At 35.7% G+C, this 45,441-nt stretch carries 41 protein-coding genes, 4 tRNA genes and 1 rRNA gene (1 of these 46 running past the window's edge); 36 read left to right on the top strand and 10 right to left on the bottom strand.

Annotation, left to right across the window (positions count from 1 at the left end; translation table 11 throughout):
- From AC1Q51_RS18115 to dnaA, 7 genes are all read right to left on the bottom strand, one after another.
- Positions 1 to 269: ribosomal RNA gene (locus AC1Q51_RS18115) — 16S ribosomal RNA — on the bottom strand; the annotation flags it as partial.
- Positions 270 to 510: 241 nt separating this feature from the next.
- Entirely contained in the window at positions 511 to 2,985 is a 2,475-nt protein-coding gene (gene gyrA, locus AC1Q51_RS18110) for a DNA gyrase subunit A (protein ID WP_098394651.1), read from the bottom strand.
- 88 nt (positions 2,986 to 3,073) lie between these two features.
- Complete coding sequence (gene gyrB / locus AC1Q51_RS18105; RefSeq protein ID WP_000435980.1) at positions 3,074 to 4,996, bottom strand: DNA topoisomerase (ATP-hydrolyzing) subunit B; 1,923 nt, start codon at positions 4,994 to 4,996, stop codon at positions 3,074 to 3,076.
- Between the two features lie 39 nt (positions 4,997 to 5,035).
- Positions 5,036 to 6,163, bottom strand: coding sequence for a DNA replication/repair protein RecF (gene recF, locus AC1Q51_RS18100; RefSeq protein WP_000470755.1), 1,128 nt, complete (start codon positions 6,161 to 6,163; stop codon positions 5,036 to 5,038).
- A 12-nt stretch (positions 6,164 to 6,175) separates the two neighbouring features.
- Positions 6,176 to 6,388 carry a S4 domain-containing protein YaaA gene (gene yaaA, locus AC1Q51_RS18095; protein ID WP_000680510.1) on the bottom strand — a complete coding sequence of 71 codons (213 nt, stop codon included), beginning with the start codon at positions 6,386 to 6,388 and terminating at the stop codon, positions 6,176 to 6,178.
- A gap of 127 nt (positions 6,389 to 6,515) precedes the next feature.
- Positions 6,516 to 7,661 carry a DNA polymerase III subunit beta gene (gene dnaN, locus AC1Q51_RS18090; protein WP_001212886.1) on the bottom strand — a complete coding sequence of 382 codons (1,146 nt, stop codon included), beginning with the start codon at positions 7,659 to 7,661 and terminating at the stop codon, positions 6,516 to 6,518.
- A 178-nt stretch (positions 7,662 to 7,839) separates the two neighbouring features.
- The gene (dnaA, locus tag AC1Q51_RS18085) at positions 7,840 to 9,180 is read right to left on the bottom strand and encodes a chromosomal replication initiator protein DnaA (protein ID WP_000428028.1); all 1,341 of its coding nucleotides are present in this window, start codon (positions 9,178 to 9,180) and stop codon (positions 7,840 to 7,842) included.
- 564 nt (positions 9,181 to 9,744) lie between these two features.
- Here dnaA and rpmH point away from each other — a divergent pair.
- From rpmH to spo0J, 10 genes are all read left to right on the top strand, one after another.
- Positions 9,745 to 9,879, top strand: a complete 135-nt coding sequence (gene rpmH / locus AC1Q51_RS18080) for a 50S ribosomal protein L34 (RefSeq protein WP_000831901.1) — start codon at positions 9,745 to 9,747, stop codon at positions 9,877 to 9,879.
- 76 nt (positions 9,880 to 9,955) lie between these two features.
- A complete protein-coding gene (gene rnpA, locus AC1Q51_RS18075) occupies positions 9,956 to 10,303 on the top strand; it encodes a ribonuclease P protein component (RefSeq protein ID WP_000726621.1) in 348 nt (115 codons plus the stop codon).
- A gap of 52 nt (positions 10,304 to 10,355) precedes the next feature.
- Entirely contained in the window at positions 10,356 to 11,123 is a 768-nt protein-coding gene (spoIIIJ, locus tag AC1Q51_RS18070) for a YidC family membrane integrase SpoIIIJ (protein ID WP_000727740.1), read from the top strand.
- Positions 11,120 to 11,737 carry an RNA-binding cell elongation regulator Jag/EloR gene (jag, locus tag AC1Q51_RS18065; RefSeq protein ID WP_000022795.1) on the top strand — a complete coding sequence of 206 codons (618 nt, stop codon included), beginning with the start codon at positions 11,120 to 11,122 and terminating at the stop codon, positions 11,735 to 11,737. The genes spoIIIJ and jag overlap by 4 nt, the downstream gene beginning before the upstream one ends.
- 226 nt (positions 11,738 to 11,963) lie before the next feature.
- Positions 11,964 to 13,340, top strand: coding sequence for a tRNA uridine-5-carboxymethylaminomethyl(34) synthesis GTPase MnmE (gene mnmE, locus AC1Q51_RS18060; RefSeq protein ID WP_110497548.1), 1,377 nt, complete (start codon positions 11,964 to 11,966; stop codon positions 13,338 to 13,340).
- Between the two features lie 46 nt (positions 13,341 to 13,386).
- A complete protein-coding gene (gene mnmG, locus AC1Q51_RS18055; RefSeq protein ID WP_000541052.1) occupies positions 13,387 to 15,276 on the top strand; it encodes a tRNA uridine-5-carboxymethylaminomethyl(34) synthesis enzyme MnmG in 1,890 nt (629 codons plus the stop codon).
- Between the two features lie 22 nt (positions 15,277 to 15,298).
- Positions 15,299 to 16,018 (top strand): 16S rRNA (guanine(527)-N(7))-methyltransferase RsmG, encoded by a 720-nt coding sequence (gene rsmG, locus AC1Q51_RS18050; protein WP_001019628.1) that lies wholly within the window; start codon positions 15,299 to 15,301, stop codon positions 16,016 to 16,018.
- Between the two features lie 105 nt (positions 16,019 to 16,123).
- On the top strand, positions 16,124 to 16,996 hold the full coding sequence (noc, locus tag AC1Q51_RS18045) for a nucleoid occlusion protein (RefSeq protein WP_000799016.1): 873 nt from the start codon (positions 16,124 to 16,126) through the stop codon (positions 16,994 to 16,996).
- A 190-nt stretch (positions 16,997 to 17,186) separates the two neighbouring features.
- A complete protein-coding gene (gene soj, locus AC1Q51_RS18040) occupies positions 17,187 to 17,948 on the top strand; it encodes a sporulation initiation inhibitor protein Soj (RefSeq protein ID WP_000516114.1) in 762 nt (253 codons plus the stop codon).
- Positions 17,941 to 18,792, top strand: coding sequence for a stage 0 sporulation protein Spo0J (gene spo0J, locus AC1Q51_RS18035; protein WP_078400658.1), 852 nt, complete (start codon positions 17,941 to 17,943; stop codon positions 18,790 to 18,792). Before soj ends, spo0J begins: the two co-directional genes overlap by 8 nt.
- A 20-nt stretch (positions 18,793 to 18,812) precedes the next feature.
- Here spo0J and yyaC read toward each other — a convergent pair whose 3' ends face one another.
- Positions 18,813 to 19,409 carry a spore protease YyaC gene (gene yyaC / locus AC1Q51_RS18030; RefSeq protein ID WP_492331623.1) on the bottom strand — a complete coding sequence of 199 codons (597 nt, stop codon included), beginning with the start codon at positions 19,407 to 19,409 and terminating at the stop codon, positions 18,813 to 18,815.
- Positions 19,410 to 19,668: 259 nt separating this feature from the next.
- Between yyaC and AC1Q51_RS18025 the strand changes: the two genes are divergently transcribed.
- From AC1Q51_RS18025 to AC1Q51_RS17905, 25 genes are all read left to right on the top strand, one after another.
- Positions 19,669 to 20,550, top strand: a complete 882-nt coding sequence (locus AC1Q51_RS18025) for a mechanosensitive ion channel family protein (protein ID WP_000365115.1) — start codon at positions 19,669 to 19,671, stop codon at positions 20,548 to 20,550.
- Positions 20,551 to 20,570: 20 nt separating this feature from the next.
- The gene (locus tag AC1Q51_RS18020) at positions 20,571 to 20,768 is read left to right on the top strand and encodes a DUF951 domain-containing protein (protein WP_000435486.1); all 198 of its coding nucleotides are present in this window, start codon (positions 20,571 to 20,573) and stop codon (positions 20,766 to 20,768) included.
- Positions 20,769 to 20,883: 115 nt separating this feature from the next.
- On the top strand, positions 20,884 to 21,984 hold the full coding sequence (ychF, locus tag AC1Q51_RS18015; RefSeq protein ID WP_000524670.1) for a redox-regulated ATPase YchF: 1,101 nt from the start codon (positions 20,884 to 20,886) through the stop codon (positions 21,982 to 21,984).
- A 191-nt stretch (positions 21,985 to 22,175) separates the two neighbouring features.
- Positions 22,176 to 22,466: a 30S ribosomal protein S6 gene (gene rpsF, locus AC1Q51_RS18010; RefSeq protein WP_001233781.1), complete on the top strand. Its 291-nt coding sequence runs from the start codon at positions 22,176 to 22,178 to the stop codon at positions 22,464 to 22,466.
- A 26-nt stretch (positions 22,467 to 22,492) separates the two neighbouring features.
- Positions 22,493 to 23,014: a single-stranded DNA-binding protein gene (gene ssb, locus AC1Q51_RS18005; protein WP_002094213.1), complete on the top strand. Its 522-nt coding sequence runs from the start codon at positions 22,493 to 22,495 to the stop codon at positions 23,012 to 23,014.
- A gap of 45 nt (positions 23,015 to 23,059) precedes the next feature.
- A complete protein-coding gene (gene rpsR / locus AC1Q51_RS18000; protein WP_000918873.1) occupies positions 23,060 to 23,293 on the top strand; it encodes a 30S ribosomal protein S18 in 234 nt (77 codons plus the stop codon).
- A gap of 80 nt (positions 23,294 to 23,373) precedes the next feature.
- A complete protein-coding gene (locus tag AC1Q51_RS17995) occupies positions 23,374 to 24,309 on the top strand; it encodes a YybS family protein (protein WP_023523631.1) in 936 nt (311 codons plus the stop codon).
- 78 nt (positions 24,310 to 24,387) lie between these two features.
- Positions 24,388 to 26,361 (top strand): DHH family phosphoesterase, encoded by a 1,974-nt coding sequence (locus tag AC1Q51_RS17990; protein WP_001113779.1) that lies wholly within the window; start codon positions 24,388 to 24,390, stop codon positions 26,359 to 26,361.
- Positions 26,358 to 26,804, top strand: coding sequence for a 50S ribosomal protein L9 (rplI, locus tag AC1Q51_RS17985; protein WP_000864223.1), 447 nt, complete (start codon positions 26,358 to 26,360; stop codon positions 26,802 to 26,804). The genes AC1Q51_RS17990 and rplI overlap by 4 nt, the downstream gene beginning before the upstream one ends.
- Before the next feature lie 27 nt (positions 26,805 to 26,831).
- Entirely contained in the window at positions 26,832 to 28,181 is a 1,350-nt protein-coding gene (gene dnaB / locus AC1Q51_RS17980) for a replicative DNA helicase (RefSeq protein ID WP_001286147.1), read from the top strand.
- 215 nt (positions 28,182 to 28,396) lie between these two features.
- A complete protein-coding gene (locus AC1Q51_RS17975) occupies positions 28,397 to 29,686 on the top strand; it encodes an adenylosuccinate synthase (protein ID WP_000100230.1) in 1,290 nt (429 codons plus the stop codon).
- A 140-nt stretch (positions 29,687 to 29,826) separates the two neighbouring features.
- A tRNA-Lys gene (locus tag AC1Q51_RS17970) sits at positions 29,827 to 29,902 on the top strand.
- Between the two features lie 13 nt (positions 29,903 to 29,915).
- Positions 29,916 to 29,987: transfer RNA gene (locus tag AC1Q51_RS17965), tRNA-Glu, on the top strand.
- A gap of 22 nt (positions 29,988 to 30,009) precedes the next feature.
- Positions 30,010 to 30,085, top strand: a tRNA-Asp gene (locus AC1Q51_RS17960).
- A gap of 41 nt (positions 30,086 to 30,126) precedes the next feature.
- Positions 30,127 to 30,199, top strand: a tRNA-Phe gene (locus tag AC1Q51_RS17955).
- Positions 30,200 to 30,480: 281 nt separating this feature from the next.
- Positions 30,481 to 31,188, top strand: a complete 708-nt coding sequence (walR, locus tag AC1Q51_RS17950; protein ID WP_000971865.1) for a cell wall metabolism DNA-binding response regulator WalR — start codon at positions 30,481 to 30,483, stop codon at positions 31,186 to 31,188.
- A gap of 3 nt (positions 31,189 to 31,191) precedes the next feature.
- Positions 31,192 to 33,033, top strand: a complete 1,842-nt coding sequence (walK, locus tag AC1Q51_RS17945) for a cell wall metabolism sensor histidine kinase WalK (RefSeq protein ID WP_000755367.1) — start codon at positions 31,192 to 31,194, stop codon at positions 33,031 to 33,033.
- A complete protein-coding gene (locus AC1Q51_RS17940) occupies positions 33,030 to 34,346 on the top strand; it encodes a YycH family regulatory protein (protein ID WP_075719576.1) in 1,317 nt (438 codons plus the stop codon). Before walK ends, AC1Q51_RS17940 begins: the two co-directional genes overlap by 4 nt.
- Positions 34,327 to 35,169, top strand: a complete 843-nt coding sequence (locus AC1Q51_RS17935; RefSeq protein WP_000383720.1) for a two-component system regulatory protein YycI — start codon at positions 34,327 to 34,329, stop codon at positions 35,167 to 35,169. The genes AC1Q51_RS17940 and AC1Q51_RS17935 overlap by 20 nt, the downstream gene beginning before the upstream one ends.
- Positions 35,153 to 35,947 (top strand): MBL fold metallo-hydrolase, encoded by a 795-nt coding sequence (locus AC1Q51_RS17930; RefSeq protein WP_000522837.1) that lies wholly within the window; start codon positions 35,153 to 35,155, stop codon positions 35,945 to 35,947. The genes AC1Q51_RS17935 and AC1Q51_RS17930 overlap by 17 nt, the downstream gene beginning before the upstream one ends.
- Positions 35,948 to 36,010: 63 nt before the next feature.
- Positions 36,011 to 37,186 (top strand): S1C family serine protease, encoded by a 1,176-nt coding sequence (locus tag AC1Q51_RS17925; protein WP_000008032.1) that lies wholly within the window; start codon positions 36,011 to 36,013, stop codon positions 37,184 to 37,186.
- A gap of 53 nt (positions 37,187 to 37,239) precedes the next feature.
- A complete protein-coding gene (locus AC1Q51_RS17920; RefSeq protein WP_001052833.1) occupies positions 37,240 to 37,425 on the top strand; it encodes a CxxH/CxxC protein in 186 nt (61 codons plus the stop codon).
- A 59-nt stretch (positions 37,426 to 37,484) separates the two neighbouring features.
- Positions 37,485 to 37,964: a 23S rRNA (pseudouridine(1915)-N(3))-methyltransferase RlmH gene (gene rlmH, locus AC1Q51_RS17915; protein WP_001027003.1), complete on the top strand. Its 480-nt coding sequence runs from the start codon at positions 37,485 to 37,487 to the stop codon at positions 37,962 to 37,964.
- 79 nt (positions 37,965 to 38,043) lie between these two features.
- On the top strand, positions 38,044 to 40,062 hold the full coding sequence (locus AC1Q51_RS17910; protein WP_069356595.1) for a GAF domain-containing sensor histidine kinase: 2,019 nt from the start codon (positions 38,044 to 38,046) through the stop codon (positions 40,060 to 40,062).
- Positions 40,063 to 40,283: 221 nt separating this feature from the next.
- Positions 40,284 to 41,162 (top strand): radical SAM/SPASM domain-containing protein, encoded by an 879-nt coding sequence (locus AC1Q51_RS17905; RefSeq protein WP_000713633.1) that lies wholly within the window; start codon positions 40,284 to 40,286, stop codon positions 41,160 to 41,162.
- 37 nt (positions 41,163 to 41,199) lie between these two features.
- Here the strand turns inward: AC1Q51_RS17905 and pepF are convergent, their stop codons facing one another.
- Both pepF and guaC read right to left on the bottom strand, forming a co-directional pair.
- Positions 41,200 to 43,017 carry an oligoendopeptidase F gene (gene pepF / locus AC1Q51_RS17900; RefSeq protein WP_090978345.1) on the bottom strand — a complete coding sequence of 606 codons (1,818 nt, stop codon included), beginning with the start codon at positions 43,015 to 43,017 and terminating at the stop codon, positions 41,200 to 41,202.
- Positions 43,018 to 43,154: 137 nt separating this feature from the next.
- Positions 43,155 to 44,138, bottom strand: coding sequence for a GMP reductase (gene guaC, locus AC1Q51_RS17895; protein WP_000432447.1), 984 nt, complete (start codon positions 44,136 to 44,138; stop codon positions 43,155 to 43,157).
- A 475-nt stretch (positions 44,139 to 44,613) separates the two neighbouring features.
- Here guaC and dbpA point away from each other — a divergent pair, with 475 nt between their 5' ends.
- A protein-coding gene (gene dbpA, locus AC1Q51_RS17890; RefSeq protein ID WP_492331622.1) for an ATP-dependent RNA helicase DbpA crosses the window boundary here: on the top strand, positions 44,614 to 45,441 show its 5' portion. It continues 618 nt past the right edge of the window; the window shows 828 of its 1,446 coding nt (coding positions 1–828); it begins with the start codon at positions 44,614 to 44,616; its stop codon lies beyond the right edge, outside the window.

Here is a 45,441-nt window from a genome sequence, read left to right as displayed (position 1 = left end):
ACCTCACCAACTAGCTAATGCGACGCGGGTCCATCCATAAGTGACAGCCGAAGCCGCCTTTCAATTTCGAACCATGCAGTTCAAAATGTTATCCGGTATTAGCCCCGGTTTCCCGGAGTTATCCCAGTCTTATGGGCAGGTTACCCACGTGTTACTCACCCGTCCGCCGCTAACTTCTTGAGAGCAAGCTCTCAATCCATTCGCTCGACTTGCATGTATTAGGCACGCCGCCAGCGTTCATCCTGAGCCAGGATCAAACTCTCCAATAAAGTTAGTTTGTCTAGCATCTAAAAATAAAAATTGACGTTTCACGTTGTTTGTTTCGTTCAGTTTTCAAAGTTCAACATCGCGTTTCAGCGACTTTTATAATATATCATAGTATATTATTTTCGTCAACAAGTTTTTCAAGATAATTTGTATCTCTCATTTGCTGACTCTGCCTATTATATAGACTTTTCTATTACTATGCAAGTATTATTATAAAAAAATAAGAGGGGGAAAATCCCCCTCTTATTCTTCAGAAGAAACCTCTTCATTAGATTCTTCTTCTTCTTCATCTTTCTGTGCTTTTGCTACTGTCGCTACCTCTTGCTCATCCTCTAAACGAATTAGACGAACACCTTGTGTATTACGTCCCATTTGAGAGATTTGATCAACTGGCATACGAATAATAACGCCTGCGGCTGTAATTAGCATGATGTCTTCTTCACCTGTTACAGACTTAACCGCTACTAACTTACCGTTTTTATCTGTAATGTTACAAGTCTTAAGACCTTTACCACCACGGCTTTGTAGTCGATACTCTTCAACTGGAGTACGCTTACCATACCCGTTTTTCGTTACAATTAAAACATTCGTATCTTCTTCAACAATTTCCATACCTACTACTTGGTCCTCTTCGCCTAATGTAATAGCTTTTACACCAGCTGCATTACGGCCCATAGAACGTACATCTTGTTCATTGAAGCGAATTAACATACCGTTGCTTGTCCCTACGATAATATCTTTATCGCCAGATGTTAAACGTACAGAAATCACTTCATCTTCTTCACGAAGCGAAATTGCAATTAAACCGTTTGTACGTATATTTGCAAATGATGAAAGTGGCGTTCTCTTAGAAATACCTTGTTTCGTTGTAAAGAATAAGAACTGGTCGTCACCAAATTCACGAATTGGAATAATGGCATTGATCCACTCACCCTTATCTACCCCTAATAGGTTAATAATTGGTAGCCCTTTTGCAGTACGACTATACTCTGGGATTTCATATCCTTTCGTACGGTATACTTTACCCTTGTTTGTAAAGAATAAAATATGATCATGAGTAGACGTTGTTAATAAGTGTTCAACAAAGTCATCATCATTCGTACCCATTCCTTGTACACCACGTCCCCCACGGTTCTGTGTTTTGTACGTAGAAGCTGGTAACCTCTTAATATAACCGTTATGAGTTAACGTAATCGCAATGTTTTGCTCAGGAATTAAATCTTCATCTTCAATAAATTCCATACCGCCAATTGTAATTTCTGTTCGTCTCTTATCATTGAAACGCTCTTTTACTTCTGTTAATTCTTCACGAATAATCTCAAGAACTTTCTCTTCATCTGCTAAAATCGCTTTTAATTCAGCAATTAATTTCATTAAGTCTTGATATTCTTGCTCGATTTTTTCACGTTCTAATCCAGTTAAGCGTTGCAGACGCATATCTAAAATCGCTTGCGCTTGTTTCTCACTTAAACCGAAACGTTCCATTAAGCCTTGCTTTGCAATATCAGCCGTTTTTGAACTGCGAATTAACGTAATAACTTCATCAAGATGATCTAAAGCAATTCGTAATCCTTCTAAAATATGGGCACGTGCCTCTGCTTTTTCTAATTCATAAGCAGTACGTCTACGGATTACTACCTTCTGGTGTTCCAAATAATGATATAAGTTTTGTTTTAAGTTTAGTACTTGAGGCTCTCCATTTACAAGAGACAACATATTAATACCGAAACTTGTTTGAAGTGCTGTATGTTTATATAGATTGTTTAATAGTACGTTTGCATTAGCGTCACGACGTACTTCCATGACAATACGCATACCATTTCGGTCTGATTCATCACGTAAATCTGTAATACCTTCAATTTTCTTATCGCGAACTAATTCTGCGATTTTTTCAATTAATCGTGCCTTATTAACTTGATAAGGTAGTTCCGTTACGATAATAGATTGTTTACCATTTGATTTCTCTTCAATTTCAACTTTGGCACGAAGCATAATAGAACCTCGTCCTGTTTCATAAGCTCTACGGATGCCACTTCGCCCTAAGATTAAACCTGATGTCGGGAAGTCTGGTCCAGGAATATATTCCATTAATTCCGCGATAGTGATATCTGGATTATGGCTTAATGCCAACACACCATCAATTACTTCGCCAAGTTGATGCGGCGGAATATTTGTTGCCATACCAACTGCAATACCTGTCGTACCGTTTACTAATAAATTAGGGAAACGCGCTGGTAATACAATCGGCTCTCTTTCCGAACCATCGTAGTTATCTTGGTAATCAATTGTATTTTTTGAAATATCACGTATTAATTCCATAGAAATCTTAGACATTCTTGCCTCTGTATAACGCATTGCCGCTGCTGAATCTCCATCTACAGAACCGAAGTTACCATGCCCATCTACAAGCATATAACGTTGACTGAAATCTTGCGCCATACGTACCATTGTTTCATAAACGGCTGAATCTCCATGAGGGTGATACTTACCGATTACTTCACCGACAATACGTGCTGATTTCTTATACGCTTTATCAGCTGTAATTCCTAAATCATTCATCGCATATAAAACCCTACGATGCACAGGTTTTAATCCATCACGAACATCTGGTAATGCACGAGATACGATAACACTCATTGCGTAATCTAAAAATGAGGTACGCATTTCATGACTAATATTAATTTCTCGAATTCGTGCTTGTTGTTGATTGTCTGACATCAACGAGCACCTCCTCTTACATTTCCGTTACACATACATTGATTTATATGTAGAAGACAGGAATACTTAGATTCCTGTCATTACTCATTTAAATATCAAGGTTTTTCACGTATTTTGCATTCTCTTGGATAAAGTTACGACGCGGTTCCACTTTATCACCCATTAAAATTTCAAATGTTTCATCTGCTTCTATTGCATCTTGAAGGGAAACTTGAAGTAACGAACGTACTTCTGGATCCATTGTCGTCTCCCATAGCTGAGTTGGATTCATCTCTCCAAGACCTTTATAACGTTGAATTCCTGGTTTCGGCTGGGCTGGTAACTCAGCTAATATTTTTTCAAGTTCTTTATCATTATAAGCATATTGAATTTTTTTACCTTGTTGCACTTTAAACAAAGGTGGCTGTGCGATATATATATATCCACACTCAATTATTTGACGCATATAACGATAGAAGAACGTTAATAATAGGGTACGAATATGCGCACCATCAACATCAGCATCGGTCATAATAATAACTTTGTGATAGCGTGCTTTTTCGATATCGAAGTCCCCACCAATATTTGTACCAATCGCCGTAATAATTGTACGAACTTCATCATTTGATAAAATCTTATCTAAGCGTGCCTTTTCAACATTAATAATTTTACCCTTCAGCGGTAAAATTGCTTGAAAATGACGATCGCGTCCTTGTTTTGCAGATCCACCCGCAGAGTCACCCTCTACGATATAAATTTCACTAATTGCTGGATCTTTAGAAGAACAATCTGCCAATTTCCCTGGTAAACTTGAAACTTCTAAAGCACTCTTTCGGCGAGTTAGCTCACGAGCCTTTTTAGCTGCTACACGCGCACGTGCTGCCATCGTCCCTTTATCTACAACCTTACGTGCAACATTGGGATTTTCCAGTAAGAATTTTTCAAAAGCCTCAGAGAATACTGACTCCGTAATCGTTCTCGCTTCACTATTTCCAAGTTTCGTCTTCGTTTGCCCTTCAAATTGTGGATTTGGATGTTTAATTGACACGATTGCTGTTAAACCTTCACGAACATCTTCACCAGTCAAATTACTATCCGCATCTTTTAAAATGTTATTTTTACGACCATAATCGTTAATCACACGTGTTAAGGCAGTTTTAAATCCTACCTCATGTGTACCACCTTCATACGTATGAATATTATTTGTAAATGAGTAAATATGATTTGTATATCCTTCGTTATATTGAAGCGCAACTTCAACTTGAATACCATCTTTTGAACCTTCTACATATACAGGCTCTTCATGAATTGGTTGTTTTGAACGATTTAAATGTTCAACATATGATTTAATTCCACCTTCATAGTGGAACTCTTTCTTTTGCTTATGTTCACGTTTATCTTCAATTGTTAATTTAATATTACGATTTAAAAACGCCAACTCACGCATACGAGTCGCTAGCGTATCGAATTCATATTCTGTCGTCTCTTTAAAAATTTCTGGATCCGGTTTAAAGCGAGTTATTGTTCCAGTCTTATCTGTATCACCGATGACTTTTAAATCTGCAACCGGAATACCTCTTTCGTATTTTTGGTAATGGATTTTGCCATCACGATGTACAAATACTTCTAATTCTGTTGATAAGGCATTTACAACAGATGCACCAACACCGTGCAAACCACCAGAAACTTTATAACCGCCACCGCCAAATTTACCACCAGCGTGGAGGACAGTCATAATAACCTCTACTGCAGGACGTCCCATTTTTTCTTGTATACCAACTGGAATACCACGTCCATTATCCGTTACAAGAATACTATTATCTTCTTCGATACTAACGTTAATTTCATCGCAATATCCTGCTAACGCTTCATCGATACTATTATCGACAATCTCCCATACAAGGTGGTGAAGTCCCTTCCCACTCGTAGATCCAATATACATACCCGGACGTTTCCGAACTGCCTCTAGTCCTTCAAGTACCTGTATCTGACTTTCATCATATGCATTTTCTTGCATTTGTTTTTGTTCCATTGACACAAAGATCACCTACTTTTCCATTTAAACAGGGGTTTATGCCCTATCTATTTCACAATCTACCGTGCCGTTCGTTACATGAATTGTTTTCGCATCTTTTAATGTTTCGTGTTCAATTCCGTCGACACTCGTCGTTGTAACAAATGTTTGCACCTTTCCTTGAATTGTATTTAACAGATGTGATTGACGATAATCGTCTAATTCTGATAAAACATCATCCAGTAAAAGGATTGGATATTCTTTAACCTCTGAATAAATTAATTCAATTTCAGCTAATTTTAGGGATAGTGCGGTCGTTCGTTGTTGTCCTTGCGAACCAAAGACTTGAACATTTTTACTATTAACGAAGAATTGTAAATCATCACGATGAGGACCAATTAAAGTCGTACCACGGAAAATTTCACGTTGTTTCACAGATTGAAAACTTTCATAGTATACTTCTTTTATTTTCGACAAATCCATTGATTCTGATACATCTACACTTGGTTTATAGACAATTTCTAACTCTTCTAATCCACGGCTTATACCGCGATGAATTGGAGCTGCCCATTCCTGTAGCAAATGCAAAAATTCAAAACGTTTTTGCAGTATTTTTGCACCATGCTCAATTAGTTGAAGGGTAAATACATCCAACATCGTTTCCTCATTCTTACTATTCCCTTGCATTTTTTTCAACAAGTGATTTCGTTGCGTGAGCACCTTTTGATATTGACTTAATTCATACAAATATACAGGAGCTATTTGTCCTAATTCCATATCTAAAAAGCGTCTTCTTACTTGAGGGCTTCCTTTTACAAGATTTAAATCTTCTGGGGCAAACATGACAACGTTCATCACGCCAATATATTGACTTAACTTTTGTTGTTCAAGTTGATTTAATTTTGCCTTTTTACCTTTTTTCGAAATATTTAATTCCAAAGACAAAGAACTGTTTCTTTTTTGTAATTTCCCTTTTATTTGACCAAACTCTTCATCCCAGCGGATAAGTTCGCGATCATTAGAGGTTCTATGAGATTTCGCCATCGCTAAAACATAAATAGCTTCCATCAAGTTTGTTTTCCCTTGTGCATTTTCGCCGATAATTACATTTACCTTATCTTCAAAGGAAAGCTCTAATTTTTCATAATTGCGATAGTTTTTTAATTGTATTTCTGAAATAAACAAAGGGCTCCCCCTTTATGCCTGAACTTGGAAAGTTCCGCTTCCTGGAATTTCAATAACATCATTCGCATATAGTTTGCGACCTCTTCTATTTTCAAGTTCGTTGTTCACGTACACTTCATATTCTTGTAAAAACCATTTTACAGCGCCACCTGTATCAATTACATCAGCTAACTTTAAAAATTGTCCTAGTGTAATATACTCTGTTGAAATTTTAATATGTTTCATAAAATCGCTCACTTTCTGAAAGTGTTCATTCTTTCATTGTACTAAATAAACTAACATTAGGAAAGTAATACCCAAAAATCAAATAAGGGCCACTAGCATCTTTAAACTAGCAACCCTTATTCCTTACCTAGTAAGTACGAACTGGTAAAATTAATTGAATAATTGAATCATCATTTACTGTACGAATTAAGAACGGTCTCATCGCCCCAGTAAAACTAACTTTAATCTCTGTACTATCCAAGGCTTTCAATGCATCCATCATATATTTTGCACTAAAAGATATTTTTAACTCTTCTCCATCCACTTTTTCACATTGTACTTCTTCGACAACTTTTCCGATTTCTGGTGAATTCGAAGAAATCTCTAGCATTTCTTGCTCTAAAGTTGATAATTTGACAACGTTATTGCGGCCATCTCTCGCTAATAGTGAAGCACGATCAATTGCTTGTAGGAATTCTTTTGTATTCACAAAAATATCCGTTTTACTCTCTGCTGGAATTAAACGTGTTGTATCTGGATAATTTCCTTCTAACAATCTTGAGAAGAATAATAAATGTTTTGTACGGAATAATACTTGATACTCCGTAATAACGATATCCACCATTTCTTCAGACTCATCTAGAATCTTACTTAATTCATTTAAGCTCTTACCTGGGATAACAACATTAGCTTGAAATTCATCTGCAATATTATGTCCTTCGATTTTCGCTTTTCGAAGTGCTAGTCTATGACTATCTGTTGCAATACAAGTTAACTCGCTGTTATATACCTTCCAGTTTACACCTGTCAAGATTGGTCTTGTTTCAGAAGTAGAAACTGCAAATACAGTTTGTCTGATCATATGCTTAAGTAAATCTGTTGGTATCTTAAATACATGATGTTCTTCAATCTGTGGTAATAACGGATATTCTGCAGAATCCAAACCATTTAAGTTAAATTCTGATTTTCCAGATTTTATTTTTGTCATAAAATGATTTTCCACAGAAATTTCGACAGTATCTTTAGGTAGTTTTTTTACAATCTCACTAAAATATTTTGCTTGTAAAACAATGCTTCCTGATTGAGCTATTTCTACGATTTCTTTTCCATTTTCTTCGACTGGAATAAACGATTCAATAGAAATATCAGCATCGCTTCCTGTTAATGTAACCCCTTCTTCAGTAGCTACAACTTTAATTCCCGTAAGGATAGGGATTGTTGTACGAGAAGAAACTGCCTTCATTACATCTTGTACACCTCTTACAAGATAGTCTTTTTGTATTGTAAAACGCATAAAGAAAAACCTCCGGTAAGTATAAGATTTTATTTAATTAATAAAGATAAAAAATAGTAGTAATAGTAATAGGGCTTGTGGATATGTGGATAACCCCTTTGAAGGATGTAAAAACAGTCTATCTACATGTGGATAGACTGTGCGTAAAACAAGGTAAGTTATTCACACTATTCAGCTACTACTTTAAAATACCATTAATTTCTTCAACTTGCTTTTGTAATTGCGTATCGGTTTTTAGTAGTTTAGAAATTTTTTCATGGGCATGGATAACTGTTGTATGATCACGTCCACCAAATTCTTCACCTATTTTTGGTAAAGAGGAATCCGTAAGTTCGCGTGATAAATACATTGCAATTTGGCGAGGAAACGCAACTGATTTTGTGCGTTTTTTCGCTTTAAAATCTTCTAATTTTACTTGATAAACGTCTCCGACAGCTTTTTGAATATCATAAATAGAGATAATTTTCGGCTTAGAATTTGGAATAATATCTTTAAGTGCTTCAGCTGCTAAATCAGCATTAATATCTTTATTAATTAAAGATGAATAAGCTACAACTCGGATAAGTGCACCTTCTAATTCACGAATATTTGAATCAATTTGATTTGCGATATAAAGCATAACTTCATTTGGTATATCAAGCCCTTCAGCTTTTGCCTTTTTGCGTAAAATTGCAATTCGTGTCTCTAAATCTGGCGGCGTAATATCTGTAATAAGTCCCCATTCAAAGCGAGAACGAAGACGATCTTCTAAAGTTGGAATTTCTTTTGGTGGTCGATCACTAGAAATTACAATTTGTTTACTTTCTTCGTGTAATGCATTAAATGTATGGAAAAACTCTTCTTGAGTTTGTTCTTTTCCAGCAAGAAATTGAATATCATCTATCAATAAAACATCTACGTTGCGATATTTATTACGAAAATCAACAGCTTTATTATCACGAATAGAGTTAATAAATTCATTCGTGAATTTTTCTGATGATAAATATACAACTTTTGCATTTGGATTATGTTCAATTACATAATGACCAATTGCGTGCATTAAATGCGTCTTTCCAAGCCCAACTCCCCCGTAAATAAAGAGTGGATTATACGCTTTAGCTGGCGCCTCGGCTACAGCTAATGAAGCTGCATGGGCAAAACGGTTACCAGAGCCGATAACAAATGTATCAAATGTATATTTTGGATTTAACATGCTCTGTGGTAAATGAGCTGAATCATCTTGTGCTGGATTCCGCTTAACTGGAGGAAGATCAATGTCCTCTTCCGATTGACTTTGGGGAATAATAAAGCGAATTGCTAATTTTGCCCCTGTTAAATCGTATAGTGTTTCCGAAATTAGTTCTGAGTAATGAGATTCTAGCCAGTCACGAGCAAATTCATTTGGAGCTGTAATCGTTAATACGTCTTTCTTCAAGTTATGAGCCGTTGTTGATTTTAACCATGTTTCATAACTAGGCTTGCTTACCTTTTTTTCTAATTCTTTTAAGGCACTATTCCATAAATCAGAGATATTTTCCAAAGGTGTCCCTCCTTTACTAAGATGGTAAAAGAATAAGGTTGCGCAACAAATGTACAACCTAATAAATATAAAATGTATATTTATACGAAACGTATTTTAAAACCTAAAAACGTCGTTTGTATATGAGATAGGGTTTTCGACAAAAAAAGCAAATGTGGACAACTATTTACCCACATGTGATTAAAACTGTCCACATGTTATACACAAATTGTGGATAAGATAAAGGCGTGGAAAACTTATTCAAAGTGAAAACACAACTATAATATCAAAAAAAAGTGGCTATAGCAATGAATTTAAGAAAGTTATCCACAAAATCAATACCTTGTGGAATAAACTTGTCCACAACACGATATACTGTGTAAAAGTGGGAAAAAAGTTTGTGGATATAAAAAACGTGAAAAAACATTTATCCACAAGGAAATATAGATGCTGTGAAAAAGTATGTGAATAGGTTCAAAATGAATATTTGATGAAAATTTCTAGAACCATTGACATTTTCCTAGTTAATTAACTATAATTTATAGGACTGTCTTTAACAGATATTCCTCAGGGAGGTGTCATATAATGAAAAGAACTTACCAACCAAATAAACGTAAGCGCAGCAAAGTACATGGTTTCCGCAGCCGTATGAGCACAGCGAACGGACGTAAAGTGCTAGCAGCTCGTCGTCGTAAAGGAAGAAAAGTATTATCTGCGTAGACCACTGATCGTTCAGTGGTCTTTTTTTCTAATAATAGTGAATTTCCGCTGATGAAATACAGGAGTGTCAATTGATATGAAGAAAAAACATCGTATAAAGAAGAATGATGAATTCCAGGCGGTTTTTCAAAAAGGAAAATCAAATGCGAATCGTCAGTTTGTTGTATACCAATTAGATAAAGAAGAACAGCCAAACTTTCGCATCGGCCTTTCTGTTAGCAAGAAAATAGGAAATGCAGTAGTTCGTAATCGAATTAAGCGCATGGTCCGTCAGGCTATTACAGAGTTAAAAGATGAGATAGATTCTGGAAAAGATTTTGTTATAATAGCAAGGAAGCCTTGTGCAGAGATGACATATGAAGAAGTAAAGAAAAGCTTAATTCATGTCTTTAAACGCTCTGGTATGAAAAGAATAAAAAAGTAGCGTAAGGAAATGAATTACACTATATACATACCGATACAAGGAGGAGTAGGCTTTGAAAAAGAAATTAGGTTTACTAGCCATGGTCGTTGCATTAATGGCGATTGCCACCGGTTGTAGTGAAACGGGTCAGCCGATTACATCGAAAAGTACTGGGATTTGGAATGAATATTTCGTATATCCACTTTCTCAGTTAATCACGTATTTTGCCGACTTATTTAACAGTAATTACGGTTTAGCAATTGTTATTACAACTCTTATCATTCGTTTTGCATTATTACCATTAATGATTAAACAAACGAAGAGTACAAAGGCAATGCAAGCGTTACAACCAGAAATGGTGAAGTTAAAAGAGAAATATAGTTCTAAAGATCAAGCAACGCAGCAAAAACTACAACAAGAAATGATGCAGTTATATCAAAAGAATGGTGTAAATCCATTGGCAGGATGTTTACCGATATTTGTTCAGATGCCTATTTTATTCGCGTTTTATCATGCGATTATGAGAACAACAGCAATTAGTGAACATACATTTTTATGGTTTGATTTAGGACAGGCAGATCCGTTCTATATCTTACCAGTTGTTGCGGCAATTACGACATTTATTCAGCAAAAGCTTGCAATGGCAGGAACAGCTGGTCAAAATCCGCAAATGGCAATGATGCTTTGGCTTATGCCGATTATGATTTTAATCTTTGCAATTAACTTCCCAGCTGCATTATCACTTTACTGGGTTGTTGGTAATATCTTTGGTATTGCTCAAATGTACTTTATCAAAGGGCCAGAGATTAAGGCTAACAAAGCTGGAGGCTCAAGCAAGTGAGTATAATTACTGCTAAAGGACAAACAGTCGAGCTGGCAGTAGAGGATGCTTTAAGGCAATTAAACACATCAAAAGATCGAGTAGATATAAATATTGTCGATGAGGGTAAAAGAGGGTTCTTAGGTTTATTTGGGAATCGTCCTGCAGTAGTAGAAGTTGTATTGAAGAAAGATCCAATTCAGGAATGTGAAGAATATTTAAGAAATGTTATTCACAATATGGGTGTGGAAGTTGAAATTAGTAAAATTGTAAAAGGACGCGAGATTGAATTTACAATTTCTGGTGATGATGTAGGAGTTTTAATTGGAAAAAGAGGTAATACATTGAACTCTTTACAGTATTTAACAAAACTTGTCGCAAATCGTAACACGAAGCAGTATATCGGTATTACACTAGATGCTGAAAATTATCGTAGTAAAAGAAAAAGTACGTTAGAATCACTTTCTTATCGATTAGCGAAACAAGTATCTAATACGAAAAAAAGAGTTATTTTAGAACCGATGCCATCTTTTGAACGAAAAATTATTCATCAGGCATTATCAAATCATCAAGGTATCAAAACAACTTCTGAAGGAAATGAACCACATCGGCATGTTGTAATATCTCCTAAATGACCGGTTGCTCAAATGAGTGCCGGTTTTTTTGAGCGAAAAATAGATGTGGATAACTAAAAAACACTAAACTTATCCACTGTGAATAAGTTTAGTGTTTTTTACATGGGGATATAATAAAATGAGTTATTCTTCTTTTGTAGATAGGTTCGTTATGGTATCCTAATAATTTAGTGAAAGAAATAATCATGTTGAAATAGAGATAAATAAGCAAGTGAGGTGAAAGGACATGGAATTTGATACAATTGCTGCGATTTCCACAGCGCTTGGAGAGGGTGCAATTGCCATTGTTCGAGTAAGTGGGGATGATGCGGTTGAGAAAGTTGACCGTATTTTTAAAGGGAAGGATTTAACAGAGGTTTCTTCTCATACTATTCATTATGGTCATATCGTTGATTTAGATACAAATCAAGTTATTGAAGAAGTTATGGTGTCTATTATGCGCGCACCGAGGACTTTTACACGTGAAAATATAGTGGAAATTAACTGTCATGGCGGACTTGTTTCAGTAAATAAAGTATTGCAACTTATTCTAGCGCAAGGAGTACGATTGGCAGAACCGGGCGAATTTACAAAACGTGCTTTTTTAAATGGACGTATCGATTTATCACAAGCAGAAGCTGTTATGGATTTGATTCGAGCAAAAACAGATCGTGCGATGAATGTAGCAATTAATCAAATGGAAGGGCGATTATCTAAATTAATTGGTCGCTTACGTCAAGAAATATTAGAAACATTAGCTCATGTTGAGGTAAATATAGATTATCCAGAATACGATGATGTAGAAGAGATGACACATAATATTTTAATTGAGAAAGCAACGCATGTTCGTTCGGAAATCGAAAAAATATTAGAAACATCAAAACAAGGGAAAATCTTACGTGAAGGTATTGCTACAGCAATTATCGGTAGGCCTAATGTTGGAAAATCATCGTTATTAAATAGCCTTGTTCAGGAGAAAAAAGCAATTGTAACTGATATTGCAGGAACAACTCGTGATGTTATTGAAGAGTACGTTAATGTGCGTGGCGTACCTCTTAAACTTATAGATACAGCCGGTATTCGTGAGACAGAAGATGTTGTTGAACGAATTGGTGTGGAGCGTTCAAAAGAAATGATGAGCCAAGCAGATTTAGTATTAGTTGTTGTCAACTATAGCGAGGCTTTAACAAATGAGGATGAAGATCTATTCCATGCGGTACAAGGAAAAGACTTTATTGTTATTGTGAATAAAACTGATTTACCGCAATCGATTGATATGGAACGTGTTACAGAGTTAGCCGAGGGAAATCGTGTTATTACAACATCCTTAATTGAGGAACAAGGAATAGATGAACTCGAAAAGGCAATAGCTGATTTATTCTTTGAAGGAACAATCGATTCTACAGATATGACATATGTTTCTAATGCGAGACATATTGGATTATTAACACAAGCGGGACAAACAATCGGTGATGCAATTGAGGCAATAGAAAATGGTGTACCAATTGATATGGTGCAAATTGATTTAACAAGAACGTGGGAAATACTTGGTGAAATTACTGGTGACACAGTCCATGAAAGCCTAATTGACCAGTTGTTCTCTCAATTTTGTTTAGGAAAATAATATAGTGATGTTTTAGAAAGATAGAGATTATTAGGAGGAATAAACAATGGGATACAATGCCGGTTCATACGATGTCATAGTAATCGGTGCAGGTCATGCAGGATGTGAAGCTGGTCTTGCGGCAGCACGAATGGGCTCAAAAACATTAATGTTAACAATTAACTTAGATATGGTAGCATTCATGCCATGTAACCCTTCTGTTGGTGGACCAGCAAAAGGGATTGTTGTTCGTGAAATTGATGCATTAGGCGGAGAAATGGGACGTAATATTGATAAAACTCATATTCAAATGCGTATGCTAAATACAGGTAAGGGTCCAGCTGTACGTGCACTTCGAGCGCAAGCTGATAAATTCTCTTACCAACATGAATTGAAGAAAACAATTGAAGAAACACCAAACTTAACGTTGTTCCAAGGAATGGTAGAGCGTTTAATCGTTGAAGAAGGTATATGTAAAGGGGTAGTTACACAAGCTGGTGCAGAATATACAGCGAAAACCGTTGTAATTACCACTGGAACATTTTTACGTGGCGAGATTATCATGGGCGATTTAAAATATTCAAGCGGTCCAAATAATCAACAACCGTCTATTACATTATCTGAGCATTTAGAGGAGCTCGGATTTGATCTTGTTAGATTTAAAACAGGGACACCTCCGCGTGTAAACAGTAATACAATTGACTACAGTAAAACAGAAATTCAACCAGGTGATGATAAGCCGCGTTCGTTCTCTTTTGAAACAACGAAATTTATTATGGATCAAATTCCATGTTGGTTGACATATACAAGTACAGAAACACACCGTTTAATAGATGAAAATTTACATCGTTCAGCTATGTATTCTGGTATGATTAAAGGAACAGGCCCTAGGTACTGTCCTTCTATTGAAGACAAAGTAGTAAGATTTAATGACAAACCACGTCATCAAATTTTCTTAGAGCCAGAAGGGCGTAATACACAAGAAGTATATGTACAAGGTTTATCCACAAGCCTACCAGAAGATGTACAACGTGACATGCTTAGAACAATTCCAGGCCTAGAAAATGTTGAAATGATGCGCACAGGTTATGCGATTGAATATGATGCAATTGTGCCAACACAATTATGGCCAACACTTGAAACGAAAAAGATTAAAAATTTATATACAGCAGGACAAATTAATGGAACTTCTGGTTACGAAGAGGCGGCAGGACAAGGACTTATGGCTGGGATTAATGCAGCATGCCGTTCTTTAGGTAAAAAAGAAGTTGTTTTAGGCCGCGAGGATGCTTATATTGGTGTCTTAATTGATGATCTTGTAACGAAAGGTACAAATGAACCATATCGTTTATTAACGTCTCGTGCAGAATACCGTCTATTATTACGCCACGATAATGCTGATCTTCGTTTAACTGAAGTTGGTCGTGAAATTGGATTAATTAAAGAAGAGCGATATGAGCGATTTACAAATAAAAAATTACAAATTGAACAGGAAAAGGAACGTTTAAGCAGCATTATTATTAAACCACGTCCTGAAGTTCAAGAATTAATTCGCAATATTGGCGGAAGTGAATTGAAAGATGGAATACGTGCAAGTGACTTATTACGTCGTCCAGAGATGACATATGAGCATATTCATCTTTTAGTACCAAGTGAAGTAGAATTAAGTGATGAAGTTACAGAACAAGTTGAAATTCAGATTAAGTACGAAGGATATATTGAAAAATCTTTACAGCAAGTAGAGCGAATGAAGAAAATGGAGAGTAAAAAAATCCCTGTAGATATTGATTATGACGCGATTTCTAGCCTTGCTTCAGAAGCTAGACAGAAATTGAAAGATGTTCGTCCACTTTCAATGGGGCAGGCTTCACGTATTTCTGGCGTAAATCCAGCGGATATTTCCATTTTACTTGTGTATATAGAACAAGGAAAAATTGCGCGCGTATCGAACCAATAACATAGTAAGGAGATATTGCTAGATGAACATAGAACAATTTCAATCTATGCTAGAAGAGAAGGGAATCACCCTCTCTTCTAGACAATTAGAGCAGTTCAAAATCTACTTTGAAACATTAGTAGAGTGGAATGAAAAAATGAACTTAACGGCTATTACAGAAAAAGAAGAAGTATACTTAAAACACTTTTTTGATTCCATTACAGCTGCTTTTTATTATGATTTTTCAAAACCATTCTCAATTTGTGATGTTGGTGCAGGGGCTGGATTCCCAAGTATTCCTTTAAAAATCTGTTTCCCGCACTTAAAAGTAACAATTGTAGATTCATTGCAAAAACGTATTAATTTCTTAAATCACTTAGCACAAAAGTTAGAATTAAGTGATGTTGCATTTTGTCATGATCGTGCTGAAACATTTGGGAAAAAAGAAGGTGTACGTGAATCATACGATATTGTAATGGCACGTGCAGTTGCGCGTCTTTCTGTATTAAGTGAGCTATGTTTACCACTTGTAAAAGTTGGAGGAACATTCATTGCAATGAAAGGTGCAGCAGCAAACGAAGAAATCGAAAATGGCAAGTATGCTTTAGAGGTTCTAGGCGGAGAGTTAAAAGAGATGTCTACGTTCCAATTACCGTTTGAAGAGAGTGAACGTAATATTTTATTAATCGAGAAAAAGCGCAAGACACCAAAGAAATATCCACGCAAACCGGGAACACCCAATAAATTACCTATTGAAAAATAAATCTTATTAGACGTAAGATTAAATTATATAAATGAAAACGTAAATGTTTCATAGGAAACATTTTATGGAGAATAGTCAATAGGCCTAAAAGGTGGTGGAATATGTATGAAAAATACGTTTTCTCGTTTATTTGGCTTTGGAGATAAAGAGAGCGAATTCGAATTACAAGACGAAAGCCATGAAGAGATAGATAAAAAGGTATATGAGGAAATACAAGAAATTCCGATAGTAAATATTACCCCTAACCGTTATCAACCAAGAACAGTTTTTGATGATGCGCGTATTGATGAGCTAGCATTAACGATTCGTACACATGGACTTATTCAGCCGATTGTTGTAAGGCAATATGAGGACGATAAGTATGAGATTATTGCTGGAGAAAGACGTTTTCGCGCGGCAACAAAGTTAGGTTGGGAAAAGGTTCCTGCAATTATAAAGAACTTAAATGATACAGAGACAGCTTCTGTAGCTTTAATTGAAAACTTGCAACGTGAGGAACTAACGGCAATCGAGGAAGCTGTGGCATATCAAAAGCTGATTGAGTTACATAATTTAACACAAGAAGCATTGGCACAACGACTTGGAAAAGGACAATCTACAATCGCAAATAAGTTGCGATTGTTAAAGTTGCCTGAAGAAATAAAAAGTGCATTATTAGAAAAAAGCATTACAGAACGTCATGCCCGCGCTCTCATTCCTTTAAAAAATGAGGAATTACAACTGAAGGTTTTACAGGAAATTGTGGAGAAACAACTGAATGTAAAGCAAACAGAAGAACGAATTGCGAAGTTACTAGAGGAAGCAAAACCGAAGCGTAAGGCAAAGCAAAAAGCAGTAAGTCGAGATACGAGGATTGCTATGAATACAATTAGACAATCTTTACAAATGGTTACTGAAAGTGGTTTAAATGTTAATTCTGAGGAAGAAGAATTTGATGAGTACTATCAAATTACAATTAAAATTCCAAAGAAAAAATAATAATGACGTGTTAGAGACCTTATCCTATTGGAGAGGTCTCTTTTACTATATTTTCTTGTTAAATGAAGAAGGAGTTTAGAAATAAATTTTGAAGTTTAATAAAGGACGTAAAAGAAAAAGTTTTATTTCATGTTACAATAAACGTAATTGTTACTAGAATAAGATAGAAAGGTTGAAAGTAGGTGACATCATGGGAAAAATCATTGCTATTGCTAATCAAAAAGGCGGTGTTGGAAAAACCACAACATCTGTTAATTTAGGGGCTGGATTGGCGCAAGTAGGTAAAAAAGTCCTTCTTGTAGATATTGATGCTCAAGGAAATGCAACGACTGGTGTGGGAATTGAAAAATCTGAATTAGATCAATGTATTTACAACGTTCTTGTGGAAGATGCAGATGTTCAAGGGGTTATACAGAAAACCGCAACTGAAAACTTAGATGTTCTACCCGCTACAATTCAATTGGCTGGTGCTGAAATTGAATTGGTACCGACTATTTCCCGGGAAGTACGTTTGCAAAGAGCATTACAGCCAGTTCGTGATGAATATGATTATATTATTATCGACTGTCCCCCGTCTTTAGGGTTATTAACGATTAATGCATTAACAGCAGCAGATTCTGTTATTATTCCTGTACAGTGTGAATATTATGCACTAGAAGGATTAAGTCAGCTATTAAATACAGTTCGACTTGTACAAAAACATTTAAATAAAAATTTAGCAATTCAAGGCGTATTGTTAACAATGTTGGATGCTCGTACAAATTTAGGGATCCAAGTTATAGATGAAGTGAAAAAGTATTTTAGGGATAAAGTATATCGCTCGATTATTCCGCGTAATGTACGCTTGAGCGAGGCTCCAAGTCATGGGAAACCTATTATGCAGTATGACGCTAAATCAAGAGGAGCAGAAGTATATATAGATTTAGCAGAGGAAGTGATTGCAGGTGGCTAAAGGATTAGGAAGAGGAATTAATGTGTTTTTTCCTGATTTAGATGTGAAAGAAGAGGAAACAATTCAGGAGATTATTGTAACTGAATTAAGGCCAAATCCATATCAACCGCGTAAACACTTTAATAAAGAGGCTATTCAGGAATTAGCAATTTCGATTAAGGAACACGGTATTCTACAACCATTAATTGCTAGAAAGAGTATTAAAGGATATGAAATCGTTGCAGGTGAAAGACGATTTCGTGCTGCAAAAGAGGCTGGTTTAGAAAAGGTACCTGCGGTTGTAAGACAATTAACTGAACAGCAAATGATGGAATTTGCTTTGTTAGAAAACTTACAACGAGAAGATTTAAATCCTATGGAAGAGGCAATGGCATACCAGATGTTAATGAATGAGCTAAATGTAACGCAAGAACAATTAGCGAAACGTCTTGGCAAAAGCAGACCTTACATTGCAAATTATACTCGGTTATTAAGCCTCCCTTCGTTCGTCCAAGATATGATTGCAAATGGTCAACTTTCAATGGCTCATGGGAGAACTTTACTTACGATAAAAGACGAAGAACAATTGAAGTCCTTATTGAAACGCATTGAAAAAGAAGGATTAAATGTTCGTCAATTAGAGAAAATCGTCCAAGAGATTAATCAACACGTTTCACGTGAAACAAAAAAAGTGAAAAAAGAGCGAAATATATTTTTCGTAGAACGTGAAACGTTCTTAAGAGAAAAGTTTGGCACAGATGTGAAAATTAAAGAGACGAAAAAAGAAAAAGGTAAAATCGAAATTGAATTTTTTAATAAAGAAGATTTAAATCGTATTTTAGAACTATTAGCACAGAAAAATTAAAAAGCAAACCATCTTATTATTTATAGATGGTTTGCTTTTTTTAATGCGGATAATTTTTGATCCGTCTCTTTTATACTTTGTGCGATTACATCAGCCATTTTCATGACTAAACTTAATCTTGTATTTTGAAGAACGAAAAACTCCATAAACCCATTTAGATTGACGATACCGTGTATATGCAGATTACCAACTGCAGGTAATTTCTTATTCATAGCAGCACCCGGTTTACTAGGACCCTTTCCAGTAGTGATTGACCCAATATTTTGGGACTTTCCTAAACATGCATCAACAGCAATTATAAATGCAGTAGGATTTTTTTTCTGTATATTCTGAATTTTTTCTTCTAAATTTAGTGCATGTACTGGCTCATCTAGTGTACCGAATATTTGGAGGTTTTTGATGTCTATTTGTTCAAGTTTTGTACCAACTAACGGGCCGAGTGCGTCACCTGTAGAACGATCTGTTCCGATACAAACGAGAATGAGTGGTATATTAGTTTTAATAGGAATATGGGTAAGTAAGAAATTACTGATTATCTCAGAGGCTTCTAGATCTTGGTGCATAACGTTTTGAGTTTCTTTCTCAAAAAATGGTAAGCGAAAACTTCCAATGTTCATGAAGCACCCATCCTTTTAATAAATTTTCAATATATGTTATATGGTGAGAAAAATGGAAAGCTATAAGTGCGTAATTTTTGCAAAATGTGAATGAAAACGGAAATAATAGTACTAGTATATATATATTCGTTCCATTTTATACCTGAATGGCGGGGATAAAATAGGATTAAAATCATAAAATTTTTTCAGCAATTAGAGGACTTCTGATACAATAATAAGGATAACTAAAAAGAAATTTTAGCTAGAGAGGTAGAGGTACATGGATTTATTAACGAAGTGGTTTAATTCTACGAAACAGTATTTATTAGATGCTGATCGTTGGGCTCATATTGGAGTTGCGACATTAAAAATATGTATTATTTTAACAATTGGTGCAGTTGTTGTGCGAATTGCAAGAGCGGTTGTACGAAATGCGTTTCGTATGGGGAGTCGTTCTCCAATTCAAATTTCAGAACGTCGTACAGTTACAGTGGCGAAATTACTTGAAAATATTGTAGCGTATGTTGTTATGTTCATTATGCTAATTGCGATTTTAGGTGTGTTTGATATTAATGCATCAGGTTTATTAGCGGGTGCTGGGGTAATTGGTTTAGCAGTCGGATTTGGTGCTCAAAGTTTAGTGAAAGACGTTATTACAGGTTTATTTATTTTGCTAGAAGATCAGTTTTCAGTTGGCGATTATGTTAAAATCGGTCAATTTGAAGGAGTCGTTTTAGAAATTGGACTTCGTACAACGAAAGTAAAGAGTTGGACAGGTGAAATTCATACTTTACCAAATGGAAGTATTATTCAAGTTACTAACTATTCAGTTAGTAATAGTGTAGCGTTTGTTGATGTATCTATTTCATATGAGGCTGATATTGCGAAAGCAGAACAGGTTATTGAAGATTTATTAGTAGAGTTACCTTCAAAGTATGAAAAAATGGTAACAACACCTCAATTATTAGGTGTGCAAACGTTAGCTGCATCAGAAGTTATATTACGCGTTATCGCTGAAGTAGAGCCGATGCAACATGCAGTTATTGCAAGGGCACTTCGTAAAGAGATTAAAAATCGTCTTGATTTACATGGAATTGAAATTCCATATCCACGTATGGTTTTATACAATCGTGAAGAATTGGTTAGTGGAAAAGCAATTTAGTATGGAGAGGAGTTTGAAGAGTGGAGCAAAAGGAATATAACTTGTACGATGTTGTGGAAATGAAGAAAGCACATCCATGTGGCGAGAATCGTTGGAAAATTATTCGTATGGGAATGGATATCCGCATTAAGTGCGAGGGATGTGACCATTCAGTAATGATTACTCGAAGAGAGTTTGATCGTAAGGTGAAAAAAATACTTGTGAAGCACGAAGAATAGAGGGAGAGTAACAGTTACAGTAGGTAACTGTTACTTTTTTTCGTTTGGCGGAAACTTGTCATTTTTTTCGTTACTATCTATAATGATGAAAGATTGAGACATAGGAGTGAAAAATATGGGATTAACGGCTGGGATTGTTGGATTACCTAACGTAGGTAAGTCCACTTTATTTAATGCAATTACACAAGCAGGAGCAGAATCTGCAAACTATCCATTCTGTACAATTGATCCAAACGTAGGGATTGTAGAAGTACCAGATGAGCGTTTAAATAAATTAACGGAATTAGTAGAACCGAAAAAGACTGTTCCGACTGTATTTGAGTTTACTGATATTGCAGGTATCGTAAAAGGTGCTAGTAAAGGTGAAGGTTTAGGGAATAAATTCTTATCTCACATTCGTCAAGTAGATGCAATTTGCCAAGTTGTTCGTTGTTTTGAAGACGAAAATATTACGCACGTTTCAGGGAAAGTAGATCCAATTGATGATATCGAAACAATCAACTTAGAGCTAATTTTAGCGGACTTAGAGTCTGTTGATAAGCGTATCGAGCGTGTTGCGAAATTAGCAAGACAAAAAGATAAAGAAGCTGTATATGAGCATGAAATTTTAGTTCGTTTAAAAGAGGCTTTTGAAGAGGGGAAACCGGCTCGTACTGTTGAATTTACAGAAGAGCAGATGAAGATTGTTAAAGGCCTTCATTTACTTACAACAAAAGAAATGTTATACGTAGCGAACGTAAGTGAAGACGATGTTATCGATCCTTCGGAAAATAAATACGTACAAATGGTAAAAGAATTTGCAGAAAATGAAAATTCTCAAGTAATCGTTGTATGTGCAAAAATCGAATCAGAAATCGCTGAATTAGACGAGGAAGAGAAAAAAGTATTCCTTGAAGAACTAGGTATTGAAGAGTCTGGTTTAGATCAATTAATTCGTGCAGCATATGACTTATTAGGACTTGCTACTTACTTTACAGCTGGCGTTCAAGAAGTACGTGCTTGGACATTTAAACAAGGTATGAAGGCACCACAATGTGCTGGTGTTATTCATACAGATTTTGAGCGTGGATTTATTCGTGCAGAAACAGTTTCTTACGATGACTTAATGACAAACGGTTCTATGACAGCTGCAAAAGAAGCTGGAAAAGTACGTTTAGAAGGAAAAGAGTATATCGTAAAAGACGGAGATGTTATGCACTTCCGTTTTAACGTTTAATCTAATATTTCCTAGGAAAAATAAAGATATGAGCTTGGCGAATATATTATATGTTTGCCAAGTTTTTTATGTATTGGTGAGTTGATTCATATAACTTACTATGATATAATCTAAACTCGTGAGTAATTACTATAAATTAATTGCTCCTTGCCCATTATGGGCCGTTTAGACCAAAAGGAGGTGAAAGTGTAATGAGAAAGTACGAAATTATGTACATCATTCGTCCTGGCGTTGAAGAAGAAGCTCAAAAAGCTTTAGTTGAACGTTTTGCAGGTGTTTTAACAAACAATGGTGCAGAAATCATTAACACGAAAGAGTGGGGTAAGCGTCGTTTAGCTTACGAAATCAACGACTTACGTGAAGGTTTCTACATGATCTTAAACGTGAACTCTAACGCAGAAGCGATTAACGAATTCGACCGTTTAGCTAAGATCAACGAAGACATCCTTCGTCATATCGTTGTTAAAGAAGAAGAAAAATAATTGATATATAAGGGAGAGTGGTTCGATTGATGAATCGTGTTATCCTCGTTGGTCGTTTAACTAAGGACCCTGACTTACGTTACACGCCCAATGGTGTTGCAGTAGCTACTTTTACGTTAGCTGTGAATCGCGCATTTGCGAATCAACAAGGTGAGCGTGAAGCTGACTTTATTAATTGTGTAATATGGCGTAAACAAGCAGAAAACGTAGCAAATTATTTGAAAAAAGGAAGCTTAGCAGGCGTAGATGGACGTCTTCAAACTCGTAATTACGATGGACAAGACGGTAAACGTGTATATGTAACAGAAGTTCTTGCGGAAAGCGTACAATTTTTAGAGCCGCGTAATGGCGGTGGGGAGCAACGTGGTTCATTCAATCAGCAACCATCAGGAGCTGGTTTCGGTAACCAAGGCTCTAACCCATTTGGTCAATCTAGTAATTCAGGTAACCAAGGTAATCAAGGGAACTCTGGATTTACGAAGAATGACGATCCATTTTCAAATGTAGGTCAACCGATCGACATTTCCGACGACGATTTACCGTTCTAATACAGTAAATTTGTTAGTTTTAACAAAGAATGGAGGGAAATAGACATGGCAGGACGCAAAGGTGGACGTGCGAAACGTCGTAAGGTGTGTTTCTTCACAGCTAACGGCATCACTCGCATTGACTATAAAGATGTTGATTTATTAAAACGTTTCGTTTCTGAGCGTGGTAAAATTTTACCTCGTCGTGTAACAGGGACAAGCGCAAAATACCAACGCAAACTTACAGTTGCAATTAAACGTGCTCGTCAAATGGCACTTTTACCATATGTTGGTGAATAATAGCGTATGAAATGCACAGTAGAGTCGGACTCTACTGTGCATTTTGCTATGCTTTTCTTTTTTGAAAGAGAGGTTAAAATGTGAAACAAACAAAGTTTATTACAGAAGGCGCAGCGTTATTAGCTATATATGTAATTTTATTGCTTATATCTATGTATGTTCCGATTTTAGGTACTGTTGTAACTTTTGCGTTGCCGTTACCATTTATACTATTAACGATAAGACATAAACTATCTAATGTGCTCGTGATTTTTGTAGCAGCACTTTTTGTTACTATTATTGTGAGTCAACCTATGAATTTAGTGAAGACAACTATGTTTGGATTGATAGGGATTGTTTTAGGGTATATGTATAAAACAAGAAAAAAGCCAGTGGAAATCTTAATAGCGGGGACGCTTGCATACTTAATTGGTTTTGTACTTATTTATGTTGCGAGTATAAAGTTTTTCAACATAGATATAATGAAGCAAATGCAAAGTGTGTTTAGTGAAAGTATGGTGCAAAGTGAAAAGATAGTAAGTGCTATAGGTATGCCGATTAGTAAGGAACAAAAAGAGTTACTTACACAAATGAATGATATATTACAATCGTTATTTCCAAGTATACTTGTTCTAGTTTCAGTATGTTTTTCTTGGATTACAGTGATAATATCAGGTAGTGTTTTGAAAAAGTTAAAACATGACATTATACCTTGGCCTAAATTTAAAGATCTACAATTACCAAAGAGTATTGTTTGGTATTACGTTATATTTATTTTGTTAGCAACTTTTATAAAAGTAGATCCAACATCATATTTACATATGGTATTTTCTAACCTATATGTCATATTTGCACTATTGCTTGTATTGCAAGGGCTGACATTCATTTCCTTTTTAGCGTATAGAAAAGGTTTTACTAAAGGGGTTCCTATTATTAGTTTTATTGTATGCATGTTTATTCCGATGCTGTTTCCTCTTGTGACAATCTTAGGTATAATTGACTTAGGGATTTCGTTGCGTTCTAAAATAGGGGAATAAAATAATATTCCTTATACTATTTTAATCTGTTTAACTAACTGGAAGGTGAGTTAGTTTTACTTTATAGGAGTTGTATACATGCCTGAATTTGATAAGAAACAGTGGTTTTTATATCCTGTTTATGTATTGGCATTTTTTGTGTTTGTGCTCATTTCAATTCTCTGTTATTTTCATTTAATTATGGGGATAGCTGCTTTTATCATTTTTTGTATCGTGTTCTTTATCGTTATACGATTTGAACTTAATTTTCAAAGGAATTTCGAAAAGCATACGACAGATATGATTACGAGGGTAAAGAAAGTCAGTAATGAAGCATTTAACCAAATGCCGATTGGTATTTTGTTATACAATAAGGATTACGGGATTGATTGGGCAAATCCTTATTTATCTTCATGCCTGGGACAGCATGCGTTAGCTGGATGGCACCTTTACGATGTATCAGAAACATTACTTCTTTTCATTAAAGGAGAAACTTCTGATGATATAGTCTCTTTAAATAATCGAAAGTTTCGCGTTTTTGTAAGGAAAGAAGAAAAGTTAATTTATTTCTTTGATGTAACAGAACAAACGGAAATCGAAAAGATGTATGAGGATCAACGCACTGTTTTAGCTGTAATTTATTTGGATAATTATGATGAAGTTACACAAGGATTAGATGATCAATTACGTACGAATATAACAAGTCTTGTGACATCGCGACTAAATGAATGGGCACTTAAGTATGGTGCGTATTTAAAACGTGCATCTTCAGAAAGATTCTTCGTTGTGCTAAATGAAAGTATTCTGACGCAGATGGAGAAAGGGAAATTTAGTATTTTAGATCAGGTGCGTGAAGAAACATCTAAAAGGAATATACCACTTACATTAAGTGTAGGTGTCGGATCAGGTGATTTACCTTTGTCAGAGCTTGGGGCAATGGCTCAATCTGGTTTAGACCTTGCGCTTGGGCGCGGTGGAGACCAAGTAGCTATTAAACAAGCGACAGGTAAAGTTAAGTTCTATGGAGGTAAGACAAATCCCGTTGAAAAGCGTACCCGTGTACGTGCTAGGGTCATTTCGCATGCGTTAAAGGATTTAGTATTAGAAAGTAGTAATGTCATTATCATGGGGCATAGGGCTCCTGATATGGACGCAATTGGTGCTGCGATTGGTATTTTAAAAGTGGCTCAATTAAACGAGCGTAAAGGATATATTGTATTAGATGAAAATGATTCTGATAAGGGAATTAAACGCTTGATGGACAAAGTGAAACAAAATGAGGAGTTATGGTCTCATTTTATTACTCCAGAGCAAGCGATGGAATTTGCAAATGATGAGTCGTTACTTGTTGTTGTTGATACGCATAAACCTTCTATGGTGATGGAGCAAAAACTGTTACATAAAATTGAAAATGTAGTAGTTATTGATCATCATCGTCGTGGGGAAGATTTTATTGAAGACCCATTGCTAGTTTATATGGAACCATATGCTTCTTCCACGGCAGAATTGGTTACAGAATTACTTGAGTATCAACCTAAAAATTTAAAGATGACAATGCTAGAAGCGACGGCATTGTTAGCAGGTATTATTGTCGACACGAAAAGTTTCACATTCCGGACAGGGGCTCGTACATTTGATGCTGCTTCTTATTTACGCTCACATGGTGCAGATACTGTACTTGTACAAGAACTTTTAAAGGAAGATATGGATCAGTATTTACGGGTTGCAAAAGCTATAAAAAATGCGTACATTTATAAAAATGGAATTGCGATTGCTAAAGTTGATAGTGATGATTACTACGATCAAGTGCTTATTGCGCAATCGGCAGACACGTTATTAACGATGACAGGGATTATTGCATCATTTGTTGTTGCGAAACGTGGTGAGAATCTCATTGGAATTAGCAGCAGGTCTTTAGGTGAAGTGAATGTGCAGCTAATTATGGAAAACTTAGGCGGTGGAGGGCATTTGACTAATGCAGCCACACAAATGAAAAATGTTACAGTAGATGAAGCTGAGGAGAAGCTTCGATTTGTTATTGATGACTATTTACAGGGAGGCACACAATCATGAAAGTAATTTTTCTAAAAGACGTAAAAGGTAAAGGTAAAAAAGGAGAAATAAAAAACGTACCGGATGGCTATGCAAATAACTTCTTACTAAAACAAGGATTAGCTGCTGAAGCAACAAATAGCAGTATGAAAACTTTAGAAGCTCAAAAGCGTAAAGAAGAAAAAGATGCAGCAGCAGAGCTTGAAAATGCAAAAGAGTTAAAAGAGACTTTAGAGAAATTAACTGTAGAATTAAAGGCGAAATCTGGAGAAGGTGGCCGTTTATTCGGTTCTATTACGAGCAAACAAATCGTAGATGCGATGCAAAAATCACATAAAATTAAACTTGATAAACGTAAATTTGAAATGGATGATGCAATTCGTGCATTAGGCTACACAAATGTAACAGTGAAATTGCATCCGCAAGTAACAGCGACAGTAAAAGTTCATGTTAGTGAACAATAAAAATAAATTAAGCAAGGAGGATTGCGTATGAGTGATGTACTTGCTGATCGTACCCCTCCGCATAATATAGAGGCCGAGCAGGCGGTTTTAGGTGCCATATTAATTGATCAAGATGCGTTAACGTCAGCATCGGAGTTATTGGTACCTGATTCATTCTATCGAACAAAACATCAAAAGATTTTTGAGGTCATGCTTGGATTATCTGATAAAGGAGAACCGATCGACTTAGTAATAATGACATCAGCGATGGCTGATCAAGGATTACTAGAAGAAGTTGGTGGAGTGTCTTATCTAGCAGAGTTAGCAGAAGTTGTTCCAACAGCTGCTAACGTTGAATATTATGCACGTATCATTGCTGAAAAGGCACTTTTACGCCGTTTAATTCGAACAGCGACTCATATAGTGTCGGATGGATACGAGAGAGAAGATGACGTGGACGGCCTTTTAAATGAGGCCGAGAAAAAAATATTAGAAGTATCCCATCAAACGAATGCAAAAGCATTTCAAAATATTAAAGATGTTCTTGTGGATGCTTATGATAAAATTGAACTTTTGCATAATCAAAAAGGTGAAGTTACTGGGATACCAACTGGATTTACTGAATTAGATAAGATGACGGCAGGTTTCCAGCGAAATGATTTAATCATTGTAGCAGCACGTCCGTCAGTAGGGAAAACTGCATTTTCATTAAATATCGCACAAAACGTAGCGACGAAAACGGATGAAAATGTAGCGATTTTTAGCTTGGAGATGGGCTCCGATCAGCTTGTTATGCGTATGCTTTGTGCAGAAGGAAATATCGATGCGCAAAGACTTCGTACCGGGTCACTAACTTCTGATGATTGGGCGAAATTAACAATGGCGATGGGGAGTCTTTCAAATGCCGGTATATATATTGATGATACACCGGGAATTAAGGTAAATGAGATTCGAGCAAAATGTCGTAGACTAAAGCAAGAACAAGGTCTTGGAATGGTTTTAATTGACTACTTACAGCTTATTCAAGGAAGTGGGAAATCAGGTGAGAACCGTCAGCAGGAAGTATCTGAGATTTCTCGTACTTTAAAAGGGATTGCACGTGAATTGCAAGTGCCTGTTATTGCCTTATCACAGTTATCTCGTGGTGTAGAATCTCGTCAGGATAAACGCCCGATGATGTCTGATATTCGTGAATCTGGAAGTATTGAGCAGGATGCTGATATTGTAGCTTTCCTATATCGTGAAGATTACTATGACCGTGAAACGGAAAATAAAAATACGATTGAAATTATCATTGCAAAGCAACGTAACGGTCCAGTAGGTTCAGTGGAACTTGCATTCGTCAAAGAGTTCAATAAGTTCGTTAACTTAGAACGACGCTTTGAGGATGGGGCATAAAGGCAGTATAAAAAAGAAACACATTTCTTATAATAAGATGTGTTTCTTTTTTTATGGGGTAAAGATAAGGCTTTCATAAGGTGAAAACATAATTCTTACGAACGAAAATGATTTTTGATAAAAAAATGTTCGCTTTTTGGTTGACTTCTTTTTCGGTTTTGGTACAATTATATTGTTTGAATAGATCGTTTGAAAATTGCGGAGGTGCTTTAATAATGTCTTCAGTAGTAGTTGTAGGAACACAATGGGGCGACGAAGGAAAAGGTAAAATCACTGATTTTCTTTCTGAGCATGCGGAAGTAGTTGCAAGATATCAAGGTGGAAATAACGCGGGACATACAATTGTTTTCGGCGGAGTTAAATATAAGTTACACTTAATTCCATCTGGTATTTTCTATAAAGAGAAAATTTGTGTAATCGGAAATGGCTTAGTAGTAGATCCGAAAGCATTACTTGAAGAGTTAAAATACTTACACGACCGTGGTGTAAGTACTGATAATTTACGTGTAAGTAACCGTGCACACGTTATTTTACCTTATCACTTAAAACAAGATGAGTTAGAAGAGGCTAGTAAAGGTGATAACAAAATCGGTACAACGAAAAAAGGTATCGGTCCTGCATATATGGATAAAGCTGCTCGTATTGGTATCCGTATGGCTGATCTTTTAGATCGTGAAGCATTTAAAGAGAAGCTTGAGCGCAATTTAGTAGAGAAAAATCGTTTGTTTGAAAAAATGTACGATACAGAAGGTTTCAGTGTAGAAGAAATCTTTGAAGAGTACTTCGAATATGGACAACAAATCGCACAATATGTATGCGACACATCTGTTGTATTAAATGATGCACTAGATAACAATCACCGTGTATTATTTGAAGGTGCACAAGGTGTTATGCTTGATATTGACCACGGTACGTACCCATTCGTTACATCTTCTAACCCGATTGCGGGTGGTGTAACAGTTGGAACTGGAGTTGGTCCTGCGAAAGTTACTCGCGTTGTAGGTGTATGTAAAGCATATACAAGCCGTGTTGGTGACGGTCCATTCCCTACTGAACTTAATGATGAAATTGGTCATCAAATTCGTGAAGTTGGTCGTGAGTACGGAACAACAACTGGTCGTCCGCGCCGCGTAGGTTGGTTCGATAGCGTTGTTGTAAGACATGCGCGTCGTGTTAGTGGTTTAACGGATCTATCATTAAATTCTATCGACGTTTTAACAGATATTCCGACTCTTAAAATTTGTGTTGCTTACAAATACAATGGCGAAGTTATCGATGAAGTTCCAGCAAACTTAAACATTTTAGCAAAATGTGAGCCTGTATATGAAGAGCTTCCAGGTTGGACAGAAGATATTACTGGTGTAAAATCATTAGACGAGCTTCCTGAAAATGCACGAAAATACGTAGAACGTGTTTCTGAGTTAACAGGAATTCAATTATCTATGTTCTCAGTTGGACCAGATCGTAACCAAACGAATATTGTTCGTAATGTATACGAGGCTTAATTGATATTTTAAGAAAAAACTCATGTCCGCATGAGTTTTTTCTTATCTTTTATAAAAAAATGAAAAAAAGTATTGCGAAGAATACAGAATACATGTTATGATACATCTTGTCGTCACGAAAATATGACGTTGGTGAGTATGAGCCATTAGCTCAGTTGGTAGAGCATCTGACTTTTAATCAGAGGGTCGAAGGTTCGAATCCTTCATGGCTCACCATTTTATTTTTCGTGGCCCGTTGGTCAAGTGGTTAAGACACCGCCCTTTCACGGCGGTAACACGGGTTCGAATCCCGTACGGGTCATGTTTTTTTTATGCTTATTTTTGGTCCCGTGGTGTAGTGGTTAACATGCCTGCCTGTCACGCAGGAGATCGCCGGTTCGACCCCGGTCGGGACCGCCACTTTTGTTTATACCACCATTAGTGGTTTTATATATAGTTTTGGCTCGGTAGCTCAGTCGGTAGAGCAGAGGACTGAAAATCCTCGTGTCGGCGGTTCGATTCCGTCCCGAGCCACTCTCAGGATATTAAGTGGGCCCACTTAATATCCTTTTTATTTATGTAATTTTACAAAACTGAGTAGTTATTTTAAAATAGAACGAGGAGCCTCTAGCAGTTGAAGCTAGAGGTTTTTCTATAGATCGTATAGGATTCCGTGTAAAAGTGGATCATACATGAGTCTATGAGAATAGAGGAGAAAATACTTAAACAAAGGATGCGGTCATATAGGACATACTATGTAAACATCAATATGTTTAGGGATTATTGACCATATTTTTATAAGGAGGAAATAGACGATGATGGGAAAGAAAATTTTAGTAGTTGATGATGAAAAGCCGATTGCAGATATTTTGAAGTTTAACCTAGAAAAAGAAGGTTTTGAAATAGTAATGGCGCATGATGGTGATGAAGCAATTGAAAAAGCTAATGAAGAACAACCAGATATGGTTTTATTAGATATTATGCTACCAGGTAAAGATGGCTTAGAGGTTTGTCGTGAAATACGTAAAAGTTCAGAAATGCCGATTATTATGCTTACAGCAAAGGACTCTGAGATTGATAAAGTATTAGGGCTTGAGCTTGGGGCAGATGATTATGTAACGAAGCCATTTAGCACGAGAGAATTACTTGCTCGTGTGAAGGCGAATTTACGCCGTCACCAACAAGGTGGTGCTGCAGAAAAAGAAGAAAATACAGAAATGGTTATTGGACCAATTGTTATTAATCCAAATGCATATAGTGTAACGAAGCGCGAGGAAAATATCGAGCTTACACATCGTGAATTTGAGTTGCTACATTATTTAGCGAAACACTTAGGACAAGTTATGACACGCGAACATTTATTACAAACAGTTTGGGGTTATGACTATTTTGGAGATGTGCGCACAGTAGACGTAACAGTACGTCGTTTGCGTGAAAAAATTGAAGATAATCCAAGCCATCCTACTTTAATTGTAACTAGACGTGGAGTAGGGTATTACTTGCGTGACCCAGAGCAGGAATAGTATATGAAGAAAGTTGGTTTTTTTCAATCTATTCATTTAAAATTTGTGCTTATATATATGCTATTAATATTAATAGCGATGCAAGTTATTGGGGTATATTTTGTAAGGGAATTAGAGAAGAGCCTAGTACAAGGTTTTAGGGATTCTTTAACGCAGCAAACAAACTTATTATCATATAACTTGAAACAAGAATTTAAAAAAAGTTATACAAAAGCAGAAACAGAGTCAACAGATGAAACGATTAAAACTTCTATTCGAAAGTTTGCCTCTGATCAAAAAAAAGTTATACAAGAGGTAAGTGTATTTGATTCGCATAGAAAGTTACTGGCTATTTCAGATGAATCAAAGCAGAATAAGGTGAATAGAACATCAACTGATATAGCTGTTCAGCGAGTGTTGGTGCAAAAAAAGCCAGAAGTGAAAATTGAGAAGGATGGTAGTACAGGCCATCGTGTTCAAGTTATGCTTACTCCGATTCTAGATGATAATGGTAAGGATGCGCTTGGTGTTATATACATCGTTGCATCTATGGAAGATGTATATAAACAAATGAAGGATATAAATCAAATTTTTGCTACGGGAACAGTAATTGCCTTATTAGTAACGGCCGTACTTGGGATTTTATTGGCTCAAACAATTACAAGACCAATTTCAGATATGCGGAGACAAGCAATCGAAATGGCAAAAGGAAATTATTCGAGAAAAGTAAAGGTGCATAGCCATGATGAAATTGGACAACTGGCATTATCCTTCAATAATTTATCAAAAAAATTACAACAAGCGCGTTCTTCTACAGAAAGTGAAAGGCGTAAACTATCATCTGTTTTATCTCATATGACAGATGGAGTAATTGCTACTGACCGAAAAGGGGATATTATTTTACTAAATGACCCTGCGGAAAAAATGTTAAATGTTTCTCGTGAAACAGCGCTCGATCAATCTGTTTTAGAGGTATTAGGGATACAGGAAGAATTTACGCTCGATCATTTATATGAAGAGCCAGATTCTGTTTTATTAGATTTTAGTACGAGAAATGAACCATATATTTTACGTGCTAGTTTCTCTGTTATTCAAAAAGAAACAGGGAAGGCAAATGGTTTAATTGCCGTATTATATGATGTAACAGAGCAGGAGCGTATAGAAAGGGAACGCCGTGAGTTTGTGGCGAATGTCTCTCATGAATTAAGGACGCCATTAACGACGATGCGCAGTTATTTAGAGGCACTTACAGATGGAGCATGGCAGGATCCGAATATCGCACCACAATTTTTAACGGTTACACAAGAAGAAACAGAAAGAATGATTAGACTTGTAAATGCGTTGTTACAGCTATCTAAACTTGATAGTACAGAGCACCGTTTAATGAAAGAATGGGTCGACTTTACTGATTTCTTTAATAATATTATTGATCGCTTTGAAATGTCTAAAGAACAAAATGTAAGTTTCAAACGATCTTTCTCTAAGAAGTCTAGGTTTATTGATATGGATACTGACAAAATTACTCAAGTGCTGTATAACATTATTTCTAACGCATTAAAGTATTCACCAGAAGGTGGAACAGTAACATATCGCTTACGTGATCGCGGTGATTTATTAGAAATTAGCGTAAGTGACCAAGGAATGGGTATTCCAAAAGAAAACGTTGATAAAATCTTTGAACGTTTTTATCGCGTAGATAAAGCTCGTTCAAGACAAATGGGTGGTACGGGACTTGGATTAGCAATTGCAAAAGAAATGATCGAGGCACATGGTGGCTCTATTTGGGCGAAGAGTGAAGAAGGAAAAGGGACAACTATTTATTTCACGTTACCAATGGCAGCAGATGAAGAGGACGATTGGGAATGAGTATGGAAAACTTTAAAACAATAGTTTTAATTAACCTAGTTGTAATTAGCCTGTTTCTTACTTTTAACCTATGGACGTATGTGCCAGATTCTACATCCATGCAAAATGCAAAATTTGTACAGGGCAATGAAGGAACGAATCAAACTAAAATTTCCGATGTTGTCCGTCCTACTTCTATCATCGTGCATAAAGATAAAAATCATTATGGGAGCAGAAGAGAGGCAGATATAGAATCAATCTATAAGCCTTTGGAAGTAGGGGAGCTACATGAGTTTAGAGAGATATCAATCACTAAGGGTGATTTCCTATCCTATGTGCATGGTGAAGGGAAAATTGAACTTGTTTTCCCTACTGATATCCCATTTGATGCAGTTAAATCTATGTTTAACATGAAAGAGAAAAGTACAGATAAGCCTAAATATTTTAATCGTATTCTCCTTGATCCTTCTAGGAGTAAGGATCAAGAAATTAAAATTAACTTTGTTTCTGATGGTGATAACTTTAAAATATATGAGGCAAAATTAAGTGGTGTGTATTTAAAAGATATTGTAAATGCTCAAAATCAATTTATAGTATCAGCAAAGCCCTATTTTGATTATCAAATCAATGATATGAAAAAGTTATTTTTACCAGATGGCACGACAGAGTTAAACAATATAACATATATTTCATCTAATTTAGCAGTTGATACGTTTAAGAATGCTCTGTTTAGTGATCCTCGTTATTTAAGTCCGATTACTGAGATATCGAAAGAAACATTTACAGATGGTATTAGATCCATGGAAATTGAAAACGATCGTCACATGCTAAAGTATAAAAACTCTTCTGTCTTAACTGAGAAAACGATAGATAATTTAATGCTGTTACAAAAAAGCTTTGAATTTGTAAGTGGTCACAGTGGAAGTTTGGATTCATATCGTTTGGACTATATGAATAAAGGAGAGACAGTATTTCGCTTACATGAAGATGGATATTCCGTATTCAATACAGATGGATTAGCTGAATTGAGACAAAAATGGGGATCAGAAGAAGTAATGGAATATGAAAGACCGTTGCTGTCTTTAAATACTAAAGGCATAGAACAGAAAGTTACTCTTCCGTCAGGGCATGTTGTAATAGCATCCCTAGAAAATAATCCAGAGATAAAGAAACAAGTAATTAAGGATATTGGTATTGGATACAAGTTATCACTAGATGGGCAAGTAGTTCGACTACAACCAATTTGGTATGTAAAGCTTGTTGAAGGTGAAACGGGTAAACAGCAAATCTATGAGTGGAGTGAGGGAGGACTAAATGGATTGGGATCGAATTAAAACCATATTTATTGTGACCTTTTTTGTTTTGGACCTCTTTCTCATTTTTCAATTCATTCAAAAGCAAGATAGTAATCAATTGGAGCTTATTGCAGAAACAAAGATAGATCAAGAATTAAAAGCAAATAAAATTACTATAGGGAATATCCCTAAGGAACCGAAGAAAGAGTCATTTATTAGAGCGGAAAATAAAGCCTTTAAAGAAGATGATATACAGTCTTTGAAAAATCAAACGGCGCATATACAAAATATGTACACGATAGAAAGTAAGCTAAAAGAGCCTTTTTTAAATACGAAATCATTATCAAAAGATAAGTATAATGAATTTTTGAAGAACTATGTATTGGATGGACAAAAGTATGAATTTGGAGCGGTGAAAGACTCTAAAATTTATTTCTTCCAAAAATATAAAGATAAGCCTATTTTCTATAATAATCAGGCGATGATTGTTGTGGAATTAAATGAAAAAAATGAACTTGTTTCATATACGCAGACAATGCTAACTGATTTAAAAGAAATGGGCGAAGGTGAAAAAACGAAAGAGCAAGAAATTATTACGGCTCAAACAGCTTTAGAAAATTTGTATTTAAAAAATAAAATTCATGGAAATACACATGTTAAAGAAGCGCAAATTGGTTATGCCACTCTTACCGCATCTACTTCTAATAACCAAGTACTTGCTCCAACGTGGAATTTAAAAACGGAGCAAAAGCAGGACTTCTTTGTGAATGCAATTGAAGGACAAGTTATGGAATTAGGGGAAAAGGAAAATCAAGTGGTTGATGAACATACTGGAGTGAGAAATAATGGGGTTGCATTTTAGCGTACTTGCAAGTGGAAGTACAGGAAATATGCTATACGTAGGAACCGATGAAAAAAAATTACTAGTCGATGCAGGTTTAAGTGGTAAAGCGACAGAGGCTTTATTTAAACAAGCAGAACTGAATATAAATGATGTATCAGGTATTCTTGTAACACATGAGCATAGTGATCATATTAAAGGGTTAGGTGTATTGGCGCGAAAATATGATTTACCCGTTTATGCGAATGAGAAAACATGGAATGCAATGGAACATTTAATAGGAAATATCCCAACTGAGCAAAAATTCATTTTCTCAGTTGGGGATGTGAAAACATTTGGTGATATTGAAGTCGAATCATTTGGAGTTTCTCATGATGCGGCAGAACCGATGTTTTATGCTTTCCATAACAATAATAGGAAATTAGCGCTTATTACAGATACGGGATACGTAAGCGACCGTATGAAGGGCGTTATTAAGGGAGCTAATGCTTTCGTGTTTGAAAGTAATCATGATGTGGAAATGCTTCGTATGGGACGTTACCCATGGAGCATTAAACGACGCATTTTAAGCGACGTTGGGCATGTTTGTAATGAGGATGCTGCATTAGCGATGGCAGATGTAATTACAGATGAGACAAAGCATATTTATTTAGCCCATTTAAGCTTAGATAATAACATGAAAGAACTAGCTCGTATGTCAGTATCACAAGTACTAGAGGAAAAAGGATTTGGAGTGGGTGAATCCTTTGAAATTCACGATACAGATCCAAAAATGCCTACAAAAATTCAATACGTATAATTCTTCATTTTAGTAAACAATAAAGGTGAATATAGTTGTTTTCAGGAAGATGGGTGAACAAATATGTCCTTTATTGATGAAGAAAATTATCGTATGAAACGTGCAGGGAAAAAGAAGCATAAAGGTATAGTTCTTTCTAGTATAGCGGGAACAATTGTAGGAGCTTCTTTATTTGCGTTTGGAGCTCCCTTATTTTCAAATTCTGCTGATACGCTTCCGCAAGCTGAAGCAAGCGGAAGTAATATGGCCGAAGCTCAAGGAATTAAACAGATTAGCTTTGTAGATGCTGTTGATCGTGCATCTGAAGCCGTTGTGGGTGTTATTAACATTCAACGAGATAACTTTTCAGAGGCAGATTCAGAGGCTGGTACAGGATCAGGAGTAATTTATAAAAAGACAAATGGTCAAGCTTATATTGTAACGAATAATCATGTTGTAGCTGGAGCGAATCGTATTGAAGTAAGTCTAAGTGACGGTAAGAAGGTTCCTGGAAAAGTATTAGGAACCGATGTAGTCACAGATTTAGCTGTATTAGAAATAGATGCAAAGCATGTGAAAAAAATAATTGAAATTGGCGATTCTAATACTGTTCGTAGAGGAGAGCCAGTTATTGCGATTGGAAATCCACTTGGACTGCAATTCTCTGGAACTGTTACGCAAGGTATTATTTCAGCTAATGAACGTATTGTCCCTGTAGATTTAGATCAAGATGGACATTATGATTGGCAAGTAGAAGTGTTACAAACAGATGCGGCGATTAACCCAGGGAATAGTGGCGGTGCGCTTGTAAATGCAGCAGGACAATTAATTGGTATTAATTCAATGAAAATTGCTGCAAAAGAAGTAGAAGGAATCGGACTTGCTATTCCGGTGACTAGGGCTGTTCCGATTATGAATGAACTTGAGAAGTATGGAAAAGTAAGAAGACCGTATGTTGGGATTGAACTTAGGTCATTAAATGAAATTCCAAACTATTATTGGTCAAAAACATTACATTTACCAGGTACTGTAACAGAAGGAGTTTGTATTTTGGATGTGAAAAGTCCTTCGCCAGGCGCGGATGCTGGTTTAAGAGAACATGATGTTATTGTGGCAGTAGATGGAAAACCGATTCGCGATATTATTGGATTCCGCACGGCCTTATATGATAAGGAAATTAATGATAAAATGACTCTTACGTTTTATCGTGGTACAAAAAGAGTAACAACAACAGTGAAATTAGGCATTCAAAAGTATTAAAAACAGGAGGGCCTACCTCCTGTTTTCTATTGTAGAAAAGTGAGGTGAAGAAAATGAATTTACCTTGTTGTTTAGAACATGTTGAATTAGCGTTAGATATTATTGTGGATGAGTGTGAAGTTGCGCCGGTTATCAACAGTGTGGATAACTCAGAAAAAGAGAAAAAAACATGTGAATTTTGTCAAAATGAGGCGACATATGTTGTATCGAACACAGATTCTCACACAATATGTGGGTAGTGTTTGTGGATATGTGGATAAGTTTTGTGGATAACATGTTTGTAAGGTGGAGGATACGTGTGAATATCTCGATTATTTCAATTGGGAAATTAAAAGAAAAATATTTGAAACAAGGTATAGCAGAATACTTAAAACGATTATCAGCATACGCAAAAGTAGAAGTAATTGAATTGCCAGATGAAAAGGCACCAGAAAATTTAAGTGAAGCAGAAATGTTAATTGTAAAGGAAAAAGAAGGTATACGTATACTGGATAAAATTTCTGATGACACGCATGTGATTGCATTAGCTATAGAAGGAAAGCAAAAGTCATCAGAAGAATTTGCGGTCAGTCTAGATCGCCTTGCTACATACGGAAAGAGTAAAGTCGCATTTGTAATTGGTGGATCACTCGGACTAAGTTCAGAAGTAATGAAGCGTTCAAACGAATCACTTTCTTTTTCAAAGATGACGTTACCACACCAATTAATGCGATTAGTGTTGCTTGAGCAAGTGTATAGAGCGTTTCGGATTAATCGTGGGGAACCTTACCATAAGTAAGGTATTCTATGTAAAACAAAGGTAAGACGCTGATATTATCATATTTATTTTATTATGCCTATAACTGGAGGCTATGTGAATGGTAAGTGATCAGACGAGATATTCTAGGCTCGCGAATATAACAAAAATAATAAATACAAAATTAGAACTACGTGAAGTATTACAGCGTGTGACAATGGCGATATCAGAGGAGATTGTTAGGTGCGATGCTGTTGGAATTTATTTACCCCAGGAAGATGGAACATTTAGAGGGTTTGCAGGAAAACCAGAGACCATAAATGGCGTAACGCTCGATACTCAGGTAATTGATCCTGAAGTAGATTTACTGGCAAAAGAAGTTATTGAAACGAAAAAAACCATCTATATTCCTGATACCTCAAAGGATCATCGACCAGATCCGAGACCCGTTGATGCGTTTAAAATTAAGTCCTTATTAGCTCTGCCTATCTCATTTAGGCAAGAGTTATTTGGTCTGGTTTTTTTATTTGATTATGGGATTCCGATGAACTTAACAGATTCAGAAATTCAAAGTGTTGAAGCTTATGTAAATATGGCCGCGGTCGCAATTCAAAACGCAAATAATTTAACACAAAAGGAAAACCTTATTGCTGAGAAGCAGCTGTTACTAAATGTTACCCGTGATTTATCAATGTGTGCCTCAATACAGGAGAGTTTTGATAAATGCTTTTTTTACTTAGATCAGATTTTAGAAAGTAAAAATATGACTGCCCATCTTCTAGATCCGCTAGACAAAACAACGATTAAAACAACGAAATTAAGTAAGGGCTGTGATTGGACAGAAGCGGATTGGACAGAGAAAAGCTATGAAGCCAAGATCCAAGAGGTTATTCAAACAAAAAATATAGATAGTAAGGATTTATTGATGATTCCATTGGTTTCAATGGGAGAAGTATTAGGGGTAATCGTCGTTGGTAAAGAAGGAAAAGCTCACAATTACGATAATTCTCAAATTCAACTAGCAAAATCTATTGTTGATGCCACAGCCCCTACGTTTTCAAATTTGTTATATATGGATAAACTAGAAAGTATAGTGGAAGAGCGAACGGGAGAGCTAGCTGCTGCTAATGAAAAAGTTACAAGTGTGATTGAATGTATTACGGATGGATTCTTTACTTTAAATAATAAATGGGAATTTACGTACGTAAATAAGCACCAATATTTTCCGCAAAGAAAAACAGCAAAAGATGTATTAGGAAAGAATATATGGGATGTTTTCCCGAGTGACATCGACACAGTTATGTATAAGGAATTTCATCGTGCAATGTCAGAGCGAACTACAGTTCATTTCGAATTTCTTTCTACTGCAGATGAATATTGGCACGAAGTTATTGCATACCCGTATGATGATGGTATTTGCTGTATTTTTAAAAACATAACGGAAAAAAAGAAATATGAACAGGAATTGAAAAGATTATCTAACATTGATTTAATAGGGCAAATGGCAGCAGGTATCAGCCATGAAATTAGAAATCCAATGACAACGGTACTAGGATTTTTGCAGTTATTAAAAGAAGAGAATACCTATGAGAAACATAATAAGTACTTTCATTTAATGATTGAAGAACTTAACCGTGCCAATTCTATTATTACTGAATTTCTCTCAATGGGGAATACAAGGAAATTGGATTTACAGATGTTAGATTTAAATTCAATTATCCGCGATATTATTCCTTTAATAAAGGTTGATACGCACAATCAAAATAAGTATATTCAAGTCGATACAAATGACATTCCGGAATTACTTTTAAATCGTAATGAGATACGGCAATTATTAATGAATCTATATCGTAATGGCTTAGAAGCGATGGATACAGGGAAAGTTCTAACCATTAGCACCTACAAGGAAGGTCAAAATTGTGTGGTGCTTGCAGTGCAGGATCAAGGAAAAGGTATTAGGCCTGAAGTATTAGAGAAACTGGGTACGCCATTTTACACGACCAAAGATAATGGAACTGGATTGGGGTTAGGTGTATGTTATGCCATTGCTGCCCGCCATAATGCAAAAATAGAAATTAAAACAGGATCAGAAGGCACTACCTTTTTTGTTAAATTTAATTATGAAAATAATAAAAAATAAGCTTATTTAGAATAGTTATGATGAACCGTATCATAAATAAATTTATTCTTTGCATATAAAAAGGATAAAGAGACCATTGGACAAAAATTACCGATGGTCTTTTAAATATTATTAGATGGTATGTAGATTTCCTAAAATAAGTATGTTTCTATTTCCATAAAAATATGCTGTAATATGAAGAGGAAAAAAGTATAAGTAGTTAGAGAAGTGAGGAATTAAAGGTGAAGAAGTTTAAGAAGTTTTACTTGGAGATTACGAGTGTATGTAATCTTGCGTGTAGCTTTTGTCCGCCGACGGAAAGGCAGAAGCAATTCATTTCTGTAGAGGATTTTGCTAAAAGATTAGACCAAATTAAACCTCACACAGACTACATTTATTTGCACGTGAAGGGGGAGCCGTTGCTCCATCCGAAAATAGATCAACTATTAGACTTAAGTCATGAAAAAGGGTTTAAAGTTAATATTACAACGAACGGAACGTTAATTAATAAGAGAAGGCATAGGCTGTTAAATAAGCCCGCGTTAAGACAAATGAATTTTTCACTGCATAGTTTTGATGGACACCCAGGTTCGCAAGATAAAGAGGGCTATGTAAGGAGTATACTTTCCTTCATTAGGGAAGCGACAAGTCAATCAGATTTAATTGTATCGTTAAGGTTATGGAATTTAACTCAGGATAATAAAACAAATGCTGAAATTCAGAAAAATAGGGAGTTATTATCCATAATTGAAAATGAATTTGATCTATCTTATCAGATTGAAGAGAAGCTTACACCAGGAAAAGGTATAAAAATTGCAGAACGTGTCTTTATTAATCAAGACTATGAATTCCAGTGGCCAGCATTACATGAAGAAGAGGATGATGGGAAAGGATTCTGTCATGGACTTCGTAATCAAGCAGGGATTTTAGCGAATGGGACGGTTATTCCTTGTTGTTTAGATGGTGAAGGGATTATTAACCTTGGAAATATTAATAACGATTCATTTTCTAACATTATAGAAGGTGAAAGAGCAACAAACATTGTCGATGGATTTTCCAAAAGAGTTGCGGTTGAAGAGCTTTGTAGGAAATGTGGATATCGTAAAAGGTTTGGGAAGTAAATATGAAATAAGCCCTCATAAAGCGAGGGCTTATTTTTTATTCTTGATAAGAATGCTCTAATTCATCAATTAATGAACCAACGTAAGAAACAGCTTGACGGATTGCATCTGGTTTTGACATATCTACTCCGGCATGTTTCATTAGTTCAAGTGGTTTCATTGTACCACCAGCGCGAAGCACATCTAACCAGCGATCAATAGCAGGTTGTCCTTCATCTTTAATCATTTGAGCTACTGCAGTAGATGCAGTGAGGCCTGCGGAATATGTGTAAGAATATAGACCCATATAATAATGAGGCTGACGCATCCAAGTTAAGCCCGCACCTTCATCGATTTCTACAGAATCTCCCCAGAATGTCGAAAGGACATTTGTTTTAATTTCAGTTAAAGTTGTAGCTGTAAGGGGCTGTCCTTCTTCTGCTAGAGCATATACTCTACGTTGGTATTCACCCTCAAGTAAATGAGTAACAAAGTTGTGATAATATGTGCCGAGTAGTTGTAGAATGACCCATCTGCGCATCCTCTTATCGTCAGTAGTCGCTAGTAAATGCTGAGCTAATAGTAATTCATTCATAGTTGATGGTGCTTCAACAAAGTACATAGATGGGCGTACGTTCATGATACGTTGGTTTTTATTTGCTAAATAGAAATGACCAGCATGTCCAAATTCATGTGCTAATGTGAAGCATCCACGCATCGTATTTTGCCATGTAATTAAAATATAGGGATGAGAGCCGTATGGACTTGAGCAAAATGCCCCTGTTGATTTGCCTACGTTATCTGCAAGATCTACCCATCTTTCTTTGAATCCTTTTTCGATTATGGAACTATATTCATCGCCTAATACTTTTAAAGAATCTTGAATGAGCGTGGCTGCTTCTTCATAAGTAATCGTCGGATTAAATTCGGGATCTAAAGGTGCATGTAAGTCGCAGAAAAGCATTTGATCGAGTCCTAATGCTTTCTTTTTTAAATCTGCAAAACGGCGCATATGAGGTGCTAATTCTTTATAAATAATATCAAGTTGGTTGTTATACATTTCAAGTGGAACCTTTTGTGGTTCTAATAGCATATGGGTAACGGATTCATATTTACGTAAACGAGAAAGTGTTACTTGTTTTTTTACTTCGGTAGCATATGTTGTCGCAACTGTATTTTTATATCGTTTCAAGGTGGAAACAAATGATGAGTATGCTTTTCTACGTATGTATGCGCTTGGAGAAAATTCATATTTGCTTTCAAATAATGCGAAAGAAACAGGGAGTTCGTTTCCTTGTTCGTCTTGTATAGAAGTGAAATCCATATCTGCCAATTTAGTCATGCCGTAAATTTTGTATGGAGAACTATGAACTTCGCCAAGTGCAGCAAGTGTTTCTTCTGTTTCAGGAGAGAGTGTGTGCTGCCTTTTTTTGAGTATTTCTAGTAACGACTTACGGAAAGGTTCGAGTTTTGTTTCTTCAGTTAAATATTTTTCAATTGTTCCTTCGTCGAATGAGAGGATTTCATTATGAATAAAGGATAGTGCAGTATGTACTTTCGTCCATAAAGCAGAAATTTTGGAAGAGTTCGCTTGAATAACTGGATTTGTACGATCAGTAGATTCTTTTAAATTTGCATATGAGTACAGTTTTGTTAACTTCATTAAAAGCTCTTCTTCTAAAAGTAGGCAATTTAATAAAGTTGTGGAGTTAGTATGTAAACGTCCTTTAAATGCATCAAGTTTCTGTATATCATTTTCTAATATGTTTAATGCGGTATGCCACTCATCATTGGACTTATACAAATCAGACAAATCCCATTTTAGTTCGTTAGGTACTTTCGCACGAACAAGACGATTCTCAATTATAGTTTTCATGTCTTATATCCTCCTTATTAAAAGCATCTAAAAATATGATACTAGAAAATTCAGTAAAATAAAAATATTTAACATTTTTATATATTAAAAAGAAGGAGAAGCAATTCTATGCTTCTCCTTCTTTTTAATTTTAAGAATTAATATACTTTGTCACCATTAAAAATTGAGTTTTTCACGACAACATAATCTACAGTACGAATAGCATCTAGTTTTGTTCCACCAGCGTAAGAGATAGAAGATTGAAGATCTTGTTCCATTTCGATTAACGTATCTTCTAAAGAACCTTTATGCTCAACGAACATTTTCTTACCTTCAACGTTTTTCTTCTCACCCTTTTGGAATTCAGAAGCAGAACCGAAGTATTCTTTATAAAGTTTGCCATCTCTTTCAATTGTTTCCCCTGGAGACTCTTCGTGACCAGCGAATAGAGAACCGATCATGACCATAGTTGCCCCAAATCGAATAGATTTAGCTACGTCGCCGTGTGTACGAATACCACCATCAGCGATAATTGGCTTACTTGCAGCTTTTGCACACCAACGAAGTGCAGCTAGCTGCCAACCACCAGTTCCGAAGCCTGTTTTAATTTTAGTAATACAAACTTTACCAGGTCCAATACCAACTTTTGTTGCATCGGCACCAGCATTTTCTAATTCTCTTACCGCTTCGGGAGTTCCAACGTTTCCAGCGATAACGAAGCTCTCTGGTAAATGTTTTTTAATATGTTGAATCATGTTAATCACAGCATTAGAATGACCGTGTGCGATATCAATCGTGATATATTCAGGTGTAAGTTGCTCAGCAGCTAATTGTTGTACGAATTCATATTCGTCCTCTTTTACACCAACGCTGATAGAAGCGATTAATCCACGTGATTGCATATCTCTAATGAATGAGATTCGTTTCTCTGGTTGGAAACGATGCATGATATAGAAGTAATTGTTTTCAGCTAAATAAGTTGCGATTCTTTCATCAATAATCGTTTGCATATTTGCAGGCACGACAGGTAATTTAAATTTATGTTTTCCTAAAGTGACAGTTGTATCACATTCAGAGCGGCTATTTACAATACATTTTGCAGGAATTAATTGAATATCTTCATAGTCGAATACGTTTTCCATCATTTACACCCCTAAAATACGAATATTTTATTTTTATTAATCAAAAATGTTCGTCCATAGGATAATTTACATTATTTTTATTAAGAAGTCAAAGGATTTCTTAACATTTTTTTAAAAAGTAGATTTTATATCTGAAAAAAAACGTTAAAAACGAATTTAAAACGTTTTTTTAATTGTATTGTTCGTTTATGAAAAAAGGTTGAAAAATTGAGATAATTATACAAGGTTGTATGTATTCTTTTTATTTTTTGGTAGGATGAGGGTACTATGAAAGGGTTAATGCTAACAATACGAGCAAAAGATGTTATCAATTAGTTGAACAATATATGAAATGATAAGGTTTATTTCTATATAAAAAGATGAATCTGATATGATCCACCTTTTTATGTGAGGTTTCAAGTATAATAAGTAGGGTGATAGTAACGTATACAAAAGATAAAAAAGAAAATAATACAGAATAAAATGAGGTTAATATATGAGTAAAAAAAGTTTTTCTGATTATAAATTAAGTAAGGAAATTGTAAGGGCGCTTACTGGGTTAGGATATGATCATCCAACAGAAGTACAAGGTGAGGTTATTCCAGTCGCATTACAAAAGAAGGATCTTGTTGTGAAGTCCCAGACTGGAAGTGGAAAAACAGCTTCATTTGGTATTCCGCTTTGTGAAATGGTGGAGTGGGAAGAGAATAAACCACAAGTATTAGTTTTAACACCGACGAGAGAGCTTGCGGTACAGGTAAAAGAAGATATTACAAATATAGGTCGATTCAAAAGGATTAAGGCTGCGGCAGTTTATGGGAAATCTCCATTTGCACGTCAAAAATTAGAATTAAAGCAAAAGACACATATTGTAGTTGGGACTCCTGGTCGTGTGTTGGATCATATTGAAAAGGGTACCCTTTCTTTAGAGTGTTTGAAGTATTTAGTTATTGATGAAGCAGATGAGATGCTAAATATGGGCTTTATCGATCAAGTAGAGGCAATTATTGATGAATTACCTATAAAAAGAATGACAATGCTATTCTCAGCAACACTTCCAGAAGATGTTGAAAAATTGTCTCGTACATATATGAATTCACCAACTCATATCGAAATTAAAGCAGCTGGGATTACAACGGATAAAATTGAACATACTCTTTTTGAGGTGATAGAAGACGAGAAGCTTTCACTACTTAAAGATGTAACAACGATTGAGAATCCTGATAGTTGTATTATTTTCTGCCGTACACAAGAAAATGTAGATCATGTATATAGACAGTTAAAACGAGCTAACTATCCTTGCGACAAAATACATGGTGGTATG

This window comes from Bacillus sp. MT94 (assembly GCF_058792475.1).
Note: the sequence above shows the minus strand (reverse complement) of the source record. Positions and strands in the feature narration are given on the sequence as shown.

What these genes read in the sequence shown, in the direction of transcription:
- gyrA (WP_098394651.1), bottom strand. Translation starts at nt 2,985, where the DNA reads ATGTCAGACAATCAACAACAAGCACGAATTCGAGAAATTAATATTAGT.
- gyrB (WP_000435980.1), bottom strand. Translation starts at nt 4,996, where the DNA reads ATGGAACAAAAACAAATGCAAGAAAATGCATATGATGAAAGTCAGATA.
- yaaA (WP_000680510.1), bottom strand. Translation starts at nt 6,388, where the DNA reads ATGAAACATATTAAAATTTCAACAGAGTATATTACACTAGGACAATTT.
- dnaN (WP_001212886.1), bottom strand. Translation starts at nt 7,661, where the DNA reads ATGCGTTTTACAATACAAAAAGACTATCTTGTAAGAGGTGTACAAGAT.
- rpmH (WP_000831901.1), top strand. Translation starts at nt 9,745, where the DNA reads ATGAAAAGAACTTACCAACCAAATAAACGTAAGCGCAGCAAAGTACAT.
- rnpA (WP_000726621.1), top strand. Translation starts at nt 9,956, where the DNA reads ATGAAGAAAAAACATCGTATAAAGAAGAATGATGAATTCCAGGCGGTT.
- mnmE (WP_110497548.1), top strand. Translation starts at nt 11,964, where the DNA reads ATGGAATTTGATACAATTGCTGCGATTTCCACAGCGCTTGGAGAGGGT.
- mnmG (WP_000541052.1), top strand. Translation starts at nt 13,387, where the DNA reads ATGGGATACAATGCCGGTTCATACGATGTCATAGTAATCGGTGCAGGT.
- rsmG (WP_001019628.1), top strand. Translation starts at nt 15,299, where the DNA reads ATGAACATAGAACAATTTCAATCTATGCTAGAAGAGAAGGGAATCACC.
- noc (WP_000799016.1), top strand. Translation starts at nt 16,124, where the DNA reads ATGAAAAATACGTTTTCTCGTTTATTTGGCTTTGGAGATAAAGAGAGC.
- soj (WP_000516114.1), top strand. Translation starts at nt 17,187, where the DNA reads ATGGGAAAAATCATTGCTATTGCTAATCAAAAAGGCGGTGTTGGAAAA.
- yyaC (WP_492331623.1), bottom strand. Translation starts at nt 19,409, where the DNA reads ATGAACATTGGAAGTTTTCGCTTACCATTTTTTGAGAAAGAAACTCAA.
- AC1Q51_RS18025 (WP_000365115.1), top strand. Translation starts at nt 19,669, where the DNA reads ATGGATTTATTAACGAAGTGGTTTAATTCTACGAAACAGTATTTATTA.
- ychF (WP_000524670.1), top strand. Translation starts at nt 20,884, where the DNA reads ATGGGATTAACGGCTGGGATTGTTGGATTACCTAACGTAGGTAAGTCC.
- rpsF (WP_001233781.1), top strand. Translation starts at nt 22,176, where the DNA reads ATGAGAAAGTACGAAATTATGTACATCATTCGTCCTGGCGTTGAAGAA.
- rpsR (WP_000918873.1), top strand. Translation starts at nt 23,060, where the DNA reads ATGGCAGGACGCAAAGGTGGACGTGCGAAACGTCGTAAGGTGTGTTTC.
- AC1Q51_RS17990 (WP_001113779.1), top strand. Translation starts at nt 24,388, where the DNA reads ATGCCTGAATTTGATAAGAAACAGTGGTTTTTATATCCTGTTTATGTA.
- rplI (WP_000864223.1), top strand. Translation starts at nt 26,358, where the DNA reads ATGAAAGTAATTTTTCTAAAAGACGTAAAAGGTAAAGGTAAAAAAGGA.
- dnaB (WP_001286147.1), top strand. Translation starts at nt 26,832, where the DNA reads ATGAGTGATGTACTTGCTGATCGTACCCCTCCGCATAATATAGAGGCC.
- AC1Q51_RS17975 (WP_000100230.1), top strand. Translation starts at nt 28,397, where the DNA reads ATGTCTTCAGTAGTAGTTGTAGGAACACAATGGGGCGACGAAGGAAAA.
- walR (WP_000971865.1), top strand. Translation starts at nt 30,481, where the DNA reads ATGATGGGAAAGAAAATTTTAGTAGTTGATGATGAAAAGCCGATTGCA.
- walK (WP_000755367.1), top strand. Translation starts at nt 31,192, where the DNA reads ATGAAGAAAGTTGGTTTTTTTCAATCTATTCATTTAAAATTTGTGCTT.
- AC1Q51_RS17940 (WP_075719576.1), top strand. Translation starts at nt 33,030, where the DNA reads ATGAGTATGGAAAACTTTAAAACAATAGTTTTAATTAACCTAGTTGTA.
- AC1Q51_RS17935 (WP_000383720.1), top strand. Translation starts at nt 34,327, where the DNA reads ATGGATTGGGATCGAATTAAAACCATATTTATTGTGACCTTTTTTGTT.
- AC1Q51_RS17930 (WP_000522837.1), top strand. Translation starts at nt 35,153, where the DNA reads ATGGGGTTGCATTTTAGCGTACTTGCAAGTGGAAGTACAGGAAATATG.
- AC1Q51_RS17925 (WP_000008032.1), top strand. Translation starts at nt 36,011, where the DNA reads ATGTCCTTTATTGATGAAGAAAATTATCGTATGAAACGTGCAGGGAAA.
- AC1Q51_RS17920 (WP_001052833.1), top strand. Translation starts at nt 37,240, where the DNA reads ATGAATTTACCTTGTTGTTTAGAACATGTTGAATTAGCGTTAGATATT.
- AC1Q51_RS17910 (WP_069356595.1), top strand. Translation starts at nt 38,044, where the DNA reads ATGGTAAGTGATCAGACGAGATATTCTAGGCTCGCGAATATAACAAAA.
- pepF (WP_090978345.1), bottom strand. Translation starts at nt 43,017, where the DNA reads ATGAAAACTATAATTGAGAATCGTCTTGTTCGTGCGAAAGTACCTAAC.
- guaC (WP_000432447.1), bottom strand. Translation starts at nt 44,138, where the DNA reads ATGGAAAACGTATTCGACTATGAAGATATTCAATTAATTCCTGCAAAA.